General features: G+C 56.7%; 46 protein-coding genes and 4 pseudogenes (1 of these 50 cut by a window edge). 32 read left to right on the top strand and 18 right to left on the bottom strand.

Annotation, left to right across the window (positions count from 1 at the left end):
* Nucleotides 1–651, top strand: partial view of a restriction endonuclease gene (locus ACYZTU_RS15170; RefSeq protein ID WP_461963911.1) — the 3' portion only. The gene continues 513 nt to the left of window position 1, outside the view; only the last 651 of its 1,164 coding nucleotides appear in the window; its start codon lies beyond the left edge, outside the window; its stop codon occupies nucleotides 649–651.
* Nucleotides 652–691: 40 nt separating this feature from the next.
* Here the strand turns inward: ACYZTU_RS15170 and ACYZTU_RS15165 are convergent, their stop codons facing one another.
* Nucleotides 692–1,354, bottom strand: a complete 663-nt coding sequence (locus ACYZTU_RS15165) for a histidine phosphatase family protein (RefSeq protein WP_461963909.1) — start codon at nucleotides 1,352–1,354, stop codon at nucleotides 692–694.
* A gap of 135 nt (nucleotides 1,355–1,489) precedes the next feature.
* Between ACYZTU_RS15165 and ACYZTU_RS15160 the strand changes: the two genes are divergently transcribed.
* On the top strand, nucleotides 1,490–1,987 hold the full coding sequence (locus tag ACYZTU_RS15160) for a hypothetical protein (RefSeq protein WP_461963907.1): 498 nt from the start codon (nucleotides 1,490–1,492) through the stop codon (nucleotides 1,985–1,987).
* Nucleotides 1,988–2,493: 506 nt separating this feature from the next.
* On the opposite strand, the gene ACYZTU_RS15155 is transcribed toward ACYZTU_RS15160, so the two are convergent.
* Together ACYZTU_RS15155 and ACYZTU_RS15150 are read right to left on the bottom strand one after the other, a co-directional pair.
* A complete protein-coding gene (locus ACYZTU_RS15155) occupies nucleotides 2,494–2,754 on the bottom strand; it encodes a hypothetical protein (RefSeq protein WP_461963906.1) in 261 nt (86 codons plus the stop codon).
* Between the two features lie 173 nt (nucleotides 2,755–2,927).
* Nucleotides 2,928–3,524 (bottom strand): DUF262 domain-containing protein, encoded by a 597-nt coding sequence (locus ACYZTU_RS15150; RefSeq protein ID WP_461963904.1) that lies wholly within the window; start codon nucleotides 3,522–3,524, stop codon nucleotides 2,928–2,930.
* Between the two features lie 586 nt (nucleotides 3,525–4,110).
* Here ACYZTU_RS15150 and parS point away from each other — a divergent pair.
* Nucleotides 4,111–4,560, top strand: coding sequence for a type II RES/Xre toxin-antitoxin system antitoxin (gene parS / locus ACYZTU_RS15145; RefSeq protein ID WP_461963903.1), 450 nt, complete (start codon nucleotides 4,111–4,113; stop codon nucleotides 4,558–4,560).
* Nucleotides 4,561–5,716: 1,156 nt separating this feature from the next.
* Nucleotides 5,717–6,292, top strand: coding sequence for a hypothetical protein (locus ACYZTU_RS15140; protein WP_461963901.1), 576 nt, complete (start codon nucleotides 5,717–5,719; stop codon nucleotides 6,290–6,292).
* Nucleotides 6,293–6,381: 89 nt separating this feature from the next.
* On the opposite strand, the gene ACYZTU_RS15135 is transcribed toward ACYZTU_RS15140, so the two are convergent.
* On the bottom strand, nucleotides 6,382–6,696 hold the full coding sequence (locus ACYZTU_RS15135; RefSeq protein ID WP_461963900.1) for a DUF7693 family protein: 315 nt from the start codon (nucleotides 6,694–6,696) through the stop codon (nucleotides 6,382–6,384).
* 86 nt (nucleotides 6,697–6,782) lie between these two features.
* Nucleotides 6,783–6,953, bottom strand: a complete 171-nt coding sequence (locus tag ACYZTU_RS15130) for a hypothetical protein (RefSeq protein WP_461971053.1) — start codon at nucleotides 6,951–6,953, stop codon at nucleotides 6,783–6,785.
* Between the two features lie 23 nt (nucleotides 6,954–6,976).
* On the opposite strand from ACYZTU_RS15130, the gene ACYZTU_RS15125 reads away from it, so the two are divergent.
* The 4 genes from ACYZTU_RS15125 to ACYZTU_RS15110 all read left to right on the top strand — a co-directional run bounded on the left by ACYZTU_RS15125 (nucleotide 6,977) and on the right by ACYZTU_RS15110 (nucleotide 10,042).
* Nucleotides 6,977–7,258: a hypothetical protein gene (locus ACYZTU_RS15125; RefSeq protein WP_461963899.1), complete on the top strand. Its 282-nt coding sequence runs from the start codon at nucleotides 6,977–6,979 to the stop codon at nucleotides 7,256–7,258.
* A 437-nt stretch (nucleotides 7,259–7,695) separates the two neighbouring features.
* Complete coding sequence (gene istA / locus ACYZTU_RS15120; protein ID WP_131061595.1) at nucleotides 7,696–8,718, top strand: IS21 family transposase; 1,023 nt, start codon at nucleotides 7,696–7,698, stop codon at nucleotides 8,716–8,718.
* Nucleotides 8,715–9,503: an IS21-like element helper ATPase IstB gene (gene istB, locus ACYZTU_RS15115; protein ID WP_131061594.1), complete on the top strand. Its 789-nt coding sequence runs from the start codon at nucleotides 8,715–8,717 to the stop codon at nucleotides 9,501–9,503. The genes istA and istB overlap by 4 nt, the downstream gene beginning before the upstream one ends.
* 77 nt (nucleotides 9,504–9,580) lie before the next feature.
* Nucleotides 9,581–10,042, top strand: a complete 462-nt coding sequence (locus tag ACYZTU_RS15110) for a hypothetical protein (protein WP_461963897.1) — start codon at nucleotides 9,581–9,583, stop codon at nucleotides 10,040–10,042.
* 82 nt (nucleotides 10,043–10,124) lie between these two features.
* Here ACYZTU_RS15110 and ACYZTU_RS15105 read toward each other — a convergent pair whose 3' ends face one another.
* The 4 genes from ACYZTU_RS15105 to ACYZTU_RS15090 form a co-directional block, all read right to left on the bottom strand.
* Nucleotides 10,125–10,535 carry a hypothetical protein gene (locus ACYZTU_RS15105; protein WP_461963895.1) on the bottom strand — a complete coding sequence of 137 codons (411 nt, stop codon included), beginning with the start codon at nucleotides 10,533–10,535 and terminating at the stop codon, nucleotides 10,125–10,127.
* Between the two features lies 1 nt (nucleotide 10,536).
* Nucleotides 10,537–12,585, bottom strand: a complete 2,049-nt coding sequence (locus ACYZTU_RS15100; RefSeq protein WP_461963893.1) for a hypothetical protein — start codon at nucleotides 12,583–12,585, stop codon at nucleotides 10,537–10,539.
* A 5-nt stretch (nucleotides 12,586–12,590) separates the two neighbouring features.
* Nucleotides 12,591–14,282 (bottom strand): hypothetical protein, encoded by a 1,692-nt coding sequence (locus ACYZTU_RS15095; RefSeq protein WP_461963891.1) that lies wholly within the window; start codon nucleotides 14,280–14,282, stop codon nucleotides 12,591–12,593.
* Between the two features lie 137 nt (nucleotides 14,283–14,419).
* The gene (locus ACYZTU_RS15090) at nucleotides 14,420–15,709 is read right to left on the bottom strand and encodes a site-specific integrase (protein WP_461963889.1); all 1,290 of its coding nucleotides are present in this window, start codon (nucleotides 15,707–15,709) and stop codon (nucleotides 14,420–14,422) included.
* A gap of 157 nt (nucleotides 15,710–15,866) precedes the next feature.
* Here ACYZTU_RS15090 and ACYZTU_RS15085 point away from each other — a divergent pair.
* Together ACYZTU_RS15085 and pgm are read left to right on the top strand one after the other, a co-directional pair.
* Nucleotides 15,867–17,114: pseudogene (locus ACYZTU_RS15085) on the top strand (aminotransferase class I/II-fold pyridoxal phosphate-dependent enzyme); the annotation flags it as partial.
* A 110-nt stretch (nucleotides 17,115–17,224) separates the two neighbouring features.
* Nucleotides 17,225–18,871, top strand: coding sequence for a phosphoglucomutase (alpha-D-glucose-1,6-bisphosphate-dependent) (gene pgm / locus ACYZTU_RS15080; RefSeq protein WP_461963887.1), 1,647 nt, complete (start codon nucleotides 17,225–17,227; stop codon nucleotides 18,869–18,871).
* Nucleotides 18,872–18,940: 69 nt separating this feature from the next.
* Here the strand turns inward: pgm and ACYZTU_RS15075 are convergent, their stop codons facing one another.
* Nucleotides 18,941–19,636, bottom strand: coding sequence for a pirin family protein (locus ACYZTU_RS15075; RefSeq protein ID WP_461963885.1), 696 nt, complete (start codon nucleotides 19,634–19,636; stop codon nucleotides 18,941–18,943).
* Nucleotides 19,637–19,915: 279 nt separating this feature from the next.
* On the opposite strand from ACYZTU_RS15075, the gene ACYZTU_RS15070 reads away from it, so the two are divergent.
* On the top strand, nucleotides 19,916–22,390 hold the full coding sequence (locus tag ACYZTU_RS15070; protein ID WP_461963883.1) for a UvrD-helicase domain-containing protein: 2,475 nt from the start codon (nucleotides 19,916–19,918) through the stop codon (nucleotides 22,388–22,390).
* A gap of 120 nt (nucleotides 22,391–22,510) precedes the next feature.
* Nucleotides 22,511–23,848 (top strand): IS4 family transposase, encoded by a 1,338-nt coding sequence (locus ACYZTU_RS15065; RefSeq protein ID WP_461963881.1) that lies wholly within the window; start codon nucleotides 22,511–22,513, stop codon nucleotides 23,846–23,848.
* A gap of 44 nt (nucleotides 23,849–23,892) precedes the next feature.
* Here the strand turns inward: ACYZTU_RS15065 and ACYZTU_RS15060 are convergent, their stop codons facing one another.
* Entirely contained in the window at nucleotides 23,893–24,165 is a 273-nt protein-coding gene (locus ACYZTU_RS15060) for a DUF1652 domain-containing protein (RefSeq protein ID WP_033054957.1), read from the bottom strand.
* 296 nt (nucleotides 24,166–24,461) lie between these two features.
* Between ACYZTU_RS15060 and ACYZTU_RS15055 the strand changes: the two genes are divergently transcribed.
* The 14 genes from ACYZTU_RS15055 (at nucleotide 24,462) to ACYZTU_RS14990 (ending at nucleotide 45,754) form a co-directional block, all read left to right on the top strand.
* Nucleotides 24,462–25,277 (top strand): helix-turn-helix domain-containing protein, encoded by an 816-nt coding sequence (locus tag ACYZTU_RS15055; RefSeq protein WP_461971051.1) that lies wholly within the window; start codon nucleotides 24,462–24,464, stop codon nucleotides 25,275–25,277.
* Between the two features lie 50 nt (nucleotides 25,278–25,327).
* The gene (locus ACYZTU_RS15050) at nucleotides 25,328–26,731 is read left to right on the top strand and encodes an NAD(P)/FAD-dependent oxidoreductase (RefSeq protein WP_461963879.1); all 1,404 of its coding nucleotides are present in this window, start codon (nucleotides 25,328–25,330) and stop codon (nucleotides 26,729–26,731) included.
* A gap of 43 nt (nucleotides 26,732–26,774) precedes the next feature.
* Nucleotides 26,775–27,116 carry a cupin domain-containing protein gene (locus ACYZTU_RS15045; RefSeq protein WP_449645508.1) on the top strand — a complete coding sequence of 114 codons (342 nt, stop codon included), beginning with the start codon at nucleotides 26,775–26,777 and terminating at the stop codon, nucleotides 27,114–27,116.
* A gap of 60 nt (nucleotides 27,117–27,176) precedes the next feature.
* Nucleotides 27,177–28,262 carry a polyamine ABC transporter substrate-binding protein gene (locus ACYZTU_RS15040; RefSeq protein WP_461963877.1) on the top strand — a complete coding sequence of 362 codons (1,086 nt, stop codon included), beginning with the start codon at nucleotides 27,177–27,179 and terminating at the stop codon, nucleotides 28,260–28,262.
* Between the two features lie 176 nt (nucleotides 28,263–28,438).
* Nucleotides 28,439–28,906, top strand: coding sequence for a hypothetical protein (locus ACYZTU_RS15035; RefSeq protein WP_461963875.1), 468 nt, complete (start codon nucleotides 28,439–28,441; stop codon nucleotides 28,904–28,906).
* Between the two features lie 361 nt (nucleotides 28,907–29,267).
* Nucleotides 29,268–30,725 carry a serralysin family metalloprotease gene (locus ACYZTU_RS15030; RefSeq protein WP_461963873.1) on the top strand — a complete coding sequence of 486 codons (1,458 nt, stop codon included), beginning with the start codon at nucleotides 29,268–29,270 and terminating at the stop codon, nucleotides 30,723–30,725.
* A 68-nt stretch (nucleotides 30,726–30,793) separates the two neighbouring features.
* Nucleotides 30,794–31,216 carry an AprI/Inh family metalloprotease inhibitor gene (locus tag ACYZTU_RS15025; RefSeq protein ID WP_461963870.1) on the top strand — a complete coding sequence of 141 codons (423 nt, stop codon included), beginning with the start codon at nucleotides 30,794–30,796 and terminating at the stop codon, nucleotides 31,214–31,216.
* Nucleotides 31,217–31,370: 154 nt separating this feature from the next.
* The gene (locus tag ACYZTU_RS15020; protein WP_461963868.1) at nucleotides 31,371–33,146 is read left to right on the top strand and encodes a type I secretion system permease/ATPase; all 1,776 of its coding nucleotides are present in this window, start codon (nucleotides 31,371–31,373) and stop codon (nucleotides 33,144–33,146) included.
* 11 nt (nucleotides 33,147–33,157) lie between these two features.
* Nucleotides 33,158–34,492, top strand: a complete 1,335-nt coding sequence (locus ACYZTU_RS15015) for an HlyD family type I secretion periplasmic adaptor subunit (RefSeq protein ID WP_461971048.1) — start codon at nucleotides 33,158–33,160, stop codon at nucleotides 34,490–34,492.
* A 2-nt stretch (nucleotides 34,493–34,494) separates the two neighbouring features.
* Entirely contained in the window at nucleotides 34,495–35,859 is a 1,365-nt protein-coding gene (locus ACYZTU_RS15010) for a TolC family outer membrane protein (RefSeq protein WP_461963866.1), read from the top strand.
* A gap of 105 nt (nucleotides 35,860–35,964) precedes the next feature.
* Complete coding sequence (gene eprS, locus ACYZTU_RS15005) at nucleotides 35,965–38,922, top strand: autotransporter serine peptidase EprS (RefSeq protein ID WP_461971046.1); 2,958 nt, start codon at nucleotides 35,965–35,967, stop codon at nucleotides 38,920–38,922.
* A gap of 124 nt (nucleotides 38,923–39,046) precedes the next feature.
* The gene (locus tag ACYZTU_RS15000) at nucleotides 39,047–42,094 is read left to right on the top strand and encodes an autotransporter domain-containing protein (RefSeq protein ID WP_461963864.1); all 3,048 of its coding nucleotides are present in this window, start codon (nucleotides 39,047–39,049) and stop codon (nucleotides 42,092–42,094) included.
* A 23-nt stretch (nucleotides 42,095–42,117) separates the two neighbouring features.
* Nucleotides 42,118–43,806, top strand: coding sequence for a polyurethane esterase (locus ACYZTU_RS14995; protein ID WP_461963862.1), 1,689 nt, complete (start codon nucleotides 42,118–42,120; stop codon nucleotides 43,804–43,806).
* 94 nt (nucleotides 43,807–43,900) lie between these two features.
* On the top strand, nucleotides 43,901–45,754 hold the full coding sequence (locus ACYZTU_RS14990; RefSeq protein ID WP_461963860.1) for a polyurethane esterase: 1,854 nt from the start codon (nucleotides 43,901–43,903) through the stop codon (nucleotides 45,752–45,754).
* 53 nt (nucleotides 45,755–45,807) lie between these two features.
* Here the strand turns inward: ACYZTU_RS14990 and ACYZTU_RS14985 are convergent, their stop codons facing one another.
* Nucleotides 45,808–46,032, bottom strand: a complete 225-nt coding sequence (locus tag ACYZTU_RS14985; RefSeq protein WP_461963858.1) for a YgdI/YgdR family lipoprotein — start codon at nucleotides 46,030–46,032, stop codon at nucleotides 45,808–45,810.
* 207 nt (nucleotides 46,033–46,239) lie between these two features.
* Here ACYZTU_RS14985 and ACYZTU_RS14980 point away from each other — a divergent pair, with 207 nt between their 5' ends.
* From ACYZTU_RS14980 to ACYZTU_RS14965, 4 genes and pseudogenes are all read left to right on the top strand, one after another.
* Complete coding sequence (locus ACYZTU_RS14980; RefSeq protein WP_461963856.1) at nucleotides 46,240–47,907, top strand: VRR-NUC domain-containing protein; 1,668 nt, start codon at nucleotides 46,240–46,242, stop codon at nucleotides 47,905–47,907.
* Nucleotides 47,904–50,183: an ATP-dependent DNA helicase gene (locus ACYZTU_RS14975; RefSeq protein WP_461963854.1), complete on the top strand. Its 2,280-nt coding sequence runs from the start codon at nucleotides 47,904–47,906 to the stop codon at nucleotides 50,181–50,183. Before ACYZTU_RS14980 ends, ACYZTU_RS14975 begins: the two co-directional genes overlap by 4 nt.
* Nucleotides 50,184–50,228: 45 nt before the next feature.
* Nucleotides 50,229–50,495: pseudogene (locus tag ACYZTU_RS14970) on the top strand (zeta toxin family protein); the annotation flags it as partial.
* Between the two features lie 47 nt (nucleotides 50,496–50,542).
* Nucleotides 50,543–50,915 (top strand): annotated as a pseudogene (locus tag ACYZTU_RS14965) (response regulator); the annotation flags it as partial.
* A 9-nt stretch (nucleotides 50,916–50,924) separates the two neighbouring features.
* On the opposite strand, the gene ACYZTU_RS14960 reads toward ACYZTU_RS14965, so the two are convergent.
* The 5 genes and pseudogenes from ACYZTU_RS14960 to ACYZTU_RS14940 all read right to left on the bottom strand — a co-directional run bounded on the left by ACYZTU_RS14960 (nucleotide 50,925) and on the right by ACYZTU_RS14940 (nucleotide 54,922).
* Nucleotides 50,925–51,170 carry a hypothetical protein gene (locus tag ACYZTU_RS14960; RefSeq protein ID WP_461963852.1) on the bottom strand — a complete coding sequence of 82 codons (246 nt, stop codon included), beginning with the start codon at nucleotides 51,168–51,170 and terminating at the stop codon, nucleotides 50,925–50,927.
* A gap of 559 nt (nucleotides 51,171–51,729) precedes the next feature.
* Nucleotides 51,730–52,205, bottom strand: a pseudogene (locus tag ACYZTU_RS14955) (hemerythrin domain-containing protein).
* 231 nt (nucleotides 52,206–52,436) lie between these two features.
* Nucleotides 52,437–52,733 carry a hypothetical protein gene (locus ACYZTU_RS14950; protein WP_461963851.1) on the bottom strand — a complete coding sequence of 99 codons (297 nt, stop codon included), beginning with the start codon at nucleotides 52,731–52,733 and terminating at the stop codon, nucleotides 52,437–52,439.
* Between the two features lie 188 nt (nucleotides 52,734–52,921).
* The gene (locus ACYZTU_RS14945) at nucleotides 52,922–54,265 is read right to left on the bottom strand and encodes a cation:proton antiporter (RefSeq protein WP_461963849.1); all 1,344 of its coding nucleotides are present in this window, start codon (nucleotides 54,263–54,265) and stop codon (nucleotides 52,922–52,924) included.
* Nucleotides 54,266–54,310: 45 nt separating this feature from the next.
* Nucleotides 54,311–54,922, bottom strand: a complete 612-nt coding sequence (locus ACYZTU_RS14940; protein WP_461963848.1) for a Yip1 family protein — start codon at nucleotides 54,920–54,922, stop codon at nucleotides 54,311–54,313.
* Nucleotides 54,923–55,211: 289 nt separating this feature from the next.
* Between ACYZTU_RS14940 and ACYZTU_RS14935 the strand changes: the two genes are divergently transcribed.
* Nucleotides 55,212–55,730: a hypothetical protein gene (locus tag ACYZTU_RS14935; RefSeq protein WP_461963846.1), complete on the top strand. Its 519-nt coding sequence runs from the start codon at nucleotides 55,212–55,214 to the stop codon at nucleotides 55,728–55,730.
* 7 nt (nucleotides 55,731–55,737) lie between these two features.
* A complete protein-coding gene (locus ACYZTU_RS14930; RefSeq protein WP_461963844.1) occupies nucleotides 55,738–56,187 on the top strand; it encodes a DUF421 domain-containing protein in 450 nt (149 codons plus the stop codon).
* 129 nt (nucleotides 56,188–56,316) lie between these two features.
* Here the strand turns inward: ACYZTU_RS14930 and ACYZTU_RS14925 are convergent, their stop codons facing one another.
* Entirely contained in the window at nucleotides 56,317–57,471 is a 1,155-nt protein-coding gene (locus ACYZTU_RS14925; protein WP_461963842.1) for a MalY/PatB family protein, read from the bottom strand.
* Nucleotides 57,472–57,671: the final 200 nt, after the last annotated feature.

Here is a 57,671-nt window from a genome sequence, read left to right as displayed (position 1 = left end):
CGTTCCTGGATTGAAGAGGCCGGGACGACATTCAGGTCTGACTTGGCCTTGTTCTACTACTACCTTTGGGAAAATGACGTTCCATTTCCCAATGTTCAATTCAATCCCCAATCAGCCACCACATCCGGCGTACCACTACTGCCGCTGCAGGCTTTTCGGAATGGCTTGAGTCTATGCGAGGAGATTTATTTCGACATTCTCGTCGAGCGGCTGGGATCACAGCTCGAGCATTTCAATCCGAACCAGTTCATCACCATGTACCTGGTGGATGCCATGGACGGATTCCAATTCGAAGCCTTCCTTGTTGAGATCTTCCAGACCATTGGCTATGACGTCAAAGAGACCAAGAAGACAGCTGACCAGGGCGCGGATCTTTTTGTCAGCCGCTTCGGGAAAAACATGGTGATCCAGGCAAAGAATTACTCTGGCTCGGTAGGCAACGCAGCTGTCCAGCAAGCGATTTCCGCCAAGGCCTTTTACGGGTGTGACGAAGCCATGGTCGTCACGAACTCCTACTACACAAAATCCGCAAAAGAATTGGCAGGAACAGCAGGTGTCCGCCTGATTGACCGGGAAGGTCTTCAAAGCTATTTGGACGATTACAATCAGAAACTCATCGAGGTCTTCCAAGCCGAGGAAGAAAGCTACTAGCGTTGCCGTTGTATGTGCGTCGTGGGAGAGATCATTTCTCTTACGACGACAGAGCGAGCTGTGAGCACGAACCATCTGGGCCCACCTGAGGGCTTATTCGCCAGGCATCATCGGCTAGACGCCTGTCTAGCAGGTAGCCACAACAGTTGCGCACGGGGTTCTTGATCTCGTATTCACGCCAGTCAGCCATAGCCCGGCCATCAATGTCCTGCGGATTGCGCTCAATTAGCCAAGCTACTGCACTGATGAACTGACCATGCGAAAACACCGCGATGTCTTGGGCAGGATGCTCTACAAGTCGAACCAGGAACGACTGAGCTCTAATTATGAAGTCACAGAACGACTCGGAGCCTTCACCATCCGTGAATGTAGGATCTGACTTGGCCCAATATGCTTCGACCCAATCCCGTCTCTGGGCAATTGTCGTGTTTGAACAACTGGCTGGCTCAAGGTACGTGAACTCATGAATGGGCCAAGTTTCAAGAGGGGTAGTAGGGAAGGCCGCTGCAGTGGCCTTCGCGGTTGCTTGCGCTCGAGAGAATGGGGAGGCAATGATCAAAGCTGGAGCATTGTTGAACGACTGGGCCATCAAGTGTGCTTGCTCAACACCCTTCGGCGTAAGAGGAATGGTCGCGTGATCCAGACTGGCTTCACCAGCGTTGGCTGCACTTTCCCCATGCCGGATTAGACGGACATGCTTCATTAATCAGATCCCCGCACCGCTTCGGCCATTCGCTTCTCCTCGATTCGCTAAGGTACACGCAGCTGGTTTCTGCCCTTGGTTTAGGATACTCCGCTGTTATGAGTAAGGATGAGCTCACGCATAGGAAGGAAGACCATGAAGCTTTTTTTGGACTGTGAGTTTACTGAGCTCAGCCGGAATTCGAAGCTGATCTCATTGGCTTTAGTCTCAGAGACTGGTGACGAGTTTTATGTAGAGCTGACGGATACCTACCAGGTTGCGGACTGCAGTGCCTTCGTAATCCAAAACGTATTGCCTCAGCTGGATCTACCCCGTCATGGAATGTCACTTGTGAAGGCCCAAGCCGCTCTGTGGGTTTTCCTCGACAATATCGAAGGCCCGTTAGAAATCTGTACGGACGCGCCAGACTGGGACTGGGATTTTTTTTGTGAGCTCGCGTATGTCGATCACAGGTGGCCAGGCCATGTGGCGAACAGACCTACCAACTTAATCCACCTATTCCGACATTTCGAAGGCGATGACCTCGGTGATGTAAATCTCCCAGAGCTTTCTCATCATGCGTTGCTCGATGCCCGGATCCTCGCTGAGCTTTACCAGCGTCTGGCAGCGGCCTCCAAACAAGTTGGAGGCTGATTGTGATAACTCATGATGAAGTGCTCCCCTCGACATCGAGACGTCGCCTCGGGCCCATGCCTCCTAAGGCCCGAAGGTTTGTGACTGATCCAGGCAATCATGCAAGCGGAGCGCGCAGGCCCGAAGGGTCGTAGCGCACGAGGATGGAAGCCCGGAGGGCTATGACACGTCGAAGACGGCCCGTGTGGTTTACGACAGCCGTCCCCGACGGGGCGTGTCCAAAATAACGATTATTCGAAAGCTATTTAGCTGCACGCTGATCGGGAGCACGAGGCGCTACACCCATCGCGCAAAGATCATAAGTCTTGCGCAGAGCTACCTCATCGTCAGAGGACACATGGGATTGGGCGAAGACCGTAGACAAAAAACGCTTACGCTCGCGTTTGCCGATCTCAGACCAAACCCTCGGCTGACCTCTACGATTCATTCGTATCAAAAAACAGTACGTTAGAGCCATTGGCGCTGCACGGCAACTCCATGGTTGGGCCATCGTCCAACGCCAGGCTTCATGCAGAGTAGCGCAGTAGGTCATGCAGCTCTCCCAACACTTCTTCCACGGCTTCGCCATGCTGCTCACAAAGATCACCCCAAATAGATCCGTCTTCCAAGGCAACCTTCGCGCCTTCGACTGGCGCGCTGCAGGTGAAGCCACGAATCATCGCGTCGGCCAAGTCGATGACATCTTCAACTGCATAAACGGCATTGGCACCGATGCTGATTTCACGAGTAGCATCAACGTTACCTGGGAAGAAATTGATGTAGGTCATGGTGAATCTCCAGTCTATTTTGGCATAGTGCCTATTGGTCGACTAATGCAAGCGGAGCGCGCAGACCAGGAGGTCGAAGGGCATGAGAATGGAAGCCCAACGGGCCAAGACCCGCGGGCTTGGTTCACGACAGCCGGCCCCTTGGGGCATGCCGCAAAAAAATTATCTAAAAGCTATTGAACTGCACGCTGATCGTGCGCGCGAGGCGCTAAACCTTGGGCGTAAAGATCATACGTTTTGCGCAACACCAGCTCGTCGTCTGAGCAGACGGTTGAGTGCGCAAAGATCGTCGACAAGAAACGCTTGCGCTCGCTATTCCCCACCTCAGACCAAGTCCTCGGCTGGCCTTGAGCATCCGGAACCGCTAATCGATCAAGGAAATATTCTTCTAAGCTATGCAGCCGTTGTTGCCCATCGAGAAGAATTTCACAGTTCTCTGCCATAACACTCCCCGTGCATTCGCACCAGTCATTGGTGAGATAGCTGCCCAAATCCGCGCCTGACCACGCTGCAGAAATGAAGCGAGACTTCTGGCCCACACTCCACACCAAGTGACGCTGCCAAGTCGGTACTGGAATGCCCATTACGAAACGTGCGGCCCAGGGATAACGATCTTGGGCGTTCGACGGATCCGCTTGGTATTTTTCGAATCGGAGCGCCAACACATCAATCGGAAACTGATTGGTCGTTGTAGGCAAGATCCGTTGAGGCATCTGGATCCTGTGATCTGCATTTTCTTCATCGCGGTGACGCTGAAAAATGATTGACATGTATTTCCTTCGAAAAGAGTGGTGCTACAGGTAGTCGGAGTGTTCACGTAAGCGGTGCAGTCGCCACTCCATCGGTGTCGATCTGCTTGCTGTCTAGTGCTACAGCATACCGGCCGCCCGAGGCTCCTCGCAGACAAACCCAGGTAGGGAAGAGGATGTCTCCGTATAGCCGCCCAAATGCTCTCTTGCTCTGCGCTTGCGATCACCTGTTGCGTCGGTAAACAATAAAGCGGCGCTCAAGCACTGGACGAACGTGGAAACTGTCAAGCTGGTTCCTTGTCAGGTTCATACAGATGAAAAACGGATGGCTTTGAAAAACCTTGAGCTCGATCGAAGAATTATTTTGCGATGGCATGATGTGAATGGCTATGTACCATTCTGCTACGCAGATCAGGCAGGGGCACACGACCAGTGTCAGCATCACTGAGAGACGTAGCTGGCCACCGTTTTAGCCGTTCCTTAGTGACCCCTAAATGGGACACTAACCTCGTTTTTGCCACTTAATGTCCCATTTTGGGGTCATTAACTGATGCGCATTTTGAGTTCGAAAAATACCCTCTGGCGTGTACGGCATATAGGTGAATTGATGCTGCCATTTCTTGAAGAGTATCAACCAGGCGCGCTTCGCACCGCTGGCTTCTGGGCTTGCCTCGGATTACCAAGTCGCGGCTCTAAGCTTCATGAGTGCATTCGCAATGGGCTGCCATTTTCTTTACTCGAGCAGCTTACGGCCAAGGCTGGGATCGAGATGAGTGTGCTCGGCGAGAGTCTGGGCATGTCTCGCTCGACACTCGCTCGGAGAGAAAAAGCTGGTCGCTTCACATGCGCTGAAAGCGATCGTTTGTATTCGCTGACTACCGTCTTCGACGCCGCTTATGAGCTGTTTGAAGGGGACGTATTGGCGGTGCGGAACTGGATGATCTCACCAGCTCGCGGACTCGATGGGAAAGCCCCCATAAAGATGCTGGGCACAAGAGTGGAAACTCAAGCAGTGCTCGATCTTATCGGCCGGTTAGAACACGGACTATCCGCATGAGAAGTCCTGGAAAGAGGTGTGCTTGTGTGATGTGTATAGGCGACCAGTTGGAGGGCCCCGTAATTTATTGATGTCGCCCCTTCGAGCCCTCAGGCTCGGCTAAAAGATGGCGGATGAAGGCACGCGGTTATCGCACGAAGCGCCGGAGGGTATGACGACTAGCGATTACTTTGTCTCGTATTTCGTTTGGATCGATTGACATGCCGCCCTCCGGTGTTACACGAAGAGACTTCAGATTGTTGAGTGCGGCAATGAACGCCCGATCCCTTGCTTGCTCTACTCCTGATCTTTTGTCTCGACAAACGATTTTTTTGAATCGATCTAACCACTTCATGCGGCGCTCCAGCTTTCATTACCCATGACAGCATTTTCATTGATGGGCAGGACAATGTCCTGATCTTTTCGTCCAGCCTGTTGAAAAGTGGTTAGGTTTCCGCCGTTAACTCCAATCTCGCAGCCTGATTTCGGAGGTGATCAGAGAGGAACGCGTAAGGCGCCTTAATCGACCTCGAGCTTGGTGATACACCCCATTTTCCACAAAACGCCCGAATTCATTGGTCTGTAACGTGCTTTTTGCTCTGTAACGTTGCTTACGTTACAAGTCAAAAGTTACGTTACAGTTAGCCTGAGCAAAGCGCCGAAGCGAGCGGAGCGGAGGCGTGCGGATGGAAGCCCATGGGGCCAAGACGGGAGCGTGCCAGGCTTGGTTCACTACAGCAGTACCCGAAGTGGCACCCATAGAAACGCAAGCAGTGCTCGACCTCATCGGCCGCCTAGGCCATGGAGTGCTCGCATAGGCAGGGTCGTTGTTATTGATCCAAGCGAACAGTCAGCTCCTGACACTCAATCAGTTAAGGAGTCCTGCCTAACGAAGATTTCCCTTTGAGGTCGTTGCAACGACACTCAGTGGCGAAGGGTTAGGGGAGGTGATGTCTACGGTTTCCTAACGAAATGCTTAAGCGCATGGCGACTCGCAATTACGCGCTCGCGTATAACCTCAGTATTGTTTCCAGCGGATATAACCTTGTTACGTCAACCAGGTAAGCATGGTTGAGATGCTTGTGTTTTTAGCCTTGAAAAATATTTCACCTTTTCGCTAAAGTTTTTCGTCACTACGTCCGTTGTTATTTTTAAGAACATAGCGATGGTGAATTTTGTGAGCAAAACTGAAGTGCAACCTGTAGCGTTTTTTGCAGAGCGCGAATTCGTCTGCTGGCGCGGACGGGAATATGACGAACTGTACTCCTGCCAGGTATCTAGGCAGGTTGATCAGTATGTCAGTTTGAAATTAGACATCATGCCTTTTAGGTTTTCCGACGCCGTAGCTGAAGATATCGCACACTGTCTTTACGATGCTGTGCTCATAACAGTGGGAAATCTCGCAGGGTTTGTACCGACGCCAGCCGGTCGCGACAGTATTCTGAACAGGAAATATCGAAAAAGAGTATCCGGAGAGTGGAGTTACTGCGCCGATGGTAGTTTCAAGTGCCACGAGACAGACGATGGAGTCTATGTCGTTGAGCTTGCGACAGAAGAGAATGACAAAACTGAAAAGGTAAGCGTCTACACAATTGAAGAAGGGGGAGTAGAGCTTGTTTTTGACTTTATGTGCTATTCGTTCAGCATGCTGGACGCGGTGTGGCTTGCTAATGCGATGATGGAGGCGATGGGGCGTGAGCCACTGGATCATTTAGAGACGATGAGTGCGAGTTGCGGGCCTCGGGCGGGTTGAATCCTGCTGAACTCAGCGTGGTATCAGAGGCTACTCTGCGCGATCCGTTGAGCATTGCTAACGCGCCAATAGCAATACTTGGGGTCTTATCAGATACCGCAGAGCAGCTCCTCAAGCGTACGATGTTCTTCTGGGCTAAGAAGCGCTACAGGATCAAGTGCTTTGATATCGGTTGAGGTGAATTCATACTTTCGGTCGTCAGGACTGCAGCAGCTATCGCAGTAGTCCAACTCACCGCAATCATTGAAAAAACTGATCAACCAGCCGTCCACTTCGACGGTCATCAGGCCACAGAAGATTTCGTTCCAGGTGTGCTCAGTGATTCGGCGCATAGGGCGTGAACCGATACAAACATCACGGAGTATCTGGTGAACCTCTTGGGCGGTAAGCATTCTTGTATCCATGGCGGGATAACCTAAAGACTGTGACGATTGAACACTGCGGCGTCTGGCCTACGCGCTCTGTGCCAGAACAATCGTGCAAGACAACTTTAGAGGATTTCCACTTTGGGCGCTGATGGCTTCAACGCAAGGCCACCAAAGGAGGATCCCGCATCGACGTACCTCAGCGCTGACTTGATGTCCTTCCAGCCGACATATCTCATCAGCGACTTGATATCCCAACCATAAGCAGAAGCCCTAGTGGCAAACCCGCGCCGCATCGAGTGGATACTGTAGATGTCCGATGGCACAACTGCCTGCGCAAAGCATCGACGAAGCATTGGGATCAAGCTGTTGGAGTGATGCCGTCGTCAGCAAGGTTGCCCCAGCGATCTATCTTCCTAAATATAGGGCCATGAGCAATGCCGGCCACGGTGATCCAGTTGATGTAAGCCTGCACGGGACACAGCTTTTTGAGGGCAGGGGTGTGGAAGGTCGTCCCTTGGTGCTGTCGATCGCCTTTGGTGTAAGGCAAATAGAAAGTGATGCCAGCGCCGGCGTCCGCCTGAGTATGTTCGACTTGTAATCGCGCCAGTTCGTCCCCGTGAAACTCTCGCCAAAATCCGATTAGCACCAACGATGTCGCGTCGGTGCTTCATCACGCTCCGGAACCGACCACCATTGGCGGTGGCTTACTCACTTGATTACAGTGACACTCGCTCCTCGTATTGACCTAGGTGTCAGGCAACAGTAGCATGCCAACCAAGCGATTACCTGGATCGCGCGGTCGGCACGCAAAGACCTAGTCACGGGTGTTACACCCCCCATTTTTTCACGCAATCAACAGTCGTCATTCGCGGGCAGCCGACACCGCTAACGACCGGAGCTTGCGATGATCCTTCCCATTTTTCCCGCTGATCTTGAACGCCATACAGGTATGTGTCAGTACCGATGCAAAACTGACCCACCCTACCGGTTGAAAACTGACCCACTTGGGCAAAATGCAGCTTTTGCGAGCTGCCCATGCTGTCCCAGGAGCAACACGTGGAAATCAGTGTTCTTATTCGTCAGGGTTTGTCTATTCGGGCCATCGCCCGGCAGATGGGCTGCTCTCGCAATACCATTCGACGCCACCTCAAATTACAGGCCCAGCGCCAGCCCGTCGTCTATGGCCCGCGCGCGCAGCGCGTGGGCAAGCTTGTGCCTTTCGAGGCCTATCTGCGCCAGCGCGTAGAAGCCGCTCGACCCCATTGGATTCCCGCCATCGTGCTGTTGAGGGAGATCCGCGAACAGGGTTACGAAGGCGGGTACTCAATCCTCACCAGCTTTCTGTTGACCTTGAAATCCAAGGCAAACGAAGCCGTCGTTCGCTTTGAAACCGAGCCCGGTGAGCAGATGCAGGTGGACTTCACCGTCATTCGGCGTGGCCGCGATCCGTTGTTGGCATTCGTTGCAACGTTGGGCTGGAGCCGTGCGACCTACGTCGTTTTCTCCCGTCGCGAAGACTCCGCAGCCTGGTGTTCCGGTATCGAAAAGGCGCTGCGTTTCTTCGGCGGTACGCCGCGAAAGCTACTCTTCGACAACGCCAAAACAATCATCCAGGAACGCGATGTTTATGGCCCCGGTCAGCACCGCTGGAATACCGCGCTATTGAATTTGGCAGAGCGCTACGGTTTCACACCGAAAGTCTGCCGGCCTTATCGGGCGCAGACCAAGGGCAAGGTCGAGCGCTTCAACCACTACCTGAAAAACAGCTTCGTAGTGCCACTGGCCGCGTCACTTAACCAGGTCAACTTGCTGTTGGACGTTGAGGTCGCGAACAGCAAGATCGGCCCTTGGTTGATGGAGGTCGCCAACGCCCGAACACATGCGACGACGGGCGAAATACCGCAACACCGACTGGATACCGAAGTGCACCACTTGTTGCCCCTGCCAGAGATCCAAGGGGTTGCGAGCAGCATGATTTCAGTCGTCCAACCCATGCCGGTGGAAAGCTTGCAGCATCCGCTCTCGGTCTATCAGGCACTGCTTGAGGTACGTCCATGAACCTTCAACATCTGCGCATCGAGTCTCTTTGCCAACAGTTCAAGCTGGACACTTTTGCGACGGACTGGCCGGCACTGGCCCAGCAAGCGGCCGAAAAAGAAACGAGCTATGCCGACTTCCTGGAACAGCTTCTGCTGAGCGAGGATCGCGCTCGAAACGAGCGGCGGCGGCAAGCGCTGCTGCAACAGTCCGGGCTGCCGGCGGTAAAAACGGTTGAACAATACGACTTCAAATTCGCCAGCGGCGCGCCGCAAAGCCAGATCCTGGAACTGGCCGGGCTGGCCTTCATCGAGCGTAAGGAAAACGTCGTGCTGCTGGGGCCTTCGGGCGTTGGCAAAACACACTTGGCCAGCGCTCTGGCTTATCGGGCGATCATGGCAGGCATTTCGACCCGATTCATCTCCGCCGCCGACCTGACTTTGCAACTCGTCGCCGCGCACCATCAAGGGCGCCTGGCTCAGTATTTCAGTCGCGTTGTTCAACGCTCGAAACTGCTGGTGATTGATGAGATCGGCTATTTGCCGTTCGGCCGTGACGAAGCCAACTTGTTCTTCAACGTGATCGCCAAACGGTACGAACATGGCAGCTTGGTGCTGACCAGCAACTTGCCGTTCAGCCAGTGGGCAACGACCTTCGCGGACGACTCGACACTGACCGCTGCGCTGCTGGATCGGCTTCTGCACCATGCGCATATCGTCCAGGTCAGCGGACAGAGTTATCGACTGAAGGACAAGCTGAAATCAGGTCAGGTGGTGCCGAGAGAAACGGCCTCGCCACAGAAATAAACAGACCTCAAACACCGCCGGGGTGGGTCAGTTTTACTTCGGTAGGGTGGGTCAGTTTTCAACCGGTGTTGACAGGTATGAAGAAATCCGCTCGCTTCCTCTTCAAAACCTGGCCTGGCTTGAAACCGATCATGCATACCCAAGCATTGGAACTTCTCGCTAAAGGTCTTGGCTACCGCAGTTACCACCACGCCAAACAGCTAGCATTGTCCTGGACTGATGCCCGACCTGACATTCATATCGATTCGATCGAGTGGAATCTTTCGCATGTACTGAGCGATGAGTTTCTAGCTCCCGGAAACCCTAGCGTCAGCATCAACCTCGGCAATCTCTTAGCCTACATTCAAACCATCCCCTTGCACCACCTAACGGTCTTTAAGCGCTTTCCAGAGTTGCTGGAGCGGAAACATTCATTCCAGCTTCCTCCTCGCGACGCAAAATCGCCATTCGGGAGGTACCAACATAGTGCAGTCATTCCCTTAACTGGTAACTGGCGGATTTCCGACAACGATGACAGTGACGAGCCGGGGCAACCTTGAGGGACTGGTAGCAGCAGCCGTTGTTGCAGTATTCGGATGTCACGACACCCCGCACATACCCTGTCTCTCCGGTCATTTCCGGTCATTTCCGGTCAACTTTTGGCAGCGGGGCATTCAACTGCTCCCGCTTCAACCCATGCACCACGGCATTGTGTATAAAGCGTCGGGCCATCTCTGCCATCGCTTGGACTTCGTTCTTGAGCTGCCTGATCTCCTCCTGCTGCCTTGCAATCGTCTCCGCCGCAGCTGTAAGGCTCTTCGGTTTCGGAATGCTTGCTAGCTTGTCCCGGTGGGAGGTGATCGCCGCTTTCCGAACCTTGTAGGCATTGATCACTGCCGGCTTATCGACAAAAGCCTGGCGGCTGGGAACAAAGTCCAGCACCGATTCAGCCGCTTTGCAGATCTCATCCCAGGTCAGCTTTTGCTTGATCGGCCAATCCCTGATAATCGCCACAATGGCTTTGAGTTCCTTGGGTGTAAAAGCGCGGGGCATATCAGTTACCACTCATCATTTCTTGAAGGCAAAGTTGCAGATCTTCATCGTCGATACCGCTAAGCACGCTGCCGGTATTGTTCGTCAGTTCAGCTGCCGGCTGCTTATTGAGGATGATCCGCTTCGCATGCGTGAAGTCTTTGCCTACCATTTGTACGGGACTGCCGTCCGGAATATCAGGGTTTTCATGCATGGCTACAATCTGGCTCAGACGTTCCAGGTAATGAGTATGCGTTTCCACCCAACGCGTTGCCGGGCGATTACCAGCCTCGATCTCTTTCACAGTTGCCGCAAGGTTTTCTGCCACATGATCCCGCTCAACCTTCACAGCTGCCAATGAATTCTTGTGCCCTTTACAATGCAACAAGTCAGAACAATTCAAGCAATCGCCCGATTTCTGACATGGACTAATTGTCCAAGGGTGCGTACAGATACCATACCGCGTTGAGATAATCGGCCCCTTGTTGAGGATGTTGTATTCGGCAGCAGTGATGGGCTTAGGGGTGACGTCTTTCACGGGAATCACATCAGCGCTATACATCTCGGCTTTGCGCATCGGATCCTGGTGGATATAGTCACGCGTCTGCTTAACCGATGCGCGCCCGCTCCACTTGGTGATGGTCTCAATCCCAACCCCAGCTTCTTTCGCTGCGGTATTCAGGAAATGTCGTAACTGGTGCGATCGGAGAGAAAGGCTTGGATAGCCCTGCTTTGTGAAGAAAGAGGGATAAGTCTTGCCATTAGTTGTAGCCACCCGATCCGGGCCTACACGTGATGAATAGTAGTGTTGGTTTGCTGGTGTCAGCAGCACTGGGCTGGTTGCCAGCCCCTGGCTGATCTGAAGCTTGAGGAAACACAACAAAGACTCAGACATTTTCGGTGGCTTTGTAATATGCAGCTCAGAATCAACTTGATATGGGAAGAAAGGGTTAAGCTTCATATTGTAGGCCCGAACAATCTCCCACAATTTATTCAACGTCCAGCCCTCGAGTTTGTACGACCCCGTCATGTGTTTCATCACCTGCTCGGTCGATTTTTCCGTTGGACGACCAAGCGCTGAGATTACTTCATCTTTCGTCAAAATCTGATCGGCAGGTACGGCAGGTACGGCAGGGTGAGGGTAAAATTCAGTTTTGCCGCTCTCGAGATACAAAGCGAGTTTGCGCCCTGGCTCCGTAATGGCTGTCAAGCGCCTGAATGCCTCTTTGCAATGCTCCACCATGGTGGCTGGAACGCCTTTTGTCATGATTTTTTTATTCTTCGTGGAGTAGTAATGCAGATACCATTGCGTATCGCCATTTTTATCTTTTTCAGATTTCATCGAGTCTAATCTGAGCCTTAGCTTCTCGGCAATTCGCATCGGTGCTGATAACAGAATTGCGGTAATACTCGTGATGTAAACCGCCTCATCATCGAGATCGTCGCTGTGGTAACCGCGCGAGAAAATTTCGGCTAGCGCTAATATGGCCTCGTCATCGGGAAGCGATTGTTTGACAGGCTTTGCGCTTTCCGCTTGCGAGTTATCGTTAAAAGGGGATGCCCAGTACTTGATCGAGTGCGGGGAAATATTCTGTTCAGCAACAACCCTTGCCAAGGCTTTCACCGCGACGGCTGTGGCGTGGTGGCTTTTATTCCGTTGCTTGATGATTTCAACTGCTTTATCAAGATGTCGCTCGGACAATCGGGTGATATCAGCATGGCCGTCGACTAAAGTCAGTGCGGCACCAATAATTTGGACAGCAAGATAGTCAACCCGAAAGGCCTTGGCAGGATCACCTTTCCGGGTGTTGACAATGTAAGCCTTGGCGAATTCCATAAAATCAGGATCAAATTGCTGATCACGAGTTGGTACCTTTGATGCCTGTAGCTTTACCCCGTAAGTCATAAAGCGTAACTTGCCGCGCGGTGTATGCCATACATCTGTATTCCAGTCGAAGCCAGGGTGGTTTTTCCAAATAGGGCTTACGTGCTTTGCTAGGTGGATGTAACTCTGCAGGTGTTTCTGGCAAGCGATCTGGCTTTTGGACTGAAAGTTGATTGGATTGGACATGCTGTCTACCTGGCCTTGTGTTTCTTTTTTGCATCGATAGAGTTGTTGCCTTCATCGAGATGCATTTGAGTTTCTTGTGCAGCTGATCTCAGCTCCTGTTTGCGAGCGTCGCAGAGTCTGATGACCAGCTTGACAGCAGCAATATCTTTATTTAGCTGGAGAGGTACTAGGATCCGGCGAGTTTTACTCGGCATGTGGATATTATTCTCTTCTTCTTGCCGTTCGATGAGCCTTAGTAGCACCTCTTCGTGAGGAGCATCGACCCACGGTTGAAATTTCGCGCAACGGTAACACGGGATTGGAACCGACGCATTGCAGTACCCGTGCTCCCCGCAAGTACCCACGCTGTGATGACCGTCCAATTCAATGCGGCTGGCAGGATTGTTTCCGCGAACTGCATCAGACTCTTTATCCCTTAATGTACCGGAGAAGGCCTGAGCGAGAGGGGCAAGTATCACTTGCATTTCAAGATCTAGCAGCCGAGCATCTTCTGCCGGGTCGTCGTAATAGTGATCGAGAGAGGTATTTTCACTGTGGCCTAGCCAGTATTGTAAGGTCGCACGAGGTACGCCCAAGCGTGCGAGCTGTCGAGCGCGTGTATACCTCATTCGATAGGCAAACTCACGTACCGACTTCCCAGTGCGGTGAGAGACGACTATGGATCCTGAGACTCTTTTCAATGCTGTAGAAATCGCTGAGCTGCTTAGATGGAATACAGCGCTCGACAGGCCGATTGGAAACGAACCATCATTTAATTTTTTCAACCGGGTCATATCACGCTGGAGAAAAGGAAGTTCATTGCGCTCAGCTTCAGTAAGTTTGCGTTGGAAATGTTTTTCATGATCGGCAATGGTATTATAAATTTGTAGCAAGCAAAGGTTCCACAGGTCGTCGCCCATTGGATGAGTTTCGAATTTTGAGCCCCGAAACCAATATTCGGCACTCCTATCCTTGGAGCCTGGAAAAGTCACACGCTTCCCAGAAAGACCTCCAGTTTCTCCATCTGAAAGAAAGTCAGATACTTTAAGATTAGCAAGCTGGATTCCTCGCTTGCCGTATTGGCCCATCAACAGCAGTGCCGACGTGTCTCGCAGGCTGATCTTCCCCGACTCGTAGTCTAGCCAATAGGTATCTATTAGATCGTCGTATTCTTGAGCTGTATACCAGCCTTCTGTGGGGTCATCCGAAGTAATTCGTTTCCGACTCTGCATACCTGGGGCCTTCAAGGCCATTACAACGCTAAATGCCTCTGCGTCAACGCCAGGATAGCCCAATTTATACCATGTTTTTAGAATAGACGTGAAGGCATGATTAGTATCTTGAGATACCTGTTTAATTAGTTTTCGATAGGAATTATGAGTAAATTCCTTGATTAAGCTTATTTTAATGCTTTGTTCGATTCTGTTAACGTAGTTGCCCAAGGTCGAAGGCGCAAGTAAGTTGCTGATGGCAATCGCTTCTAGTGTGGATTTGAATCCAAGTACAGTCTGGTTATCCATGTCTAGGATACTTCTAATATCAACTGTTCGCCGATCCGCGATAGTGACGCTCGTATTTGAGAATCTTACGCTGTAAGAACCACTTGATGGGAGTTCATTGCGATCAAAATTCGTCATGATTTCGATATCTTCGATCGGTATGTCAAGACGATCGATAGCTTTTGCGGCGTTTATTGTTGCGTTATTATTGGAGGCCATAAATCTTACCATGTACTGTATTTACTGACGATTCAGAGCGGAATGCTGGCGGGTGCATTTGTGCTCAGCGATATCTGCTTTGGTGCATAGAGCTCCGGGCAAGCGATCGTTGTCCGTGATCGAAACAACAGCCGATTTCACTGCCCATAGCGACTACTGCCTGATCGTTTTCGATCAAATTTATTCCTTGCAGTATCTGATGCGACAGCAATACCTGTTTCGTTCGCAGATTGTTGAATGTGACGCAAGTCATAGTCGAGCGCCGATGACGATCCTTCGACCCATCCCATCCAGTGCTCGCGCTCCTGCCGAATTTTTGTATCGCTGTAGCCCATTTTTTCGCAGTGCTCGGAAAATCTGTAATTCCAGTGGTGTCGAAGCAGGTGAGGGTGCAGTCCCTTGAGTCTCTTGTCTCGCTTAATGATCACGGACAGAGCAGACCGAAACGTCGTAATCTCGATCTCTCGACCTTGATTTTCGCCCCGTTTGTGGTTCACAAAGATGAACGATTCGTTTTTGAAGCCAACGTTAGGGATCTCTGCTCGATACCTTCCCAGATACTCAAACATCATCTTCTCAAGATGTTCTGAGATTTTGAGAGTTCGCCCCAATGTCTTCGCCACTGGTTGGTTCATTCGGCGATCAAACTCGTCATCATGATTGCGGCGGATTCTGATGTGGGCGCTGTCTCCACCAGATGCAGGGATGAAATCTGGGTACCGAAGGCTAAGTAACTCGCCCAACCTCATACCTGTGTCGTAGAGGATGCGCAGGGCAAGGACATTGCGAAATAAGACCGCTCGCTTGAAAAGAGATACGAGTTGGTTTGGTTTGCTGAGGCTAGCCTGCTCCTCTGGCTCAGATCCAGGGGTACCCTTCATGAGTTCGTCCGCATTCTCGAACAGCTCCAAGAGCGCCGCATCTGCGGGGTCACTGAGCCTCTTGGCGATACGCTCCCTTTTCGCTTTAGACTTTGAACCGGTTTTCTTCTTACGCTCTTGGAGATTGGCCTGAAGACGTTCAATTAGCTTTGCGTTCTCTGTGGCATTCGAGTCAGTGATCCAGTGGCCGAACAACCACCCAAAATAGACTTTCAGGATGTCGAGCGAGTAGTCGACCTGAGCTCCCTTGATAGTGGTGCCGTCGCGCTTTTTGGTGTTCACCGATATCGCCTGGACGAGGGATTCGACCTCCGGCACGGTCAGTAGCTTCTTAGTCGCGAACCTGTGGTCAAGATCGATCTTATGCCGCGCGGCCCATTCGTACAGTCTTTTCAGGGCGAACAGGGCGACCCTCTGTGAGCCAGCTGTTTTGCTCGCCATCCGCATGGTGATGAATGCAGTTGGATAGAACAACGGGAAGGCATCTCCCTCTAGGTCTATGAGCAGTGAGAAGCGACTGCCGTCTCGCGCTTTGTAGTCTCTCACTATCATTGTCATCGTGTTAACACTTCCCATCGGAGTTTTAGTAAGTGAATTTTGTTTTTTACAAAAAAGCCCAACAACCCTGCGTCTTTCCAAATGCTATCACACTGATTTTATTGGCACGATACGGAAAAACTGATGTCTTTTATGTACTTGCAGTATGAAGTATTCGCTGCTGGAGAAGGAAGGGCGCGTTTATTCGGTCGCCAAATCCGGCTATTACGCGTTACCGGTGTCCTCCATCAGCGTACTCAGCAGTGGCAATGACCTGCTTGAAACCGTCTATGTCAACGCCAGGCGCCCAGGAATGCTGGTCTTGAGCGCCGATGAGCCGGCGCTGTTACAGCCGCTCGACAGCCCGCTGTTACTGCTGGAGCGGGAACTGCTGCGCCAGTATCCGCGCCAGCCGCAACCGTCATCGCAACCGTGTGGCGAGCTGGAGCTACGCATGGCCCTGGCGGCGCGCTACACCTCCTCTCCGCTGCGATGCTGGCACGCCGACGATGTCTATATTGGCGCCGACCTGCGCGGCGTGCTGGAAATACTGATCGCCGTGTTGAGCCTCAAGGACGCTACGGTGCTGGTCGAGTCGCCGTGCGACTGGGCGATTCTGCGGTTGCTCCAGGCTGCGCAGGTACGAGTGATTGAACTGGCGGTGCAATCCAGCGGCGGCCTGGACGTCGAGTGGCTCAAGGAGTTGCTGGAGACCGAACCGGTGCGGCTGGTGATGGTTTCATCCGGGCTGAACATGCCGCGAGGCAGCTTGGCGCCCGAGGACAACCGACAAGCTGTTGCGCAATTGCTGGAGCGACATGGCAGCTGGGTGTTGGAAAACGACTGCTACGGCGAACTCGGATTCGAGCCGGACAGCCAGCGGTTTCGCGACCTGCTGGACCCCGATCGGCTGATCGTATTTTCCACGTTCGAGAAAATCATCGGGCCAGAAGCGCCCTACGGCTATTTGCTCTCGCGGCATTTCAGTGCTGAACTGCAACGGCACTTTCTTCTGCGTTCGTTTCGCCTGTCACCAATTCGTCAGAAAGCCATCGCTCGCTTGTACAGCAACGGACGTGTCGATCAGCACCTTCTGGTATTACGGCGGATGCTCAAGGATCGCAAGGTGCAGATGACTCAGCTGTTGCAGGAGCGTCTGGGCGATGCCTTGCGCTTCGTCGAGCCTCAGGGCGGTGCAACCATCTGGGTCCGTTCGCTGCGTCAGGTCGATGTACGTCGAGTGTTCCATCGCCTGCTCAAACACCAAGTGGTGATCGCACCGGGAGAGCTGTTCAGTCTCCAGGGTTTGCACGCGCAACACTTGCGCCTCAGTCACACCTTCGGCGGCGACCACGACTTGGCCGCGGCACTGGGCCTGTTAGGGGATGCCTTGCGTCTGGAGTCGATCGATTGAACGGGGCCACAAAACATCCCTGACACTCGTGGATTGATCCCATCGCGTTGCGGTCAAACTGCCAGTAAACTGCGTCCTATTCCTGAACCACTCTCTTTCAGAGGTTTTGCATGACACTCAGTCCTTTTGCGGGCAAACCGGCACCGGTAGAACTGTTGGTCGACATCCCGCGACTGGTAACGGCCTATTACACCGGCCAGCCCGATGCCGCCATCTCGACCCAGCGCGTTGCCTTCGGCACGTCCGGGCACCGAGGCAGCTCGTTCGACTTGAGTTTCAACGAATGGCACGTTCTGGCGATCAGCCAGGCGATCTGCCTGTACCGCGAAGCCCAAGGCATTGATGGCCCGCTGTTCGTCGGCATCGACACCCACGCGCTGTCCACCCCGGCCGGCGCCAGCGCCCTTGAAGTGCTGGCTGCCAACGGCGTGACGGTGATGATTGCCGAAGGTGACGAGTACACCCCGACACCGGCCATTTCCCACGCGATTCTCTGCTACAACCGCGGACGCACTTCGGGCCTGGCGGACGGCATCGTCATCACGCCGTCGCACAACCCGCCGCAAAGCGGTGGCTACAAATACAACCCTACCAACGGTGGCCCAGCCGATACTCACATCACCAAGTGGATCGAAGCCAAGGCCAACGAGCTGCTCGGCAACAAGCTCGCCGGCGTCAAGCGCATCAGCTATGAGCAGGCGCTGAAGGCCAGCACGACCCATCGTCACGATTACCTCAATAATTATGTCGCTGACCTGATCAACGTGATCGACTTCGACGCTATCCGCGATGCCAAGCTGCATCTGGGTGTCGATCCGCTGGGCGGAGCAGGCGTGCGCTACTGGTCAGCGATCGCCGAGCATTACCGCTTGGATCTGGAAGTGGTCAACAAACAGGTCGATCCGACCTTCCGCTTCATGACGGTCGACTGGGACGGCCAAATCCGCATGGACCCATCGTCCAGTCACGCGATGCAGGGCCTGATCGGTCTGAAAGAGCGTTTCGACGTAGCGTTTGCCTGCGACCCGGACCACGATCGCCATGGCATTGTGACTCCTTCCGGTGGATTGCTCGCGCCGAACAGCTACCTCGCGGTATCGATCGACTACCTGTTCCAAAACCGTCCGCAGTGGCGCGCCGATGCCGCCGTGGGTAAAACCGTGGTCAGTAGTGGCTTGATCGATCGCGTTGCAAAACGTCTGGGTCGTCGCCTGTACGAAGTGCCAGTCGGGTTCAAGTGGTTTGCCGACGGCCTGTTCGACGGCTCGCTGGGTTTTGGCGGCGAAGAAAGTGCCGGCGCTTCGTTCCTGCGCAAGGATGGCGGCGTCTGGTGCACTGACAAGGACGGCTTGATCCCGGCGCTGCTGGCAGCAGAAATGACCGCCCGCACCGGCCGTGACCCAAGTCAGGCCTATCGCGCCTTGACCGATGAACTGGGCGAACCGTTCTCGGTACGGGTCGACGCCAAGGCCAACCCTGAGCAGAAGGCGCTGCTGAGCAAATTGTCGCCGGACCAGGTCACCTCGACCCAGCTGGCGGGCGAAGCGATCCAGAGCATCCTCAGCCACGCCCCGGGTAACGACCAGGCGATCGGGGGCCTGAAAGTCATGACCGAGAACGGCTGGTTCGCGGCGCGTCCGTCGGGCACTGAAGACATCTACAAGATCTACGCTGAAAGCTTCGTCAGTGACGACCACCTCAAGCAATTGGTGGCAGAAGCGCAAACACTGGTGGATGGTGCAATTGCTGCGAAGTGATTGAGTGCAGCAGACAATAAAAAGGGGCGACCATGACGGTCGCCCTTTTTTTGTCCCGCGTTTACACGATCAGGCCAAGTCCACCAGAACGATTTCACTGTCCTCGATGGCGGTCACCCGCAACACCTGCTCATCGGCAACGGCGACACCGTCTCGAGCTTGTGCACGCAAGCCATTGACTTCAATGACGCCGGTGGCTGGAACCAAGTAAGCGCGACGGCCATTGTCCAAGTGATACTCGGCGGATTCGCCGGCCTTCAGGTTCGCCGCCACCAGTCGCGCATCGGCTCGAATCCGCAGGCTTTGATCGTCGCCATTTTTGCCGCTCGCCAGCGTCACGAAACCTTCGCGCTGGCCTTTGGGGAAAGGCTTGGCGCCCCAGGACGGTGCCAGACCGGATTCGTTCGGGATGATCCAGATCTGGAAAATCCTGGTCTCGGTCGCTTCCAGGTTGTATTCACTGTGGGCAATCCCGGTGCCGGCGCTCATGACCTGAACGTCGCCCGCTTCGGTACGACCCTTGTTGCCCAGGTTATCCTCATGGGTGATCGCGCCTTCACGGACATAGGTGATGATTTCCATGTCCCGGTGCGGGTGTTTCGGGAAACCGGTACCAGGAGCAATCACGTCGTCGTTCCACACCCGCAGGTTGCCCCAGTCCATGCGTTTTGGATCATGGTACTCGGCGAACGAAAAGTGGTGATGAGCATCCAACCAGCCATGGTGGGCGCCGCCCAGGGATTTGAAGGGTCTGAGTTCAAGCATGATCGTCTCCTGAAAAGGTTCGTCATGGGGCAGAGCGTCTGAGCCACGAAACGCGAACCGGTGGTTGATGGCGAGCATCATCTATCAGGTACCAATCGATAAAAAGCGTAAAAAATGCCTCAGTACAATCGAATAATCTGATATCAACTGACCTCGAAAGATTCTCACGCAACCTTCACTTCATCGCATAAGCCAATGACCTGTAAGCATTTCAGTAGAACTGAATGGCAAATGCAGACACCATAGCCGCCACAGCCTCACACCCTGGAGTCAGCCCGCGTGCCGCAACACACCCCCGATCTTCCTCCTGAACTTCGTCCCTTGGCCGAGATGCCACTGCTCAAGCGTCTGGCTGCCCGGTTTTTTGGCCACGGCCTGACGCGTCTGCGTGCACAGCACCGTGCTTCCTGGCTGCATGGCCAGGCCGATGGCTTTCGCAGTGGGCACAGTGCCGGCGTGGATTACGGCTATAAAGAAGGCAAGCTTGAAGGGTTGGAACAAGGCCGGCAGGTGTTGCTGATCCGCGACTCGCGCTCCACCGAGCACCGACCGCCCAACGTTGACGACCATCTGTTCGACGATTGGCGTCTGCCGTTGAGCGCCGAGTTGAAGAAGCGCATGAAGACTGATGTTGCTCGACTGCTGGCCCCGCATGCGCAGCCCAGTGCCGCGCAGTGGAAAATGATCTTCAGCGACACGCCCTCGACCTCGGTGATTGCCGGCGCGGGGGCGGGCAAGTCGACCACGTTAGTGTTGCGGATTTTGCTGCTGACCCATTATCTGGGGTTCGAGCTGAGTTCGATGACGGTGGTGACCTTTACCCGTGAATCGCGCAAAGATTTCATCAACAAACTGATTGAGCTGTTTGCATTCTGGGGTCGGGCGCTCAGTTTCAAAGAGGCGCGAGATCTGGTGCGCACCTTTCATTCGCGAATCCTGCCGATGGTTCGCAGCCTGTCGGGCTTCGAGCGACTGCAAGCCTTCGAAAACCTCAGTCACCGTCCGCAGAACGGCGATGAGGAGGCTGACAGCAATCCTTTCGACTTGCGCATCAACGACGCTCAGCGCCAACAACTCAACGCTTGCTATCACAACCTGCACACTCGCGATGAGCGCTTGCGCGAACTGATCAAGCCATTGTCCCGTCACGCGTTGCAGCTCAAGGAGCTGGAGCGCGATCACCCCGACGTGCAGAAGCGAATGGCCGTGACCGAACTGGCCGCCAAGCGTGATGAAGAGCTCTGCGATGCTGTTGAAGATCTGTGGTTTCGCGCGGGGGCCTGGCCGATCAAAGGCATCGAGCCGAATCGCCAGACGTTCGATATCAACGGCTCAACGTTTCATTGTCATGGCTATATTCCGAGCCTCGACGCTTGGGTGGTGCTGGGGTTCGATCCTCGGGAAAACCCGCAGGTCAGCCGCCCGAATGCCAAACTGACCGTAAGGGCAGAATGGGCGGTGAAGCGCACCCTGTTTCAAGCTTTCTGTCGTAAGCCATTGATATGGCTAGATAGTTACGAATCTTCAAAGCGTGTGCTGGCTTCTCTTGCCGGTGATGCCAGTGCTGGTCCGGGTTTCGATTACAAGGTCAAGGGCGAACTCGGTTCTGCGCCGTTGCTGGACTGTTTCGTCGCTGCGGCGGGGTTTATTGAGAACCTCGGCCTGGATGTGCCCAATGCCGTGGGTCAGATGAGTTTTGCCAAGGACGACCCGGATCGGTTTTTCTTCGAGGCCTTGAGTCTGTACTGGCGAGCGCTGGAAGATCATCTGCTCGATCAGAAGCCACCGGTGATGACCTATAACCGGATGTTCGCCTTGTTCAGCGAACATTCCCCGGAAAACCTGAAGCTGCTGAGCGATGAGTTGCTCAGGCCAATGTCGCACTTGATGATCGACGAATTTCAGGACGTATCGCCGCAAATCGTTTCATGGATCCGCGCGAGCCTGACCGAAATCCGCAGTCGCGGACCGGCCATGCACGTGGGGCGCGGCGCACAACGTTCGTCATTGCTCTGTGTGGGTGATGACTGGCAGTCCATCTATGGCTGGCGGGGCAGTTCGCCGACGTATTTCATGGAATTCAACAAGGAATTCCCTTCACCGAGCACGACCAAAGTCATGCTCAGTGACAACTACCGCAGTCACCAGCACATCATCGATGCCGCCGAACACATCGTTCGTGCGGCGCCCGCGATCGCTGGCAAAAAGGCCAGGGCAAGTGGCGAGCCGAAGGCGTTGCTGCCGGTGAATGTTCTCGATCGCGACGATCAAGGCATGGCCGAACGTCTGATGGAGCATTACAGAAAGGGCGATTCAATCTTGATGCTTTATCGAAAAAGTAGCGATAAGTCATTGATAGAAGAGCATATTAAGTCTGTAGTTAATGTTGATTCTAGCTTGCCGTACGAAGCGCGGCGGCTGAAACAACTGACTTATCACAGCGCCAAGGGGCTGCAGGCTGACGCCGTGTTCCTGCTGGGTGATTGTCAGCACCTGACCAGTTCACCTTACAAAAACCAGGTCTACCGCATGGCAGGTCTGGGAAAGGCTGGCGACAACGAAGCGTACGACAACGCACAGAAAGACGAGATCCTGCGGCTGGCATACGTCGGCATCACTCGGGCGGTGAGTCATTGCTACTGGTATGTCGATGGGCAAGACACCCAGGCGGCCAACCTGCCTAAAGCTTCCGATCGGATTGGCAAGGGCAAGGCGTTCTTTGCCGATCACCGACAGGGCAAGCCATTGGCGTGAGCCGTAAAATCTTGCGCACAAAAAAGCCCACTTAACGTGCAATGCTGTTCACTTAAGGATTGTTGACTAATTCTCAGACAGCAGGAAAATCCGGAATCTGATAAAGATTCCGGATTTTTTATGTCTGTTGCTCAGGATTTAAGCGCTGTTCTGGACTTCGCTGAACAGCCACTCTCACGCCTTGAGGTGTTCACCGATCACATTCCTCAGGATTGGATCACCGCTGCGGCCGCTCTGGCGGACAAAGCGACTATCCGACGTCGACGCCTGCCTTCGGACATGGTCCTTTGGCTGGTAGTGGGGATGGCGCTTTTCAGAGGAGAGCCAATAGTTGAGGTCGCTCGCCGACTCAATATCTGTGCCGACGGCCTTGCCAATGAAGTGCTTTTGGCCAAAAGCGGCCTGTCTCAGGCGCGCCAGCGCCTGGGTAACCAGCCCGTGGCCTGGCTGTTTCAGCAGTGCGCCAATACCTGGGGATACGAGCGCTACCCGCAAGACGACTGGCACGGCCTTCAGGTTTTTGCCGTCGACGGTGCCTTGTTTCGAACCCCGGAAACGTCATCATTGCGCGAACATTTTGGCTCCGGCAATACCTCCTCCGAGCGTCAAACTCCCTATCCGGTGCTGCGCCTTGTTGCGCTGATGAACGCCCGCTCTCACATCATCGCCAATGCGGCTATCAGCCCTTACCGCAAGGGCGAAATCCCGCTGGCCAAGGACTTCGTCGAGACCATACCCAATCATTCGGTGACACTGCTGGACAAAGGTTTTTTCAGTGCAGACTTGTTGTTGAGCATCCAAAGTACTGAGAGAAACCGGCATTGGATGATCCCGGAGCGCAAAGGTACGGTTCGTACAGAGATTGAACACTACGGCGATGGTGATTACCTGGTACAGATGAAAGTCTCGCCGCAGGCACGCAAGAAGAACCCACTTTTGCCTGAGTACTGGCAAGTACGGGCCGTCACCTATGAAGTCGAAGGGAAAGAAAAAACCGTCTTCACCTCGCTGCCGGCCTCACACTTCAGCGCCGAACAGATCGCCAGCCTTTATCACGAGCGATGGGAAATAGAGCTGGGCTTCAGGGATATCAAAAGCTCGATGCAAGACAATGCCTTGACCCTGCGCAGCAAGACCGTGGATCTGGTGTATCAAGAGTTGTGGGGACTCTTACTGGCTTACAACGTGGTACGTCGGGAAGCCAGTCAGGCGGCGGTTGCTCACAAGCGAGCGCCGAGCGAAGTGAGTTTCAAGTTTGCCTGTCGGCACATCGCCAGCCATCTCGTCGTCATGGCTGGAGCAGTGTCGCCGTCACACACACCCAGACGCCTGGAGGAGCTTCGCGGTAGCGTCGGTGTGCTTTTCATAACAAAACGCCCCAGACCGGCGAGGCCCAGGGCGGTGAAGATGTCAAAAACCCGGTATCCGGTTAACCGCAAAGCTGCTCCGCTTAAGTGAACAGCATTGCACTTAACGTGGGCTTGTTGTTGAGTGTTCTGCCTTCAGGCATAGCTCCTGAGGGCGACTGGCGGAATGAAAGCCTCTAGCTCATCTTCCACCGCTTCGATTATTCGCTCTACATCCGCAGCATTCATTACCGTCGCGCAAGGAATACCCGCGATGGCGATCATGGTCTCGCCACTGGCACGGTCAAATAGACGGGCAATCATGCTGCCCGGCGCGTCCATGCTCGCCTCGAAACCCATGGGATGAAAATGCCAGCGCATCAGCTGGCAGGCGTTTGGAAAGGTGACTTTACTGAACCCTTTATTCATGTGTTGCCCGCCTTATTCATCGAGCGCTTCCTTTAGCTCATGTTAGGAGGGAAGAGCCTTCAATGGCTCAACCGGTGACTGCCTTTAAAAGTAGCATCCAGATGTGAAATTAATGTGGATTTTTCAGTCCGTTTAGCGATTGCTTCAGTTTTTTTGATGCAGGTCATGAGAACGGTGGATTTCCGGCAGTTGGCTACCACTGTTGACCATTCATTGACCATTCATTGACCATTCATTGGCCATTGAAGCTGAAGCAGATCTTCGGCAAGCTCGGCTTTTTTCTCGCCGAGTCCTTTATGCACGCCGATGATGATGGTCCGCTGCAAACCCAGGCCACGGGCGACACGGTGATGCGTTATCACTTGCGCTGGAAACACCGGGATCTGGACGGGGTCATGGCGCTCTATCACCCAGAGATTCAGTACAGTGATTTTTTCCAGAACCGTGTGATGGGCCTGTCTGAGTTACGTGAGTACGTGCGCAGCAGCATGCCCCGAGATCCTGATGAAGCCCTGGAGCATTCGGACCGTATTCGTTTGGACGGCAACACGGCGTTCATTCAGTACCGCATCACCCTTCGCGGCGGTGAAGGGCTGGTGTCGTTCCGGGCCAGCGAGGCGATTACCGTCCGTGACGGACTGATCTGGCGGGTCAACGAGTACGCCTCGCTGGTGCATGAGCAGCCCGTCAGCAAGGCCGCAAGCAGCCAACGCCCAGCGGTCAGTCGGCTCGGGCTGTCTGCGCGCCAGCTGAGCTTCATGGCTGAAGACTTGCAGCAATATTTTCAGCGCCAGCAGCCTTATCTCGATCCCGAACTTGACCTGCAACGGGTGGCGAACGAGTGCGGGTACAGCCGCAATCAGATTTCCTATTTGCTGAATCAGGTGCTTGGCCAGAGCTTTTATCGATACGTCAACCAGGCGCGCCTGCAGCATTTGCTCGCGGCACTCGATAGCGCCACGCTGCCACTGCGTATTGACGAACTGGCGTTTGCCGCCGGGTTCAATTCGCTGTCGGCGTTCTATAGCTGCTTCCGTCAGCACACCGGCCAGTCGCCCAAGGCCTACGTAAAACAAATTTCTTTGCGTGCACGCGCGCAAGACAACCTCTAAGTCCACGCACTAGGATCGACGTCATCGAAGTTTGAGTGGCGGAGTCTTGCATGCCGGCGTGGCGTACTATCAGTTTGTGGATGGATCAACTCGACGAGCCATTATTGGCGCGTCCTTCGCTGGAACAGGATCTGGACGTCGACGTCGCCATCATTGGCGCGGGGTACACCGGGCTCTGGACCGCGTACTACCTCAAGCGCCTGGCGCCTGACCTGAGCATCGCCATCGTTGAAGCGCAAACCGCCGGTTTCGGTGCCTCGGGGCGTAATGGCGGCTGGCTGATGGGCAATGTGCTGGGCGAAGACCGCTTGCTCGCCGACTTGCCGCCCGAACAGCGCCGAGCTTCTTTCGATTTGCTGCACGGCATCCCGGATGAAGTCGGGATTGTCCTCGAACGTGAAGGTATCGACTGCGATTACCGCAAAGGCGGGGCGCTGTATTGCGCCGCACGCTATCCAGAACAGGAAGCCAGTCTTCGGCACTATCTCGACAAGCTCTACAGCCAGGGATTGACCGAAAGCGATTACCGCTGGCTCAGCCCCGAACAGTTGGCGCAACAGATCAGAGTCGCCAAACCTTATGGCGGTATCTATGCACCGCACGTCGCGACCATTCACCCGGCAAAGTTGGTGCGAGGTCTGGCCCGGACGGTGGAGAAAATGGGTGTCAGGATTTACGACAACAGCCCGGTCACCCAGTGGCAGTCGGGGGGGCTGCGCACGGCGAAAGCCTCGGTTCGTAGCCGCTGGATCGTACCGGCGGTAGAAGGTTACTCGGTCACCTTGCCACCTTTGGGGCGTTATCAGTTGCCGGTGCAAAGCTTGATTGTGGCCACCGAGCCGCTATCCGTTGCCACGTGGGATGAAATCGGCCTGAGTCGCGGCCAGGCCTTCAGCGAAAGCAGTCGCCAAGTGACTTACGGTCAGCGCACGGCTGACAACCGTTTGGTGTTTGGCGCGCGGGGCGGTTATCAGTTCGCTGCCAAGTTGCGCCATGACTTCGACTTGACCACCAGCGAAGTGGAGCTGCGGCGTTATCTGTTCGGCGAGCTCTTCCCGCAACTCAAGAACGTGCGGATTACCCATGCCTGGGGCGGCAATCTGGGGATGTCCCGGCGTTTCAAGCCGCACATGCTTTGCGATCAAGCGAGCGGCATTGCGATTTCCGGCGGCTATGGCGGGGAGGGCGTCGGTGCCAGCAACCTGGGCGGCCGGACCCTGGCTGATTTGATTCTGCAGCGCGACACCGAGCTGGTTCGCCAGCCGTGGGTCATCCAGGGTGGTCTCGATGCGCTCAGGGCGTGGGAGCCGGAGCCCTGTCGCTGGCTCGGTTACAACGCGATCATCCGCAGCTTCGTCCACGAAGACCAGACCCTGGCCAACCCGGCCACCGCACCCTGGCGTCGCAAACTGGCCAGCGGTCTTGCCGGCTTCATGGAAGGTTTCATGCAGTAAACGGCGCGCTCTTCATCTATAGGCTCAATCGACAGGTACTCCCATGAGCATCACGCAATTCAAGAACACTGCAACCCTGAAGCTGGAAGCGTCGAACCCGGTCGCCGTACCTCTGGGCATACCCGTGGCGGTGGCCTCGACCACCAGCGTTGAGCGCGACGATGGCGTCGAAACCGGCGTCTGGGAATGCACACCCGGACGCTGGCGGCGACAGATCATCGCCCAGGAGTTCTGTCACTTCATCCAGGGGCGCTGCACCTTTACCCCGGATGACGGTGAAACCCTGCACATAGAAGCCGGCGATGCACTGATGTTGCCAGCCAACAGCCTCGGCATCTGGGATATCCAGGAAACCGTGCGCAAGACCTACGTTTTGATTTTTTGATCCTCTGATTGCCTGCCAGCTCTCCAATAAAAAGAATACAAACCAAACAGGAATCGACTCATGATCCGAAAGACCCTGACTTTGGCTCCACTGGCGCTCATCGCGTCCCTCAGCCACGCGGCCGAGACCGTCAAGATCTACAACTGGTCGGACTACATCGCCCCGGACACCACCAAAAACTTCCAGAAAGAAACTGGCATCGCGTTCAGCTACGACGTCTTCGACAGCAACGAAACCCTCGACGGCAAGTTGATGACCGGCAAATCCGGGTACGACGTGGTATTTCCGTCCAACCACTTCATGGCGCGGCAGATTCAGGGTGTGGCGTTGAAGAAGCTCGACAAGAGCCAACTGCCGAACTGGAAAAACCTCAACCCGGCGCTGCTCAAAGCGTTACAGACCAACGATCCGGGCAACGAACACGGCTTCCCGTACCTCTGGGGCAGCACTGGCATCGGTTACAACATCGCCAAGGTCAAGGCGGTGTTGGGTGATAACGCGCCGGTGGATTCCTGGGACTTGATTTTCAAACCCGAGAACATGAAAAAGCTGCAGAAGTGTGGCGTGGCCATCCTCGACAACGGCCCCGAGCTGTTGCCGGCAGCACTGAACTACCTGGGCCTGCCGCATCACAGCAAAAACCCTGAAGACTACAAAAAAGCTGAAGCGCTGCTGATGAAAGTCCGCCCGTATATCAGCTATTTCCACTCGTCCAAGTACACCAGCGATCTGGCCAACGGCGACATCTGCGTGGCCGTCGGCTTCTCTGGTGACATCCTGCAAGCTGAAAACCGCGCGAAAGAAGCCAAGAACGGCGTCGACATCGGCTATTCGATTCCCAAGGAAGGCGCCGCCATCTGGTTCGACATGGTGGCCATGCCGGTAGACGCCCCGGACGAAAAGGCCGGCTATGCCTTCATGAACTACCTGCTGCGCCCGGACGTCATGGCCAGCATCAGCAACTATGTGCACTACGCCAACGGTAACGAACAGGCCGACAGCTTGATCGACCCGGCGATCAAGAATGACACCAAGGTCTACCCGAGCCCGGAGATGATGGGGAAATTGTTTGCGCTGGAGGCGATGCCGCTGAACATCGACCGGGTTCGGACGCGAGTGTGGAACAAGATTCGGACGGGGAGCTGATTCCGAACAGCGCAAGGCAGGCGTCGTAAGTCCGGCGTAGGCATCAATCAGATTAGGAAATAAAAAAGAAGTTTTTATACCTGTCATTTATGACAGGTTACAAAGCCCAGATGCTAATGCTAAATATGGTTTGGCGGGGCGAATAATCGCCTCCCTCAACTGCAAGGAGCATGAACATGTCCATTAACGTGCTACAGCCAGCTGAACCGGGTAGAAGCGAAAAGGGAGTAGCGACGGGTTTTATCAAAGGAACCGTCACTAATCGTCAGACCAATGAAGAGTATAAATTCAATGCTGATGGGATCTGGCGCGATGAACAGGAGGGAACGCTTCGATTTCATGGGTCGATGGTTGACCCTGAAAACCCTGCGAATATAGTGGGTGTCGCGCTTCAGCTCACTAAAATAGACACGCCCTCCGGAACCTATCGGTTTGACAGCGAGAAAGTACTCCATCTTTCCTACTTTAAACAAGACGTCGCCGATAGCACGAAAGTGCATTACTACAAGGCAAATAGAGGTAACGTCGAGCTCAAAAATACTTATCCCAATCAGCCCATCTCCGGCATGCTTGTTTTTAATACGGAGAGCATCGAAGACATTAGCTATAAAGTCGATGTGAAATATTCCATCACCGAGTTCTAAAGCTACCTGCCCCGCCTGACGCGTTGAGTCAGGCGGGCAATGTGCTGGCACTTATACTAACAACGCAAGCAAAGTGAGATGCCGTCCACAAAAAGTAACTTCCTGTATTTAATATTTAAATAGTCGATTGTCAGAAATTTCCCTCGAAACCCTCAACTACAAATAATATTTCGACAGCACAAGCATTGTTTCCGGGTACTTGCTGGAACAACTCAATTTGACGTCAAAAAAAATGTAGACTTTTGATTTCAAATTGTGTCAGTTTTCTTTGGCCTTCATTGGGCGAGTGATAGGACGATCTCGCCAGAGATTGTCGCTATCTGACAAAAAACTGTTCATAGCAAAACAAGGAAGTGTGTTTATGTCGAAAGTAAAAAACAACGCTATTGACTCCGCTGAACAGGCGTTCCAGCCACTGCAAGCATTGGCGGCATCCAGTTCTGCGTTCAACCAGATCAATAGCTTCAGCCATCAATATGATCGGGGTGGCAACCTCACGGTCAATGGCAAACCCTCCTTCTCCGTCGACCAGGCAGCTACCCAATTGCTGCGCGATGGCGCTGCCTACCAGGACAAGGACGGCAGCGGCAAAGTCGAACTCACCTACACGTTCCTGACCTCGGCCTCGTCGAGCACCATGAACAAGCATGGGATTACCGGGTTCAGCCAGTTCAGCACCCAGCAGAAAGGCCAGGCCGTGCTGGCCATGCAATCCTGGGCCGACGTGGCCAATGTCACGTTCACGGATAAGGCCACGGGCGGCGACGGTCACATGACCTTCGGCAACTACAGCGGCGGCCAGGATGGCGCGGCGGCCTTTGCCTATCTGCCTGGCACGGGAGCGGGTTATGACGGTACTTCCTGGTACCTGACCAACAGCAGCTACACGCCAAACAAGACGCCGGACCTGAACAATTACGGCCGGCAGACCCTGACCCACGAAATCGGTCACACCCTGGGCCTGGCCCACCCTGGCGACTACAACGCCGGCGAGGGCGCTCCGACCTACAACGACGCGTCCTACGGGCAAGACACCCGCGGTTACAGCGTCATGAGCTACTGGAGTGAAAGCAATACCAGCCAGAACTTCAGCAAGGGCGGCGTCGAAGCCTATTCGTCCGGCCCGCTGATGGACGATATCGCGGCCATCCAGAAGCTCTACGGTGCCAACACCACCACCCGTACCGGTGACACCACTTACGGCTTTAACTCCAACGCCGGTCGCGACTTCCTGAGCGCGTCTTCGTCGTCGGACAAGGTTGTATTTTCGGTATGGGATGCGGGCGGCAAGGACACGCTGGACTTCTCTGGCTTTACCCAAAACCAGAAGATCAACCTCAACGAGGCCTCGTTCTCCGACGTTGGCGGCCTGGTGGGTAACGTGTCTATCGCCAAGGGAGTCACCGTCGAGAATGCCATCGGCGGTTCGGGCAACGACCTGCTGATCGGCAACAGCGTGTCCAACGAACTGAAAGGCGGTGCCGGTAACGACATCCTCTTCGGCGCGGGCGGTGCGGACAAACTGTGGGGTGGCGCCGGTTCGGACACCTTCGTGTTCGCGGCCAGCAGCGATTCCAAACCTGGTGCCGTTGACCAGATCCTCGATTTTGTCAGCGGTCTGGACAAGATCGACCTGACCGGCATCACCAAAGGCGCAGGCCTGCATTTCGTGAACTCGTTCACCGGTGCAGCAGGCGATGCGGTGTTGACCTCTTCGGGCGGTAACAGCCTGTTGTCGGTGGACTTCTCCGGGCACGGCGTGGCTGATTTCCTGGTCAGCACCGTGGGCCAGGCGGCTTACTCCGACATCGCTGCGTGATGTGAGGTGAAAAAGGAGGGCAGCGCAGATGCGCTGCTCTCCGCCCCTTGAGATGAGTAAAGCGCCTTATGATCCATAACGGCTTCACCTGCAGAACAACCGTGTGGCTATTGGCGACGTTCATGATGTTTTTTGGAGATTTAGCCATGGCGAGCAGCCTGAAATTAGCAGACCCCTCGGAACTGGCCGGTAAATGGCAGGTAACCCTCATCGCCAAAGATGACTCGCCAGAGTCCCAGGCGTTGCAGGACAAACCGTCAAACGTGTGCACCCTCGAACTGCACGCTAACCAAACCCTGGGCGAGGGCGCCACGTGCCTGAGCGCCTGGCTGGGCGAGCAAACAATCGGTTGGTTTACGGAGCCTGACGGCATTGCAATCACTGGGCCTGAAGGCTCAAAAGTGCTGTTTTTCAGTCGGCATCGTGATGGGCTTTATCAAAGCACATTGAAATCCGGGTTGATCATTACGCTCCAGCGAGAAGTCCATTAAGTCCAACGCCCGCTAATAGCGTTATAAGTCGCAGATCAATAATCGAAGCGCTTTGTCGACGACAGAGTTGTTATTGAAATGTAATCGGTAATTGCAAAAAAGATTAAACAAACCTCGCCAGATATGGCGAGGGATAACACCTCAGGAAGAACCCATGAAGATGGCAAAGAGCCCGGCCACCGCACCTTTAATCAAGGCCCTGGGCGACTATAAGAGCATCCTGATCAGCGTTGGTTGTTTTACCGCATTGATTAACGTGCTGATGCTGGTTCCGTCGATTTATATGCTCCAAGTCTATGACCGCGTATTGTCGTCGCAAAACCAAACAACGCTGGCCATGTTGTCATTAATGGTGGTCGGGTTCTTTGCCTTCATTGGCTTGCTGGAGATTGTGCGCAGCTTCATCGTCATTCGCATCGGCAGCCAACTGGAGCGACGCTTCAATTTGCGGGTCTATCAGGCTGCGTTCGAGCGCAACCTGTTCAAGGGCGAAGGCAACGCCGGACAATCGTTGGGGGACCTGACCCATATTCGTCAGTTCGTTACCGGTCCGGCTTTGTTTGCCTTCTTCGATGCGCCGTGGTTTCCGGTCTATCTGTTCGTGATCTACCTGTTCGATGTCTGGCTCGGCGTGTTCGCGACGGTGGGCGCGGTGCTGTTGATTGGCCTTGCTTGCCTCAACGAGACCCTGACCAAAAAGCCCTTGGGCGAAGCGGCAGGGTTTTCCCAGAAATCCAGCCAACTGGCCACCAGTCACCTGCACAATGCCGAAACCATTCAAGCCATGGGCATGCTCGGGGTGTTGCGTAAACGTTGGTTTCAGGTTCATTCACGTTTCCTCGGCCTGCAGAACCAGGCCAGCGACACCGGTGCAGTCATCAGCTCTCTGAGCAAAACCCTGCGCCTGTGCCTGCAATCGCTGGTGCTGGGCCTTGGCGCCTTGCTGGTGATCAAGGGTGATATGACGGCCGGGATGATGATCGCGGGTTCCATTCTGATGGGCCGCGTCCTGAGCCCTATCGATCAGTTGATCGCCGTGTGGAAACAGTGGAGCGGCGCCAAACTTGCCTACCGCCGTCTCGACGCCTTGCTGCAAGCCTATCCGCCCAGTGTCGAAGCCATGGCGCTACCCGCGCCCAAAGGCCAGATCAGCTTCGAGCAAGTCAGTGCCGGCCCGCCGGGGCAACGCGCGGCGACCCTGCACCTAGTCAGTTTCAGCCTCAGCGCGGGAGAAGTGATGGGGGTGCTCGGGGCGTCCGGTTCCGGTAAGTCGACCCTGGCCCGGGTGCTGGTTGGCGTCTGGCCAACGCTTGGCGGGACGGTGCGGCTCGACGGCGCGGACATTCATCGCTGGAACCGCGACGACCTCGGCCCCTACATCGGTTATCTGCCGCAAGACATCGAACTGTTCAGTGGCAGCATCGCCGAAAACATCGCCCGGTTTAGCGAGGCGGATCCGCAAAAAGTCGTTGAAGCAGCGCAGCAGGCCGGCGTTCACGAACTGATTCTGCGCATGCCTCAAGGCTACGACACTGTGCTCGGCGAGGACGGCAGTGGACTGTCCGGTGGTCAAAAACAGCGTGTGGCCCTGGCGCGCGCCCTGTATGGCAATCCGAGTCTGGTGGTGCTGGATGAACCCAACTCCAACCTCGACACCGTAGGCGAATCGGCACTGGCTGGCGCCATTGCACACCTGAAAGCCCGGGGCACCAGCGTGATTCTGGTCACCCATCGCTCTTCGGCGCTGGCCCAAGCCGACAAATTGCTGGTGCTCAGCGAAGGGCGTTTGCAGGCCTTCGGCCCGAGCCAAGAGGTGCTCAAGGCACTCTCCGGTGCCCAGGAACAACAACGTGAAAAAGCCGCGCCGGCACCGGGCGGGCTTAGCATGAGCAGGCAGTATCAGGCCTCGACAGGGAACTCGGGTGTATGAGCAGCGCACAGATGGACAGTCAAAACGAAGCGACCATGGAACACGACTACATCGCTGAACGCCCTGAACGCGACGCAAGATTTTTCGCCCGCATGGGCTGGATTCTGGCGATCGTCGGCGCCGGCAGTTTCTTCACGTGGGCCAGTCTCGCGCCTCTTGACCAAGGCATTCCCGTGCAAGGCACGGTCGTGGTGTCGGGCAAACGCAAAGCCGTGCAATCGATGAGCAGTGGCGTGGTCAGCCAGATTCTGGTGCGCGAGGGCCAAGTGGTGAAGCAGGGCCAGCCTTTGTTCCAGCTCGACCAGACGCAAGTCGCCGCTGACGTGCAATCACTTCAAGCGCAATACCGCATGGCCTGGGCCAGTCTGGCACGGTGGCAGAGTGAACGGGACAACCTCAAGCAGGTAAATTTCCCCACTGAACTGAGCAACGATCCCGATCCACGCCTGGCGCTGGTCCTCGAAGGCCAGCGGCAGTTGTTCAGCAGTCGCCGTGAAGCGTTTTCCCGCGAACAGGCTGCCTTGCGGGCCAGCATCGAAGGCGCCAACGCGCAACTGGCTGGCATGCGCCGCGCCCGCACTGACCTGACTGCCCAGGCCAGCTCTCTGCAACAACAACTGAGTAACCTTCAGCCCCTGGCGGATAACGGCTACATCCCGCGCAATCGGTTGATGGAGTACCAGCGCCAGCTGTCGCAAGTTCAGCAACAATTGGCAGAAAACACCGGCGAAAGCGGCCGGGTAGAGCAGGGCATTCTCGAATCGCGGCTGAAACTGCAGCAGCACATCGAGGAATACCAGAAAGAAGTTCGCACCCAACTGGCCGATGCGCAGTTGAAAAGCGTGACGCTGGAAGAGCAACTGACCTCCGCCGGGTTCGATCTGCAACACAGCGAGATCATCGCTACCGCCGATGGCATCGCGGTCAACCTTGGGGTTCACACCGTGGGCGCGGTGGTGCGTCAGGGTGAAACCCTGCTGGAGATCGTGCCTCAGGGGACGAGTCTGGAGGTGGAAGGGCACCTGCCGATCAACCTGGTCGACAAGGTCGGCACGCACTTGCCGGTGGACATTCTGTTCACGGCGTTCAACCAGAGCCGCACGCCGCGCGTGCCCGGCGAAGTCAGCCTGATCTCCGCCGACCAGATGATCGACGAAAAAACCGGTGCGCCGTATTACGTGCTGCGCAGCAGCGTCAGCGATCAGGCCATGGAAAAACTCAACGGCCTGGTGATCAAACCCGGCATGCCAGCGGAAATGTTCGTGCGTACCGGTGAACGTTCACTCCTCAACTATTTGTTCAAACCGCTGCTCGACCGGGCAGGCTCCGCGTTGACCGAGGAATAAGGATGTTCGGCTGTATGAATAAGCTTTCCATGCTCGCCTCAACCCTGGCTTTGCTGACCTGCAACAGTGTGCTGGCCATGGGGCCGTTCGATATCTACGAACAAGCGTTGCGCAACGATCCGGTGTATCTCGGCGCCATCAAAGAACGCGATGCAGGCCTTGAAAACCGCGTCATTGGCCGCGCCGGGCTGTTACCCCGAATCGGTTACAACTACAACAAGGGGCGCAACTCCTCCAACGTCACCTCCCTCAACGAGCGCGGGCAAAACCGCACCGATGACCGCAACTACAGCAGTTACGGCTCGACCCTGACCCTGCAACAACCGCTGCTCGACTACGAGGCTTACGCGTCGTATCGCAAAGGCGTGGCGCAATCGCTGTTTGCCGACGAAGCCTTTCGCGGTAAAAGCCAAGAGCTGTTGGTTCGGGTGCTGGAGAACTACACCAAAGCACTGTTCGCTCAGGATCAGATCGACATTGCCTTGGCCAAGAAAAAAGCCTTTGAGCAGCAGTTCCAGCAGAACGAGCAGATGTTTCGTCAGGGCGAGGGCACGCGCACCGACATTCTAGAGGCCGAGTCGCGCTATGAGCTGGCCACCGCCGAGGAAATCGAGGCCCGCAACGAACAGGATGCATCCCTGCGGGAACTGGGGGCGCTGATCGGCGTGCCGGCCATCGACATTGCCGATTTGGCGCCACTGGACCAGCATTTCCAGACGTTCACCCTGCAACCGGCCAACTACGACACTTGGCACGAGATCGCGGTGGCCAACAACCCGAACCTGGCTTCCCAGCGCCAGGCGCTGGAGGTGGCGCGCTACGAGGTTGAACGCAACCGCGCCGGGCACCTGCCCAAAGTCAGTGCCTACGCCTCAGTGCGACAGAACGAGTCGGAAAGCGGCAACACCTACAACCAGCGTTACGACACAAACACCATCGGCATCGAAGTCAACGTGCCGCTGTATGCCGGTGGCGGGGTCTCGGCCTCGACGCGCCAGGCAAGCCGCACGATGGAGCAGGCTGAATACGAACTGGACGGCAAGACCCGGGAAACGCTGATCGAGCTGCGTCGGCAGTTTAGCGCCTGCCTGTCGGGCGTGAGCAAACTGCGGGCCTACCAGAAAGCCCTGGCTTCCGCCGAAGCGCTGGTGGTGTCGACCAGGCAAAGCATTCTTGGCGGTGAACGCGTCAACCTCGATGCGCTGAATGCTGAACAACAGCTTTTCACCACCCGCCGGGATCTGGCCCAGACACGTTATGACTACTTGATGGCCTGGACCAAGTTGCATTACTACGCAGGAACCTTGAGCGCGCAGGATCTAGCCAAGGTTGACGAGGCGTTCGGCCAAGGCCCAAGGATCCAATGATGAACTTGTAGCAGCAGGCTTCGCCAGCTGATACAGGAGATGTGTTGCTACCCCTAGTGGGGAACCAGAATTCTAAAAACGCCAAGAAAGCGAGAAGTCATGAACATGGATGTACAGATCAAGCCGATGTCGGTGGGCACGTTATTGCTCTGGATTTCGGTAGCGCCATGTTCGGCCCAGGCGCTTTATCAGGAAACCGGCACCCTCGGCGATGCCGCCAGTTGGCGCACCGCAGAATTCCAGCGCGACTGGGGCCTTGCCCGCATGCAGGCCGATCAAGCCTATGCCGCCGGGATCACGGGCAAAGGCGTGAAAATCGGCGAGCTTGATTCAGGTTTCGATGCTTCCCATCCCGAATTCGCTACCGACCGTTACCACGCGGTGCTGGCAAGCGGCAGTTACGTCGATGGTTCGTCGTTTAACGTCGATGGCACGCTCAACCTCAACAACGATTCCCACGGCACGCACGTCGCCGGCACTATGGGTGCCTCGCGCGATGGCACCGGCATGCACGGCGTGGCCTACAACGCGCAGGTCTACGTCGGCAACACCAACAAGAACGATAGCTTCCTGTTCGGCCCCAATCCTGATCCACGCTACTTCAAAGCAGTCTATGACGCGTTGGCGGATGCCAGTGTGCGAGCGATAAACAACAGCTGGGGGAGCCAACCACCGGATGTCAGCTATCGGACCCTCGACGATCTGCATGCGGCCTACACCCAGCACTGGAACAAAGGCACCTGGCTCGACGAGGCAGCCGACGTTTCCCGACGCGGCGTGATCAACGTGTTCAGCGCCGGTAACAGCGGTTACCCCAACGCCAGCGTGCGTTCAGCCTTGCCGTATTTTGCGCCGGACCTGGAAGGCCACTGGCTGGCGGTGTCAGGGCTGGATCAAAGCAATCTGCAGAAGTACAACCAGTGCGGGATCGCCAAGTATTGGTGCATCACCACCCCCGGCGCGAAAATCGACAGCACCATTCCCGGCGCAGGCTATGCGATCAAGTCCGGCACTTCCATGTCCGCGCCGCATGCCACCGGTGCCTTGGCGCTGGTGATGGAACGCTATCCGTACATGAGCAACCAGCAGGTGCTGGAAACCCTGCTGACCACCGCCACCCAACTCGACGGTTCGATCACCGAGGCGCCGAACACCCGCGTCGGTTGGGGCGTGGCCAACCTTGATCGGGCGATGCGCGGGCCGGGACAATTACTCGGGCGTTTCGACGCCAATCTGGGGGCAGGGCAGAGCGATGTCTGGAGCAATGACATCTCGGACAAAGCGCTGATCCAGCGTCAGAGCGAAGACGCGGCGGAACACAGTGCCTGGCAACAGACACTGAAGACCAAAGGTTGGGGGAACGGTGTGCCGGTCGGTGCCAGCCAGCAGGCTCAGACCGACTATGCGGTGGGCATGGCACGCGATCTGGCCGCCACTACTCGGGTCTACGAAGGCAGCCTGATGAAGTCCGGTGCCGGACGCCTGATGCTGACCGGCGACAATACCTGGCGCGGGCCGACCACGGTGAATGGCGGTCTGCTGTCGGTCAACGGTTCGTTGGCATCGAAGGTGACCGTCAATGACAGCGCCACGCTGGGTGGGTCTGGACGCGTCGGCGCACTGACCGCCAACCGCGGCGCTACGGTTGCGCCCGGCAATTCCATTGGCACCTTGCAGGTCAGCGGCGATGTCACCTTTGCGCCGGGTTCGACCTACGCAGTGGAGCTATCGCCGACCGAGAGTGACCGGATCATCGCGGGCGGCACGGCCACGGTCGGCGGCGCGACCGTCAGCCTGTCACTGGAAAACAGCCCGACCTTGCTCAGCACTCAACACGTGCAAAGTCTGCTCGGTCATCAGTACAACATCCTGCAAGCGGCCGGCGGCATTCAAGGTCAGTTCGGCGCCGTGCTGCCCAACTATCTGTTCATTGGCGGCAGCCTTGATTACGCCGCCACCGGCATTCAACTGAGTGTCGAACGCAACGATACGACCTTCGCCAGCGTCGGCCAAACGCCGAATCAGCGCTCCGTTGCCTCCGCCGTGGAAGGGCTTGGGGCGGGTAATCCGGTTTACGAAAGCCTGCTGCTGTCGCCCACCGCAACGTCCGCCCAACAGGCGTTTCAGCAGTTGTCGGGGGAAATCTATCCGGCGCTAGGGTCGGTACTGATCAACGACAGTCGTTACCTGCGTGATGCCGTCGGTGAGCGACTGGTTGACGCCCAAGGTGCTCAAAGCAATGGCTGGATCAAGGCGCTGGGCGCCTGGGGCAAGACCGATGACCGCCATGACACCGCAGGTTACACCACGTCGATTGGCGGCTTGCTCGCCGGTGTCGACGGGGCGCTCGATGAGCAAACCCGGATCGGTCTGGTCACCGGTTATAGCGACAGTTCGGTGAGCATGGGCTCCGGCACGCATTCATCGGCCAAGGTCGACAGCTATCACCTGGGCGCTTATGCCGGACGCGAGTCAGGTGCCTGGCGCCTGAGTGCCGGCGGTGCCTACAGCTGGCATCGGGCCGACATCAAACGCGACCTGCAATACGGCGACGTCAGCGCCAAACAGAAAGCCAAGGTCGATGCCGGGACCACCCAAGTGTTCGGTGAAGCGGCGTATCGCCTGAACCTGCAACCTCTGGCGCTCGAGCCCTTCGCGAACCTGGCCTACGTGCACCTCAACACCGAAGGTTTCACCGAGAAAGGTGACGCCGCCGCACTGAAAAGCAGTGGCGACACGCGTGAAGCAGTGCTCAGCACGTTGGGCGTGCGCGCGTTGAAAACCGTGAACCTGTCCGGCCAGCAACGACTGGACCTGAGCAGCAGCCTCGGCTGGCAGCACAACCTGAGCAACACCGACTCCGAGGAACATCTGGCGTTTGCCAGCGGCAGCACAGCGTTTTCCGTAGAAAGTTCTCCAATGGTGCGTGACGCAGCGCTGGTGGGCGCCCATGCCAGCCTGGCCCTGAGCCGGGACATTCGCTTGAACCTCGATTACACCGGCCAACTGGCCAACCGCGAGAAGAGCCATGGCGTCGGGCTCAGCCTCAATTGGCAGTTTTAACGCGAACCCAGTAGCAGCTGACGCAGGCTGCGCCAGCTGCTACAGGGATCGTGCTTCACAAATATAAAAACAGGTGCTTTCAAGGCCCAGGAATTTTGGCAACACAACTAAGGACGGTAGCTGGATGAATAACAAGTACAACAACCTTGCCTTGCTCTGCGCATTGGCCACCCTCGGTACCGCGCAAGCGGCGCCATACGTGGAAAACGGTAGAGCGGGCGATCCCAACAGTTGGCGCAGCGCTGAATTCAATGCCGATTGGGGACTGGGAGCGGTCAACGCACAAGAGGCCTACGCCGCCGGTTACACCGGTAAAGGCGTGAAACTGGGGATCTTCGACCAACCGGTCTACGCCGCGCATCCGGAGTTTTCCGGTCCCAACAAAGTGATCACTCTGGTCACCAGCGGTATCCGCGAATACACCGACCCGTACATCCCGGTCAAAGCGGGGGACGCCTTTCGCTACGACGGTTCGCCCTCGATCGGTTCCGACGGCAAGCTCGGTGCCCACGGTACCCACGTTGGAGGGATCGCTGCCGGCACTCGAGATGGCGGCCCGATGCATGGCGTGGCATTCGGTGCGCAGATCATCAGTGCGGATAACGGAGATCCGGGCCCAGAGGACGGCATTATTCGCGGCAACGACGGAGCGGTTTACAAGGCCGGTTGGGATGCCTTGATCGCCAGCGGCGCGCGGATCATCAACAACAGCTGGGGCATCGGCATCACCGATCGCTTCGACCTCGGAGGACGCAACCCAGCGTACCCGCATTTCACCGTGCAAGACGCGCAATTGCAGTTCAACGAGATCCGTCCGTTACTCGGGACCAAACCGGGCGGAGCCTACGACGGCGCCATCGCGGCGGCTCGCAGCGGTATCGTGACGATCTTCGCGGCCGGCAACGACTACAACCTCAACAACCCGGACGCCATCGCGGGCCTGGGTTATTTCGTCCCGGACATCGCGCCGAACTGGGTCACCGTGGCGGCCTTGCAAAAGAACCCGGACCTCAACAGCCCGGACCTCTACAACATCAGCACCTTCTCTTCACGCTGCGGCTACACCGCAAGCTTTTGCGTGTCTGCACCGGGCAGCAAGATCTACAGCTCGATCATCAGCGGTACCAACGCCGGCAACCTGACCACCGGCTACGCCAACTACAACGGCACCTCGATGGCGGCGCCACATGTCGCCGGTTCCATGGCAGTGCTGATGGAGCGCTTCCCGTACATGACCGGCGCCCAGGTCGCCAGCGTGTTGCGCACCACAGCCACTGACCTCGGTGCGTCGGGTGTCGATTCGCTGTATGGCTGGGGCATGATCAACCTGCGCAAAGGCATCGATGGCCCGGCGATGTTCGTCACCGAGCAGGACATTCCCGAAGAATTTCGCATTCAGGGGGCCTACGGTTCGAGTCAGTTTGTCGCGGATTTGCCAGGCATCGGCGCGATCATCGACGCGGGCAAACCGACCGAACGCGTCTGCAATGACGTGCACTGCGGCCTCGACACGTGGCGCAACGACATTTCCGGGCACGGCGGTTTGACCAAGCAAGGCATTGGCACGCTGGTCATGACTGGCGCCAACACCTACACCGGCCCGACGCTGGTCAATCAAGGCCGCCTGGCCATCAACGGTTCGCTCGCATCAGCCGTCACGGTCAATGACAGTGGCATCCTCGGCGGTAACGGTCGCATCAGTGCGCTGACCGCCAAAAGCGGCGGCACGGTGGCGCCGGGCAATTCCATCGGCACCTTGCAGGTGGCGGGCGACGTGACCTTCGAGCCTGGCTCGACCTACGCCGTGGAATTGTCGCCCACCAGCAGCGACCAGATCGTCGCGGGCGGTAAAGCCGTGATCGAAGGCGCTACCGTCAGCCTGTCCCTGGAAAATAGCCCGACCTTGCTGACCACCAGCGAAGTGAAATCCCTGCTAGGCAATCACTACAACATTCTGCAAGCGGCCGGCGGGATCGAAGGGCGTTTCGGCGCCGTGCTACCGGATTACCTGTTCATCGGAGGCACTCTCGACTACTCGGCCAATGGCATCCAACTGGCGGTAGAACGCAACGCAGCGTCCTTCGCCAGCGTCGGCCAAACCCCGAATCAACGCGCTGTCGCCGCCGCCGCCGAGCAACTGGGCGCCGGCAATCCGCTCTATGAAACCCTGCTGCTGTCGCCGACCGCGGCCGTCGCGCAACAAGCCTTTCAGCAGCTCTCCGGTGAGATTCACCCGGCGATCGGCACACTGCTGATCAACGACAGCCGCCACCTGCGCGATGCCGTCGGCGAACGCCTGCGCGAGCGTGATCTGTTCAATGCTGCGGCACCGACGGATGACCGTAGCAACGCCTGGGTCAAAGTCCTCGGCGCCTGGGGCAAGAGCGATGGCGGGCATGACAACGCCAGTTCCAACAGCTCCATTGGCGGCTTGCTGGCCGGTGTCGACGGTCTGATCACTGAAGATACGCGGCTGGGTTTCGTGACCGGTTACAGCGATAGTTCGTTGAGCATGGGCGATGGCACGCATTCGTCAGCCTCCGTCGACAGCTACCACTTGGGCGCCTATCTGGGCCATGAACTCGATGCGCTTCGTCTGAGCGTCGGCGGCGCCTACAGCTGGCATCGCATCGACGTGAAGCGTGATCTGCAATTCGGCGACGTCAGCGGTAAACAGAAATCCAAACGCGACGCGACAACCGCACAACTGTTTACCGAGGCGGCGTATCGCCTGGACCTGCAACCGCTGGCTCTGGAACCGTTCGCCAACCTGGCTTACGTGCACCTCAACAGTGACAGCTTCACCGAGAAAGGTGATGCCGCAGCGCTCAAGGGGGGCGAAGACAACCGCGACGCCGTGCTCTCGACCCTCGGGATTCGGGCGAGCAAAGCGATTGCCCTGTCGGACAAACAGCAGCTGGAACTGTCCGGCACGCTGGGCTGGCAGCACAACCTGAGCAACACCCGTTCCGAAGATCACCTGGCCTTCGCCAATGGCAATACCGCGTTCAGCGTACAGAGCGTTTCCCTGGATCGTAACGCCGCCGTTGTGGGTGCGCGGGCCGGTTTGGCGGTGGCGCAGGATGTGCGTGTGAGCCTGGATTACAACGGGCTGCTCGGCTCCCACGAGAAAGACCATGGTGTGGGCCTGACGCTCGACTGGCAGTTCTGATTTAACGCAAAGGAAGCAAGCATATGGGACTTTTTGACTACAAAAATGCCGACGGCAAGGCGCTTTACTCCGATGCCATCGCGCTGACGCTGTATGCGTACACGCCAACGGGTCAGCCGCTGCCGGCGACCGGTTGGGCACCGATTGGCGCTACGCAGTTGGGTTATCAGGGCAAGGTCGGCGCTCAGGGCACCTTCTATGGCGAGAAAGACGGCTTCACCAGCGCCGAAGCCGAAGTACTCGGCAAATACGACGCGGCGGGCAAGCTGATCGGTATCGGCATTGCCTTGCGTGGCACCGGAGGCCTGGGTTACAGCGACACCTTCGGCGACATGAAAAACAATTTGCTGGCCGCTGTCGGCCCAGTGGATTACGCGACGAACTATGCGAAAAACGCCTTCGACACCTTGCTCAAGGACGTTGCCGCGTTTGCGATTGCCCATGGCCTGAGCGCCAGAGACGTTATGGTCAGCGGTCATAGCCTGGGCGGGCTTGGGGTCAACAGCCTCGCGCACTTGAGCGGCAGCCACTGGGGCGGTTTCTTCAAGGACGCCAACTACATCGCCTTCGCCTCACCGACCCAGAGCGCCACCGGCAACAATGTGTTGAACATCGGCTACGAGAACGATCCGGTGTTTCGGGCACTCGACGGCACCACGTTCAGCAGCGGTTCCCTGGGCAAGCACGATGGTCATCAGGACTCGGCGACCAACAACATCGTCAACTTCAACGACCAGTACGCGTCCACCTCGCAAAACCTGGTGCCGTTCAGCATCCTCAACCCGCTGAACTGGTCGGCTCACGGCTCGCTGGGTTATGCCGCCGGTTTGAACCGGGTGATCGACTCGCGTTTCTACGACCTCACCAACAAGGACTCGACGCTGATCGTGTCCAACCTGACGGAATCGTCCCGAGGCAAGACCTGGGTCGAGGACCTTGGTCGCAGCGGCGAACCTCACACCGGCAGCACCTTCATCATCGGCACGGACAGTAACGACCTGCTCAAGGGCGGTGCCGGCAATGACTTCATCGAAGGCCGCGACGGCAACGACCGGTTCCGCGATGACGGCGGCTTCAACATCCTGCTGGGCGGCAAGGGCAGCAACACCATGGAATTGCAGAAGCCGTTGCAGAACTTCAGCTTAGCCAACGATGGCGACGGCACGCTGTACGTGCGTGATGCCTACGATGGCATCAGCATGACGCGCGACATCGGCGCGCTGGTCAGCAAGGAGTCGGGCTCATGGTGGGGGAGCAAGGAGGTGACTTACAGCGTCACCGCCAACGGTTTGCTCAACGGCAGCGAACTGACCCACTACAACCATTCGCTTAACGGTGACGCCTACAGCAACACACTGGCCGCCAGCGTCGACGGCGACTGGTTGTTCGGCAATGCCGGCGACGACCTGCTGCGCAGCGACAAAAGCCACGTGACCTTCGTCGGTGGCGCGGGCAATGACGTGATGCAGGCCTCGGGTGGCAACAACACGTTCCTGTTCAGCGGCGCCTTTGGTTTCGACGCGATCAATGGCTACCAGGGCAATGACAAACTGGTGTTCATGGGCGTCCAAGGCGCGGGGCAGGGTTATGACTACCAGCAACACGCTTCGCAGTCGGGCCATGACACGGTGCTGAAGGTGGGTGACTTCGCCGTCACCCTGGTGGGGGTGGGACTGGATAACCTGTCGGCTTCAGGCATTACGTTTGCCTAAAGGCTGCATGCACTAGATGCTCCGGGACGCCTCGTGATCGGGCGTCCTGGTTGTGAGCTATCTCTGACAATTCCAACAAAAGAGAGGCAATACCATGGGTGTGTACGACTACAAAAACTTCGGTACAGCAGATTCCAAAGCGTTGTTCAACGACGCCATGGCAATCACGCTGTATTCCTATCACAACCTCGATAACGGCTTTGCCACCGGCTACCAGCACAACGGCTTCGGCCTTGGCTTGCCGGCGACATTGGTCACCGCGCTGCTTGGCGGCACCGATTCCCAAGGTGCGATACCCGGCATTCCGTGGAACCCCGATTCGGAAAAAGCCGCGCTGGACGCGGTGCAGAACGCCGGCTGGACGCCAATCACGGCTTCGCAACTAGGCTATGACGGCAAGGTCGACGCACGCGGAACGTTCTTCGGCGAAAAGGCCGGGTACACCAGCGCTCAGGTAGAAATCCTCGGCAAGTACGACGCGCAGGGTCATCTCAGCGAAATCGGTATCGCCTTTCGCGGCACCAGCGGCCCCCGGGAAACCCTGGTCAGTGATTCAATCGCAGACGTGATCAACGATCTGATGGCGGCGTTGGGGCCGAAAGATTACGCCAAGAACTACGTCGGCGAAGCCTTCGGCGACCTGCTCAGTGACGTTGCGGCATTTGCCCGGGCCAATGGCCTGTCGGGCAAGGACGTGCTGGTCAGCGGCCATAGCCTCGGTGGCTTGGCGGTCAATAGCCTGGCGGATTTGAGCAACGACAAATGGGCCGGGTTCTACCAGGATTCCAACTACATCGCCTACGCCTCGCCGACCCAAAGCAGCACGGACAAAGTGCTCAACGTCGGTTACGAAAACGACCCGGTGTTCCGTGCCCTCGACGGCTCATCGTTCAACCTGTCGTCGGTGGGAGTACACGACGCCGCCAAAGACTCGGCGACCGATAACATCGTCAGCTTCAACGATCACTACGCCTCGACGGCTTGGAACGTGCTGCCGTTTTCGATCCTCAACATTCCGACCTGGATCTCGCACTTGCCCACCGGTTACGGCGACGGCATGACCCGAGTGCTGGAGTCGGCGTTCTATGAGCTCACCAGCAAAGACTCGACGATCATCGTCGCCAACCTGTCGGACCCGGCGCGCAGCAACACCTGGGTCCAGGATCTGAACCGCAACGCCGACACCCATAAGGGCAGCACCTTCATTATTGGCAGCGACGGCAACGATCTGATCCAGGGTGGCCAGGGCAACGACTACCTGGAAGGCCTCGATGGCAACGACACCTTCCGCGACGGTGGTGGCTACAACATCCTGTTGGGCGGCAAGGGCAACAACGTGCTGGACTTGCAGCAGTCGGTGAAAAACGTCGACTTCGCCAATGACGGTGCCGGCAATCTGTACATCCGCGACGCCAAGGGTGGCATCAGCATTACCCGCGACATCGGCAGCCTCGTGACCAAGGAGCCGGGGTTCCTATGGGGGCTGTTCAAGGATGACGTAACCCACAGCGTCACTGCCGAGGGCCTTAAGACGGGCAACAACCTGACTCAGTACGCGTCAACGGTGAAGGGTGGCGCTGGCGCCGATACGCTCAAGGCTCACGCGGGCGGCGATTGGTTGTTGGGGCTGGGCGGCAACGATCATTTGATCGGCGGCAAGGGTAACGACGTGTTTGTCGGTGGGGTGGGAAATGACCTGCTGGAGTCGGGAGGCGGGATCGATACCTTTTTGTTTAGCGGCGCGTTTGGTCAGGACCGGGTGGTTGGCTACCAGGCTGACGACAAACTGGTGTTTCTCGGGGTTCAAGGGGTAACGCCAAACGACGACTATCGGGCGCATGCCACAGCGGTGGGGCACGACACGGTGCTGACATTTGGGGGGGATTCGGTGACATTGGTCGGGGTGGGATTGGATAGTTTGTCAGGTGCGGGGATTGTTGTTGCCTGAGGGTGATGTGACGCTTCATCGCGAGCGAGCTCGCGATGAACGATACGCGGAATTCAGTCTTCCTGCCGAATCGTGGTCACTTCATCGGCCTTGACCTTCACTTTTGCCCCGGAAATATCTTCGAACTCAAAGAAGCCATCCTTGGTCTTGGTTTTCGGTATGTCCTTGGTCAAATACTGGGTGCCGTTCTGCAGCGTTACTACCGTTGGCGTCGAGCAACCCGCCAGGGCCAGAAAGGCCGCTACCGCCAGGGGCAAGCCCAGAGTCTTGATATTCATAACCACCTCTTATACTTCAAAAAAACAGCGCGACTGTCGCGAACGAAATCAATCGTCACTGTACCTCTAACGCGGTTGGTGCGATGGATCGGCAGAAAGTTCATAGGCACCCGAAAAATTACCGAATAGCGCCGCCGCTTATCCTTTTCCGTTTGCACCAGGCAGGGCGTAGCTGGTATCTGTACGCATAACCAGTACTCGCTCGCCATGGCCTTTTTTCCTGTGACTGCAAATCCTCTCGACGATCCGTTCTACTACTTGAACAACTTCATGCAAGTGCTTGATTGGCTTGAGCATCGCTATGCCGATGTGTTGAGTGTCGAAGAGCAACACTTCATCCGCGAGTTCAATCGGCTACCCAGTGAGTCCAGGGCGCTGTTGGTCAGGATGGTGATGCGCAAGGGGGATCACTTCAGGGCGAGCAAGCTGCACTACCTCGAAATCGGCGATACCGCCATTGCCGCCGGGCCATTGCTGGCGCTGGGCTGGATCGATGAGCAATTGCCGCTGTCGATCAATGCGCTGTTCGAGGTGTTGCTAAAGGCAGAAATTCTCCAGTGTTTTGGCCCCACCATCGATCAGCCCAAGGGAAAAAAGACCGATTGGCTGCCGGTACTGAGCGAGCGGTTTCCCCAGGCTCAAAGCTTCGGCCAGTGGTGCCCGTCGCTGGATGACCGATTGTTCAGCCTGACCATCATGGGCCTGTGCGACCGGCTGCGTTTGATGTTTTTCGGCAATCTTTACCAGGATTGGTCCGAGTTCGTGCTGGCTGACTTGGGCATCTTCACCTATGAAAAAGTCGAGTTCTGCGCCGATTCCCGAGGCCTGCGCAGCCGTGACGACGTGGATGCCTGCCTCTTTCTTCATGCGTGTCAGCAGCATTTCGAGGCCGGCGAAGCAGTGCAAGGCATTGTCGAGCAGATCAACGGACTGGCGCTGAGCAATCCCTGGCTGCAACGACGTCGCGGCAAACTGTTGTTCCAGATCGGTCAGCATTGCGAGCGCATGGCGGATTTCTCGACTGCCCTGATGATCTACCGCGAGTGTGCCTATCCCGGCGCGCGCCTGCGGTTGATTCGGGTGTTGGAGCGCTGCGGTGACTACCAGTTGGCCATGGACCTGGCCGCCACGATTGAGCAATCGCCGGAAAGTGCCGCCGAACAGCAACAATTGCTGCGTGTGCTGCCCAGGCTGCGGCGCAAGCTGGGCGGGCCGGCGATGAAGCGCGTATCCCCACGGGCGATGCTGCGCCTGGACTTGCACCTGCCCAGAACCGACCCGGCGTTGTCCGTGGAGTATTACGTTCAGGCGCATTTGGCGGAGGATTCGGCACCGGTGCATTACGTCGAGAACAGCCTGGTCAACTCGCTGTTCGGTCTGCTGTGCTGGCCGGCGATCTTCGCACCGTTGCCGGGGGCGTTTTTCCACCCGTTCCAGCGTGGGCCGGTGGATCTGCTCAATGAAGACTTTCACGCGCGCCGCGCGGGTTTGTTCCAAAACTGCCTGGCTGAACTCGATGACGGGCGTTACGTGCAGACGATTCGTGAACGCTATGCCAGCAAGAGGGGCGTGCAGTCGCCCTTTGTGTTCTGGGGTGTGCTGAGCGAAGAGTTGCTGGATCAGGCACTCGATTGCCTGCCGGCCGAACACCTCAAGCACTGGTTCAATCGACTGTTGTTGGACATCAAGGCCAATCGCGCCGGTATGCCGGACCTGATCCAGTTCTGGCCGCAGGACAAAACCTACCGGATGATCGAAGTCAAAGGCCCCGGCGATCGCCTGCAAGACAATCAATTGCGTTGGCTCGAGTTCTGCCATGAACACCAGATGCCGATTGCCGTCTGTTACGTGCAATGGGCGGAGCAGAGCGCGTGAGTTACAACATCGCAGTGCGGGCGCTGTGTGAATTCACCGCCAAGGTCGGTGACCTCGACCTGCGTTTTACGCCCTCGCCGACGGCGCTGGAAGGAATTGTCGGGCACCGTACGGTGGCGTCCCGACGTAACGAGGGCTACCAGAGTGAAGTCGCGCTTGAAGGCTTATATCAAACGTTGAAGGTGAAGGGCCGGGCCGACGGCTACGACCCCGTGCAAAATTGCCTGGAAGAAGTCAAAACCTATCGCGGAGACTTGAGCAAGCAACCCGCCAATCATCGTCAGCTGCACTGGGCGCAGGCGAAGATTTACGGCTGGTTGATGTGTCAGAAACTGGATCTGGCGCAGATCAATCTGGCCCTGGTGTACTTCGACATCGTTAGCGAAAAGGAAACCTGCCTGATCGAGGCGTTCAGCGCCGTCGAGCTGGGGCTGTTCTTCGAAGACCATTGCGCCTTGTTTCTGCACTGGGCCGAACAGGAAATGGCTCATCGCGCAGGGCGTAATCGGGCCGCGCAACACCTGGCGTTTCCCCATGCCGACTTTCGACCCGGGCAACGTCATCTGGCGGAATCGGTGTTCAAGGCCGTCAGCACCGGTCGTTGCTTGATGGCCCAGGCGCCCACGGGAATCGGCAAGACGGTCGGCACGTTGTTCCCGATGCTCAAGGCCCTGGCGCCGCAGCTACTGGACAAGGTGTTCTTCCTCACGGCGAAAACCCCGGGGCGCAAACTGGCGCTGGACGCCGCGCAGGTGATCCTTGAGAGCGCCGACGCGCCGCCCTTGCGGGTACTCGAAATGATTGCCCGGGACAAGGCCTGCGAGCATCCGGACAAAGCCTGTCACGGTGAATCCTGCCCGCTGGCCCAGGGGTTTTATGATCGCTTGCCCGCCGCTCGCCAGGCAGCCAGCGAATTGAGCCTGTTGAACCAGAGTGCATTGCGCCAGGTCGCTCTGGAACACGACGTCTGTCCCTACTACCTGAGCCAGGAAATGGCCCGCTGGGCAGACGTGGTGGTCGCCGACTACAACTACTATTTCGATTTCAGCGCGCTGCTGTTCGGGCTCGCCCAGGCCAATAACTGGAAAGTCGCGGTGCTGGTGGACGAAGCCCACAACCTGGTAGAGCGCGGTCGGCAGATGTACAGCGCCAGCCTCGACCAATCCACCCTCAACGGCGTACGAAAAACCGCGCCTGAGGCGTTGAAAAAACCCTTGCAGCGGGTCAACCGTGAGTGGAATGCCTTGCATAATCTGCAACTCGGCGCCTATCAGGCCTATGACAAGGCTCCGGAAAAATTGCTCCAGGTGTTGTCGTCGTGCAGTGCGAGCATCGGCGACTACCTGAATGATCATCCGCAAGGCCTGGACGGGGCGTTACAGAGCTTCTATTTCGACATGCTGCAATTTTGCCGCGTGGCCGAACTCTTCGATGAACAGTTCCTGTTCGACATCAGCAAGCGCGACCTCGACCGCAAGCGCAACTTGTCGCAGCTGTGCCTGCGCAACGTGGTGCCCGCCGGTTTCATCCGCCCGCGCTTGACGGCTGCCCGCAGCACCGTACTGTTTTCCGCGACCCTGAGCCCTCGCCACTACTATGCCGATCTGTTGGGTACGCCAGCGAACGCGGTGTGGATCGATGTCGAATCGCCGTTTCATGCCGACCAGTTGCAAGTGCACATCGTCAGTCAGATCTCTACGCGGTTCGTCCATCGCCAGTCATCTCTCGCGCCGATCGTCGAGCTGATTGCCCGGCAGTTCAGCCAACGTCCCGGCAACTACCTAGCGTTTTTCAGCAGCTTCGATTATTTGCAGCAAGTGGCGCAGTTGCTGGCCGAGCGGCATCCCGACATCAATCTGTGGTCGCAGTCGCGGGGCATGGGGGAAGGGCAGCGTCAGGACTTTCTCGATCAGTTCACCACCGACAGTCAGGGCGTCGGTTTTGCGGTGCTGGGTGGGGCTTTTGGCGAAGGCATCGACTTGCCCGGTGCGCGCCTGATCGGTGCGTTCATCGCCACCCTTGGGCTGGCGCAACTCAACCCGGTCAACGAGCAATTGAAACAGCGCATGGCGGCGATTTTCGGCGCCGGTTATGACTACACCTACCTGTTTCCCGGTGTGCAGAAAGTGGTGCAGGCGGCGGGGAGGGTGATCCGCACCCAACAGGATCAAGGGGTGGTGATGTTGATCGACGACCGGTTTGGCGATAACAAGGTCAAGCAGTTACTGCCGCGCTGGTGGTCAATTGCCCCAAGGCTTTTTCACTCAGCCGAGTAGGATTTTTTACTTTAAAAACATCGACATATCTTGAAAGACAACGACAACTATGTTCGTCTGTACCTGCCCGACTACCGCAAAAAACACCCCCAATACCCAGAGATGATCAAACTCGGCGTCTTGCATGCGTATGAGCATACCGAGGCATTCGTCCGAGAAGTCAGCGCGAAAATCTTTACGCAGGCCTTCACCGGCAAATACAACCTCATCATGGAATGTGCGTTCGACAGTATCGATTTCGCGGCCTTTCCACCGACGGCAACAGCCCAGGGTTATCAGTTCGAGACTCACATCGTTGGCTGCACTCAAGAGCAGTGACGTGAGGGACCGCTGGTTCAGTCGCAAAATTCGTTGCCGAGGAGCAAGCTGCAGCGCCCGTGCCCCATTTGTGCGTGATGGTGGTGGACGATGACAGCCTGGTCTTGACCAGTACCTGCCTGTTGCTCGAGGACCTGGGGCATCGAGTGATCAGTGCAGCGTCCGGTGCACAGGCGCCGGCAATGTTCGACAGCGAACAGGCGATTGATCTGGTTATCACGGACATGGCCATGCCGCAGATGAATGGCGCGCAACTCGCGTAGGCTATCCGGGTCATAAAGCCGAGCCTGCCGATCATTCTTGCCATCGGTTACGCCGAGCGCCTGGAAGGTTTCGCAACCAGACTTCCGCGCCTGTCCAAACCCTTTACTCAACTCAATCTGAGTGGAAATCATCGCCTTGACCATGAAATGACAAGCGCGTTCAATGTTCGGCCGCGGATCCCGCGTTCTTCTTGAATCCACGCACGTTCATGGCGCACAGGCAAAACTGCAGCACGATCAGTGCATAAGCCTGGGTGTGGTAACCCCAAATCACCCACAAAATATTGCTGACAATAAAGCAGACGAAGCCCGAGACCCTGCGCCGGGGGCTTTGCGAACCAATCAACCACGCCGCCAGCACCGTGACCAGCATCGCTGGCCATTGCACCCAATCGAGATAGTCCATCCCCATTCCTTAACGTCAGTTCTTAAGTGAGGGACCACAGTGTTGAGGCACCGTTCGGGGCTTTACCTAACGACGCCATTGAATTTTTCGTCATTGAGCGGCTCAGAGTTTTTACAGCGCCCTGGAGCACTCCAGCCATGAGCCGTCCACGGGAGGTCGGTGGAGCAACTTACCCGACACCATCAGCGCAGAGCAGATCGTCGATTGGGCATGCAAATAGCATTGCGGCTGGTTCTTACAGCGGGTCACTTGAAAATACGGAATGCCGCCCAACCCCAAATAACCAAGGGTTCTTGCCCATTTCGGTCGGTGCCTCGCTCCGGTCCTGCTCCGTGGGCCCGCCGCCATCGGCCATCCATGGCCGGGGGTTGCCCACTGCGCATAACCGGAACGAAGCCTCGCGAGGGGGCGGGCACCGCAAAAGCGAGGCGGCCTACCGGCCGGCCTGGCTTCAAGTGAACGCGTTTCCCTGTAGATACCGTCTTGAACTTCATCGGGTAAGCGCAAGTTTCGGGTTATAGGGTTGGCCCGACTTGAGCACGCCGTAAACAAAAGTGCATCAAGCCGCCAGATTTGCTGCACTCATTTCTTTCTTGTACTGGCTTTCAAGCTTTCCATCTGTGCACCCAATTCCTCAAGGGTGGCTTTACCCAGCAGCTTTTTGGCCTGAGGAAACATTTCCGTTTCCTCTTCTTCGATGTGGTGTTCCAGCAGTTCCTTGACCACTTTCACGCGACCGGAAAATTCCAGGGTGGAGGGGTCCGTGACTTTGAGGTCTGGCAGCACCAGCGAATCAACAGTGCGATGCTCTTCCTTGGCTTCGTAATACATGATGTCCTGCTCCTTACCCCCGGCTTTCTTGTACGCCGGATACAAGACTTCTTCTTCGAGACGGGTATGGATGGCGATCTCCATTTCTAGCTTGGCCAGCAACTCGGTGCGCTTTTTCACACCACGTTCGGTGGATTCGCTTAACTGGGTCAGGATGCCTTTTACACGTTCATGGTCGGCTTTCAACAGGTCTATGGCGTTCATGGTCGAGTCTCTCCAACGAGTCAGGGGTGAGCGCAAACGGTCTCAAGGCCGAAAGCCGCTCATAGACCTTGAGCATTTGTCGTGCCGATTTAATCCTTCAATAAGGTCGCTATAAATCAAAATGTTGGCTTCGTTGATAGCGATCTGCGGTCGTGCAGGCTGCATGAGTCCGGAATTCGACTCATGCAGTTCGCGGTGGAAAGCCCGGGGACTGTGCCGGGCTTCTCAGGTTCAGACTCTGGATTCGGGCTGCTGGAGCAAGCGATGAGCTTTTCGCATGGACACCGACACAGGTGGAAAATCTTCGTTGAGCACCCGCAAGTGCTCGATCGCGTCCTGGAACGTCAAGTCGGCCTTCCTGCGCATGGCCTGATAGCGATCAAACAACTCCACGTCCATGTCACTGCCCTCAAGTAATGCAAAGGCGTTGCGGCTCAGCGCCTGGGCGCTTTCGAACATTTGACGATTGCGTTCCAGGGCGAATGCCCGGCAGGCTTTGATTTCATCGGAGGTGGAATAGTGAATCATGACCAGCACCTGATTTTTTCGAGGTCCCTTTTGATAGGTATCGACGCCGCAGGGGAACCGAACCTGGTATTTCCCGCCGTGAAAAAGCCGGGCGAGATTAAAGTTGTGACTGGCCGGATGGCCATAGAATTTCAAATTTATGAAGGTGAAAATTCGATAAATCCTACCCTGACCGCACAGACCTCAAATCAAGTATCCTGTTTTTTATGCTGTTCATATCGAGCCAGGATCGGTTGAGTGCTGAGCCCGTGGATGAGGATGCTGAGCGCGACCACTGACAAGGTCAGATCAATACAGAGTGTAGAGATCGACTCGCCCAGCCCGTGATTCAGGGCATAAAACAGGTAATACAGACTGCCGATGCCGCGTATGCCGAACCAGCCAATCAACATTCGCTGGTGACCGTTGAGCAAACTGCCCCAGGGCATGGCGACGACGCTCAGCGGTCGAATCAGGCAAAACAATACGCCAGCGATTGGCAACGCACGCCAGTCCCAGTGCGCTATCAGCACCACGCCGAGCAGCGTCACCAGAAATACTTCCATGGCCCGTTCCACCAGGCTGCCGAAGGCGAGCATGTCCCCCATCATGATGCCCGCGGCGACCTGAGTGTCTTCAAGGCTTGTGGTATCGCCATGAACCGCGTGCTGCGGCTCGACGTGCTGATGGCCCACAACAGGCTGGACGAGATGCTCGGCGGGAAGTTCGTCGCCGCCCGTGGATTTGACTTCTTCGTGACGCAAACCCAGACCTGCGGCAAACACCGACAGAAAGCCGTACCCCCCAATCGACTCGGCCCCGACATACGCCAGAGCAATCAAGGCGAGGGCGAGGTAGTCATTTGGGGAAAGGGTGCTGTCGTCATTCTTGATGCGCATTAACAACGTCAGTCGGCCAATACCGCGTCCCATCCAGTAGCCTGTGAGCAAACCGGCCGGGACTGCCCATAACAGACTGCGCAGCACCCAATCGCTCAGCCAGCCGGGGTTGCCGTCGTGTTGCACCAGGAGCAGGCCGAGGATGACAAACGGGAAGGCGATTCCGTCATTGAGCCCGGCCTCACCCGACAGCCCGAAGCGCACGCTGTCATCATCCCGGGCGTCGTTGACTTGCACCAGGGCGGCGAGTACCGGGTCGGTAGGCGCCAGAATCGAGCCGATCAACACGGATGCTCCCCAAGACAACTGGAATCCGTAATGCAACAGCAAGCTGACACCGGCAATGGTCAATACCATGACCGGACCGGCCAGGCCGTAGGCGATGCGCCAGGTTTTATCCTTGAGCGGCAAGCGCAACTTCAAACCGCACACAAATAACGAAAAGAGCACCGCGACTTCCGTCAAGTGCTCCATCCAGGTGGACGCATTATCGGTGTCCAGTTTCAACAGCCCGAGCCCTGCGGGCCCGATGGCCACACCCAGCACCAGACACACCGCCGATGTGGTCACCGGCATCCATCGCAGGTACGACGACGTCAGCGCCAGCGTCAGCAGCACGGCGCCCAACACCGCCACCCATACAATAAAGCTCATGCTCTGTACTCGCCGGTCCGTGCCGCGATGAAGGGCCTTTGGTAATCAACCGACGGTCGCGCGCAGGTATTCCGGCGTCAGTACGTTGAACCACAGCAGGATCATCGAAATCAGCATGGTGGCCAGCACCAGCAATCCGACGCCCCACACGCAGGCAGCATTCAGCAGGCCTTGTTCCTTGCGCTCATGCATAAAGGTCGGCAAGCCGACAAACAGCAGAAACGTGGAATAGATCGACGCCGCCCCCAGCACCAGGATCGCCAGCCAGCGGCTCGGGTACAAACCGGCGAAGCCTGCGAGGAAAAACGGCGTCACGGTGTAGGCCGCAAATCCGATGCATTGATTGACGGTCGGCCGCGAGTCGAAGGTGCGCGACATCCAGCGGATGAACAGCCCCATCAACGCCACACCGGCGACGATGGTCACGTACAGCAATACACAGAGTTGCAACGCACTGGCGGTGCTGAGCTTGACGGTTTCGTTCACGGCCAGGCTCCAGCCGACGTAGGTGGTCCCGATAAACAGGCACACGGGCGGGATCAAGGCGAGCAGCAGTAAATGAGCGAGGTAGTGGTGTGGATGCGCTTCCTCTTCCTTGCGGATATCCGTCCACGCGAAGTTCGGTTGAGTAAACAGCTTGATGATAGGTGCGGACATGATGACCTCCAGATCTGGAGCGGCCCATAACAGGGGGCCCCTAAGCGTATTGAGAGGCGGGTTTTGACAGGGTTCACTTTTTATCACCTGAGCCAAGTGTGGTCCGATAGAGGGAATGTTTGGAGACGACGACGGTCAACCGAGCAGCTCTCCTTTCTGGATGATTTGCCATGAGCATCAGCCAATCCGTGGTCGAGTATTTGCGTCAAAATGACTTTGTACGGCGGGGAGCATTCCGGCCGGCACTCTTTATTTCGTCTCGGTCTGTCAAACCGGGCAGGTGCATCCGATGAACGATGAATCCGGCCATACCGATTACCACAGCCGCGACTATCCGGTGCGCGAAGACATGACGCATCAGGTCAAGGTCTGGCGATTCGAGCGTTGGGGCTGGTACACCCTGGTGCTGTTGGTGTTGCTGGCGCTGCTCGGGCTGTTTTCACGCGGGCCGCTGAGCACCCGGGATGTTTACGGTGACGACGGCAAGGTCCGGGTGCAATACGAGATGTTCCACCGTCACGGATCGTCCAACCCGATGCAGATCAGCGTGAGCGGTGCGCCCAATGCCACCGTTGAGCTGGAACTGACCGGGGCGCTGCTGGACGGTTTCAACATCGAAACCCTGCAACCGCACCCCCTGCGTGCCATCAGTGCCGGGCAAGGCATGAGGCTGTGGGTGCAAACCGACGCTCAGGGCCAGGCAAACCTTTATCTGACGTTGCGCGGCGATGGGCTGGGACTGTTTCGCAGCCGCATTGCATCGCCCGGCGCCATGCCCGTGAACCTCAATCAATTCATTTTCCCTTAGGTGACCTATGGACTCGGTATTGCGCGCGGCCGCGATGTATCTGGCGCTGATGGTGCTGTTCAAGATTGCTGGCCGGCGTTCTTTGGCCGAGTTGACGACATTCGATTTTTTGCTGTTGATGATCATCGGTGAGGCGACGCAACAGGCGTTGCTGGGCGATGACTTTTCCCTGACCAATTCGATGTTGGTGATCGTCACGCTGATTGTCATCGACGTCGGCCTGTCGCTGCTAAAACAGCGTTCGCAATGGATATCACAGCTGATCGATGGTGGGCCGACGATCATCGTCGAGAATGGCAAATTTCTACACAAACGCCTGCGCCACGCGCGATTGATCGAGGCCGACATCATGGAAGCCGCACGCTCCAGTCAGGGCATCGAGACTCTTGATCAAATCAAGTTTGCGATCCTGGAGCGCAACGGCAAGATATCGGTGATTGCTCAAGAGCCGTCGTGAAGCTGCTGCCGAACGCATGCTTCGGCAGCAGTTGCACGTCCCGCTTAAAGCATCGGCTTGCCACCGGTAATTCCATAGCGCTGGCCGGTGATGTAGCTGGCCTCATCCGACGCCAGTAACATCAAAAGGTTAGGCCTTTCGATTGAGCAAACTGCGCTCCATCCGCGCGATGCCTTCTTCCAGCAACGACCGTGGGCAGCCGAAGTTCAGGCGCACGAACTGTTTGCTGTCATCACCGAATTCCAGACCCGCGCTCAACCCGACTTTGGCGTGTTCAAGGAAGAACTGCTGTGGGTTGTCCAGGTCCAGCGTCGAGCAATCGAGCCACGCCAGATAGGTACTTTGGGGTACGTTCATAGTGACACCCGGCAATCGGGTGCGAACGGCGTCGACCAGGTAATCGCGGTTGCTTTGCAGGTAGGCCATCAGCTCGACCAGCCATGGCCCGGCTTCGCGGTAGGCGACGCGGGTGGCTTCCAGGCCCAGCGGGTTGACGCTGTCGACCAGACCGCAGCGCGCGTGGTTGACCCGCTCGCGGATGGCCCGGTCCTGGATGATCATGAACGAGGTTTTCAGTCCGGCGATGTTGTAGGCCTTGCTTGCCGACATCAGCGTGATGGTGCGCTTGGCGATTTCCGGACTTAACGTTGCGATCGGCACATGCCTGCGTCCGTCGAAGCACAGCTCGGCGTGAATCTCGTCGGAGATGATCCAGGCGTCCTGTTCCAGGCAGATGTCAGCCACCGCTTGCAGTTCTTCCCTCGGGAAGACCTTGCCCAGCGGGTTGTGCGGATTGCTCAGCAGCAGGGCGCCGCCACCTACCAGGGACTGGCGCAAGGAGTCGAGCGGCGTGGCATACGTACCGTCCGCCATCGCGTCGAAATTCAGTTCAACCTTGTTCAGCCCCCAATGGCCTGGGGCATGGCGCAGCGGCGGGTAGTTGGGCGTCTGGACCACGACGTTCTGCTGCGGCTGGACCAGCGCATGCAGGGCCATATTGAAACCCGACTCCACGCCTGGCAGGAAAATCAGCTCATGAGGCTCGACGCGCCAAGCGTACTTGTTCCAGAGGTCGGCGACGATGGCATCGCGCAAGTCATCCTGGGCCACGCTGTAGCCAAGCATCGGGTGCTCCAGACGTTTTTGCAGGGCCTGGATGATCACCGGCGGTGCGCAGAAGTCCATGTCGGCCACCCACATCGGCAACACGTCGGCCGGGTAACGGCTCCATTTGGTACTGCCGGTGTTGTGGCGGTCGAACACCTGATCAAAATCGTAAGTCATGCTCAGTCTCATAGAAGCCGGGATTAATTCGGTAGCCATGATAAGCGCCAAGCCCTGTGGGAGCGAGCCTGCTCGCGGAGACGGTCTTCCAGTCGATATTGATGTCGCCTGATACACCGCATTCGCGAGCAGGCTCGCTCCCACAAATTCTGTGCCTGATGAGCATATGGGCACTGCCCGACGGTCGGTTTTCAATGCCG

It is taken from the genome of Pseudomonas sp. HLT2-19-2 (assembly GCF_054898005.1).
This window is presented reverse-complemented; position numbering and strand designations above follow the sequence as displayed.

Coding starts and splice junctions, on each gene's coding strand:
- ACYZTU_RS15165 (WP_461963909.1), bottom strand. CDS start 1,354: ATGAAGCATGTCCGTCTAATCCGGCATGGGGAAAGTGCAGCCAACGCT.
- ACYZTU_RS15160 (WP_461963907.1), top strand. CDS start 1,490: ATGAAGCTTTTTTTGGACTGTGAGTTTACTGAGCTCAGCCGGAATTCG.
- ACYZTU_RS15155 (WP_461963906.1), bottom strand. CDS start 2,754: ATGACCTACATCAATTTCTTCCCAGGTAACGTTGATGCTACTCGTGAA.
- ACYZTU_RS15150 (WP_461963904.1), bottom strand. CDS start 3,524: ATGTCAATCATTTTTCAGCGTCACCGCGATGAAGAAAATGCAGATCAC.
- parS (WP_461963903.1), top strand. CDS start 4,111: ATGCTGCCATTTCTTGAAGAGTATCAACCAGGCGCGCTTCGCACCGCT.
- ACYZTU_RS15135 (WP_461963900.1), bottom strand. CDS start 6,696: ATGGATACAAGAATGCTTACCGCCCAAGAGGTTCACCAGATACTCCGT.
- ACYZTU_RS15130 (WP_461971053.1), bottom strand. CDS start 6,953: ATGCGGCGCGGGTTTGCCACTAGGGCTTCTGCTTATGGTTGGGATATC.
- ACYZTU_RS15125 (WP_461963899.1), top strand. CDS start 6,977: ATGGCACAACTGCCTGCGCAAAGCATCGACGAAGCATTGGGATCAAGC.
- istA (WP_131061595.1), top strand. CDS start 7,696: ATGCTGTCCCAGGAGCAACACGTGGAAATCAGTGTTCTTATTCGTCAG.
- istB (WP_131061594.1), top strand. CDS start 8,715: ATGAACCTTCAACATCTGCGCATCGAGTCTCTTTGCCAACAGTTCAAG.
- ACYZTU_RS15110 (WP_461963897.1), top strand. CDS start 9,581: ATGAAGAAATCCGCTCGCTTCCTCTTCAAAACCTGGCCTGGCTTGAAA.
- ACYZTU_RS15105 (WP_461963895.1), bottom strand. CDS start 10,535: ATGCCCCGCGCTTTTACACCCAAGGAACTCAAAGCCATTGTGGCGATT.
- ACYZTU_RS15100 (WP_461963893.1), bottom strand. CDS start 12,585: ATGTCCAATCCAATCAACTTTCAGTCCAAAAGCCAGATCGCTTGCCAG.
- ACYZTU_RS15095 (WP_461963891.1), bottom strand. CDS start 14,282: ATGGCCTCCAATAATAACGCAACAATAAACGCCGCAAAAGCTATCGAT.
- pgm (WP_461963887.1), top strand. CDS start 17,225: ATGACACTCAGTCCTTTTGCGGGCAAACCGGCACCGGTAGAACTGTTG.
- ACYZTU_RS15075 (WP_461963885.1), bottom strand. CDS start 19,636: ATGCTTGAACTCAGACCCTTCAAATCCCTGGGCGGCGCCCACCATGGC.
- ACYZTU_RS15065 (WP_461963881.1), top strand. CDS start 22,511: ATGTCTGTTGCTCAGGATTTAAGCGCTGTTCTGGACTTCGCTGAACAG.
- ACYZTU_RS15060 (WP_033054957.1), bottom strand. CDS start 24,165: ATGAATAAAGGGTTCAGTAAAGTCACCTTTCCAAACGCCTGCCAGCTG.
- ACYZTU_RS15055 (WP_461971051.1), top strand. CDS start 24,462: ATGCACGCCGATGATGATGGTCCGCTGCAAACCCAGGCCACGGGCGAC.
- ACYZTU_RS15050 (WP_461963879.1), top strand. CDS start 25,328: ATGCCGGCGTGGCGTACTATCAGTTTGTGGATGGATCAACTCGACGAG.
- ACYZTU_RS15045 (WP_449645508.1), top strand. CDS start 26,775: ATGAGCATCACGCAATTCAAGAACACTGCAACCCTGAAGCTGGAAGCG.
- ACYZTU_RS15040 (WP_461963877.1), top strand. CDS start 27,177: ATGATCCGAAAGACCCTGACTTTGGCTCCACTGGCGCTCATCGCGTCC.
- ACYZTU_RS15035 (WP_461963875.1), top strand. CDS start 28,439: ATGTCCATTAACGTGCTACAGCCAGCTGAACCGGGTAGAAGCGAAAAG.
- ACYZTU_RS15030 (WP_461963873.1), top strand. CDS start 29,268: ATGTCGAAAGTAAAAAACAACGCTATTGACTCCGCTGAACAGGCGTTC.
- ACYZTU_RS15025 (WP_461963870.1), top strand. CDS start 30,794: ATGATCCATAACGGCTTCACCTGCAGAACAACCGTGTGGCTATTGGCG.
- ACYZTU_RS15020 (WP_461963868.1), top strand. CDS start 31,371: ATGAAGATGGCAAAGAGCCCGGCCACCGCACCTTTAATCAAGGCCCTG.
- ACYZTU_RS15015 (WP_461971048.1), top strand. CDS start 33,158: ATGGACAGTCAAAACGAAGCGACCATGGAACACGACTACATCGCTGAA.
- ACYZTU_RS15010 (WP_461963866.1), top strand. CDS start 34,495: ATGTTCGGCTGTATGAATAAGCTTTCCATGCTCGCCTCAACCCTGGCT.
- eprS (WP_461971046.1), top strand. CDS start 35,965: ATGGATGTACAGATCAAGCCGATGTCGGTGGGCACGTTATTGCTCTGG.
- ACYZTU_RS15000 (WP_461963864.1), top strand. CDS start 39,047: ATGAATAACAAGTACAACAACCTTGCCTTGCTCTGCGCATTGGCCACC.
- ACYZTU_RS14995 (WP_461963862.1), top strand. CDS start 42,118: ATGGGACTTTTTGACTACAAAAATGCCGACGGCAAGGCGCTTTACTCC.
- ACYZTU_RS14990 (WP_461963860.1), top strand. CDS start 43,901: ATGGGTGTGTACGACTACAAAAACTTCGGTACAGCAGATTCCAAAGCG.
- ACYZTU_RS14985 (WP_461963858.1), bottom strand. CDS start 46,032: ATGAATATCAAGACTCTGGGCTTGCCCCTGGCGGTAGCGGCCTTTCTG.
- ACYZTU_RS14980 (WP_461963856.1), top strand. CDS start 46,240: ATGGCCTTTTTTCCTGTGACTGCAAATCCTCTCGACGATCCGTTCTAC.
- ACYZTU_RS14960 (WP_461963852.1), bottom strand. CDS start 51,170: ATGGACTATCTCGATTGGGTGCAATGGCCAGCGATGCTGGTCACGGTG.
- ACYZTU_RS14950 (WP_461963851.1), bottom strand. CDS start 52,733: ATGATTCACTATTCCACCTCCGATGAAATCAAAGCCTGCCGGGCATTC.
- ACYZTU_RS14945 (WP_461963849.1), bottom strand. CDS start 54,265: ATGAGCTTTATTGTATGGGTGGCGGTGTTGGGCGCCGTGCTGCTGACG.
- ACYZTU_RS14940 (WP_461963848.1), bottom strand. CDS start 54,922: ATGTCCGCACCTATCATCAAGCTGTTTACTCAACCGAACTTCGCGTGG.
- ACYZTU_RS14935 (WP_461963846.1), top strand. CDS start 55,212: ATGAACGATGAATCCGGCCATACCGATTACCACAGCCGCGACTATCCG.
- ACYZTU_RS14930 (WP_461963844.1), top strand. CDS start 55,738: ATGGACTCGGTATTGCGCGCGGCCGCGATGTATCTGGCGCTGATGGTG.
- ACYZTU_RS14925 (WP_461963842.1), bottom strand. CDS start 57,471: ATGACTTACGATTTTGATCAGGTGTTCGACCGCCACAACACCGGCAGT.